This is a genomic window from Mycobacterium sp. 141 (genome assembly GCF_000382405.1).
Taxonomy (GTDB): domain Bacteria; phylum Actinomycetota; class Actinomycetes; order Mycobacteriales; family Mycobacteriaceae; genus Mycobacterium.
Genome location: NZ_KB908259.1, coordinates 55735 through 111394, shown reverse-complemented (window position 1 = coordinate 111394; position 55660 = coordinate 55735). Strand labels below are relative to the sequence as shown.

The 55660-nt window shown below is 63.2% G+C and carries 65 protein-coding genes, 1 pseudogene and 1 riboswitch (2 of these 67 running past the window's edge); of the genes and pseudogenes, 43 read left to right on the top strand and 23 right to left on the bottom strand.

The genetic code is table 11. The features are described from left to right. The 5 genes in view from H276_RS0109735 to H276_RS0109715 are tightly spaced (at most 3 nt apart) and all read left to right on the top strand, a layout consistent with a single transcriptional unit that may run on beyond the window. Positions 1 to 218: the 3' end of a hydrogenase gene (locus H276_RS0109735; protein WP_231376642.1), read on the top strand. 469 nt of this gene lie to the left of the window's left edge; the window shows 218 of its 687 coding nt (coding positions 470-687); its start codon lies beyond the left edge, outside the window; the stop codon is at positions 216 to 218. Between the two features lie 3 nt (positions 219 to 221). Then, positions 222 to 1727, top strand: a complete 1506-nt coding sequence (locus H276_RS0109730; RefSeq protein ID WP_019971118.1) for a proton-conducting transporter membrane subunit — start codon at positions 222 to 224, stop codon at positions 1725 to 1727. Beyond that, the gene (locus tag H276_RS0109725; protein ID WP_019971117.1) at positions 1724 to 3244 is read left to right on the top strand and encodes an NADH-quinone oxidoreductase subunit D; all 1521 of its coding nucleotides are present in this window, start codon (positions 1724 to 1726) and stop codon (positions 3242 to 3244) included. The genes H276_RS0109730 and H276_RS0109725 overlap by 4 nt, the downstream gene beginning before the upstream one ends. Continuing rightward, positions 3245 to 4042: a ferredoxin gene (locus H276_RS0109720; protein WP_019971116.1), complete on the top strand. Its 798-nt coding sequence runs from the start codon at positions 3245 to 3247 to the stop codon at positions 4040 to 4042. It begins immediately after the preceding gene. Then, positions 4039 to 6066: a proton-conducting transporter membrane subunit gene (locus tag H276_RS0109715; RefSeq protein WP_019971115.1), complete on the top strand. Its 2028-nt coding sequence runs from the start codon at positions 4039 to 4041 to the stop codon at positions 6064 to 6066. The genes H276_RS0109720 and H276_RS0109715 overlap by 4 nt, the downstream gene beginning before the upstream one ends. Positions 6067 to 6092: 26 nt before the next feature. Here H276_RS0109715 and eno read toward each other — a convergent pair whose 3' ends face one another. After that, positions 6093 to 7361, bottom strand: coding sequence for a phosphopyruvate hydratase (gene eno, locus H276_RS0109710; protein ID WP_019971114.1), 1269 nt, complete (start codon positions 7359 to 7361; stop codon positions 6093 to 6095). Positions 7362 to 7494: 133 nt separating this feature from the next. Between eno and crcB (H276_RS0109705) the strand changes: the two genes are divergently transcribed. The 5 genes from crcB (H276_RS0109705) (at position 7495) to H276_RS0109685 (ending at position 10217) form a co-directional block, all read left to right on the top strand. Beyond that, on the top strand, positions 7495 to 7899 hold the full coding sequence (crcB, locus tag H276_RS0109705) for a fluoride efflux transporter CrcB (RefSeq protein WP_019971113.1): 405 nt from the start codon (positions 7495 to 7497) through the stop codon (positions 7897 to 7899). Continuing rightward, positions 7896 to 8261 (top strand): fluoride efflux transporter CrcB, encoded by a 366-nt coding sequence (gene crcB / locus H276_RS0109700; protein ID WP_019971112.1) that lies wholly within the window; start codon positions 7896 to 7898, stop codon positions 8259 to 8261. The genes crcB (H276_RS0109705) and crcB (H276_RS0109700) overlap by 4 nt, the downstream gene beginning before the upstream one ends. Beyond that, entirely contained in the window at positions 8258 to 9337 is a 1080-nt protein-coding gene (locus H276_RS0109695) for a DUF190 domain-containing protein (RefSeq protein ID WP_019971111.1), read from the top strand. Before crcB (H276_RS0109700) ends, H276_RS0109695 begins: the two co-directional genes overlap by 4 nt. Positions 9338 to 9622: 285 nt before the next feature. Continuing rightward, entirely contained in the window at positions 9623 to 9937 is a 315-nt protein-coding gene (locus H276_RS0109690) for an ATP-binding cassette domain-containing protein (RefSeq protein ID WP_196807880.1), read from the top strand. Positions 9938 to 10025: 88 nt separating this feature from the next. Continuing rightward, positions 10026 to 10217 carry a hypothetical protein gene (locus tag H276_RS0109685; protein ID WP_231376641.1) on the top strand — a complete coding sequence of 64 codons (192 nt, stop codon included), beginning with the start codon at positions 10026 to 10028 and terminating at the stop codon, positions 10215 to 10217. A 62-nt stretch (positions 10218 to 10279) separates the two neighbouring features. Here H276_RS0109685 and H276_RS0109680 read toward each other — a convergent pair whose 3' ends face one another. Then, on the bottom strand, positions 10280 to 12298 hold the full coding sequence (locus H276_RS0109680; RefSeq protein WP_036460871.1) for an MFS transporter: 2019 nt from the start codon (positions 12296 to 12298) through the stop codon (positions 10280 to 10282). A 500-nt stretch (positions 12299 to 12798) separates the two neighbouring features. Between H276_RS0109680 and H276_RS0109675 the strand changes: the two genes are divergently transcribed. Beyond that, positions 12799 to 13899 carry a glutamate--cysteine ligase gene (locus H276_RS0109675; RefSeq protein WP_019971107.1) on the top strand — a complete coding sequence of 367 codons (1101 nt, stop codon included), beginning with the start codon at positions 12799 to 12801 and terminating at the stop codon, positions 13897 to 13899. Between the two features lie 476 nt (positions 13900 to 14375). Here the strand turns inward: H276_RS0109675 and H276_RS22800 are convergent, their stop codons facing one another. After that, positions 14376 to 14762, bottom strand: coding sequence for a PIN domain-containing protein (locus H276_RS22800; RefSeq protein WP_019971106.1), 387 nt, complete (start codon positions 14760 to 14762; stop codon positions 14376 to 14378). Positions 14763 to 15367: 605 nt separating this feature from the next. Here H276_RS22800 and H276_RS0109655 point away from each other — a divergent pair. Further along, positions 15368 to 15871, top strand: coding sequence for a hypothetical protein (locus H276_RS0109655; RefSeq protein ID WP_155943030.1), 504 nt, complete (start codon positions 15368 to 15370; stop codon positions 15869 to 15871). A 503-nt stretch (positions 15872 to 16374) separates the two neighbouring features. On the opposite strand, the gene H276_RS0109650 is transcribed toward H276_RS0109655, so the two are convergent. Then, positions 16375 to 16674, bottom strand: coding sequence for a type II toxin-antitoxin system PemK/MazF family toxin (locus H276_RS0109650; protein WP_026356780.1), 300 nt, complete (start codon positions 16672 to 16674; stop codon positions 16375 to 16377). Then, on the bottom strand, positions 16671 to 16907 hold the full coding sequence (locus tag H276_RS0109645; RefSeq protein WP_019971101.1) for a YlcI/YnfO family protein: 237 nt from the start codon (positions 16905 to 16907) through the stop codon (positions 16671 to 16673). The genes H276_RS0109650 and H276_RS0109645 overlap by 4 nt, the downstream gene beginning before the upstream one ends. A gap of 450 nt (positions 16908 to 17357) precedes the next feature. Between H276_RS0109645 and H276_RS24025 the strand changes: the two genes are divergently transcribed. Beyond that, positions 17358 to 17609: a type II toxin-antitoxin system ParD family antitoxin gene (locus H276_RS24025; protein ID WP_081625440.1), complete on the top strand. Its 252-nt coding sequence runs from the start codon at positions 17358 to 17360 to the stop codon at positions 17607 to 17609. After that, positions 17606 to 17905, top strand: coding sequence for a type II toxin-antitoxin system RelE/ParE family toxin (locus H276_RS0109640; RefSeq protein WP_019971100.1), 300 nt, complete (start codon positions 17606 to 17608; stop codon positions 17903 to 17905). The genes H276_RS24025 and H276_RS0109640 overlap by 4 nt, the downstream gene beginning before the upstream one ends. A 169-nt stretch (positions 17906 to 18074) precedes the next feature. Here H276_RS0109640 and H276_RS0109635 read toward each other — a convergent pair whose 3' ends face one another. Further along, positions 18075 to 18410 carry a type II toxin-antitoxin system PemK/MazF family toxin gene (locus tag H276_RS0109635; protein ID WP_019971099.1) on the bottom strand — a complete coding sequence of 112 codons (336 nt, stop codon included), beginning with the start codon at positions 18408 to 18410 and terminating at the stop codon, positions 18075 to 18077. Continuing rightward, on the bottom strand, positions 18407 to 18640 hold the full coding sequence (locus tag H276_RS24020; protein WP_019971098.1) for a hypothetical protein: 234 nt from the start codon (positions 18638 to 18640) through the stop codon (positions 18407 to 18409). The genes H276_RS0109635 and H276_RS24020 overlap by 4 nt, the downstream gene beginning before the upstream one ends. A 61-nt stretch (positions 18641 to 18701) precedes the next feature. Between H276_RS24020 and H276_RS0109625 the strand changes: the two genes are divergently transcribed. Beyond that, the gene (locus H276_RS0109625) at positions 18702 to 19421 is read left to right on the top strand and encodes a DUF1905 domain-containing protein (protein WP_019971097.1); all 720 of its coding nucleotides are present in this window, start codon (positions 18702 to 18704) and stop codon (positions 19419 to 19421) included. Positions 19422 to 19821: 400 nt separating this feature from the next. Here H276_RS0109625 and H276_RS24615 read toward each other — a convergent pair whose 3' ends face one another. From H276_RS24615 to H276_RS0109600, 5 genes are all read right to left on the bottom strand, one after another. Continuing rightward, positions 19822 to 19962 (bottom strand): hypothetical protein, encoded by a 141-nt coding sequence (locus H276_RS24615; protein WP_019971096.1) that lies wholly within the window; start codon positions 19960 to 19962, stop codon positions 19822 to 19824. Positions 19963 to 19984: 22 nt separating this feature from the next. Continuing rightward, entirely contained in the window at positions 19985 to 20296 is a 312-nt protein-coding gene (locus H276_RS0109615) for a type II toxin-antitoxin system PemK/MazF family toxin (RefSeq protein WP_026356779.1), read from the bottom strand. Next, positions 20286 to 20519, bottom strand: coding sequence for a hypothetical protein (locus H276_RS0109610; RefSeq protein WP_019971094.1), 234 nt, complete (start codon positions 20517 to 20519; stop codon positions 20286 to 20288). Before H276_RS0109610 ends, H276_RS0109615 begins: the two co-directional genes overlap by 11 nt. A gap of 309 nt (positions 20520 to 20828) precedes the next feature. Next, on the bottom strand, positions 20829 to 21209 hold the full coding sequence (locus H276_RS0109605) for a type II toxin-antitoxin system VapC family toxin (RefSeq protein ID WP_026356778.1): 381 nt from the start codon (positions 21207 to 21209) through the stop codon (positions 20829 to 20831). Then, entirely contained in the window at positions 21206 to 21463 is a 258-nt protein-coding gene (locus H276_RS0109600) for a CopG family transcriptional regulator (protein ID WP_019971092.1), read from the bottom strand. Before H276_RS0109600 ends, H276_RS0109605 begins: the two co-directional genes overlap by 4 nt. A gap of 816 nt (positions 21464 to 22279) precedes the next feature. Here H276_RS0109600 and H276_RS0109595 point away from each other — a divergent pair. The 14 genes from H276_RS0109595 to H276_RS0109530 all read left to right on the top strand — a co-directional run bounded on the left by H276_RS0109595 (position 22280) and on the right by H276_RS0109530 (position 32978). After that, on the top strand, positions 22280 to 22831 hold the full coding sequence (locus H276_RS0109595; RefSeq protein WP_019971091.1) for a YaeQ family protein: 552 nt from the start codon (positions 22280 to 22282) through the stop codon (positions 22829 to 22831). A 340-nt stretch (positions 22832 to 23171) separates the two neighbouring features. Continuing rightward, positions 23172 to 24188, top strand: a complete 1017-nt coding sequence (locus H276_RS22795) for a RimK family alpha-L-glutamate ligase (protein ID WP_231376640.1) — start codon at positions 23172 to 23174, stop codon at positions 24186 to 24188. 18 nt (positions 24189 to 24206) lie between these two features. Continuing rightward, positions 24207 to 24494, top strand: coding sequence for a hypothetical protein (locus tag H276_RS0109585; RefSeq protein ID WP_155943028.1), 288 nt, complete (start codon positions 24207 to 24209; stop codon positions 24492 to 24494). A gap of 276 nt (positions 24495 to 24770) precedes the next feature. Further along, positions 24771 to 25061 carry an Lrp/AsnC family transcriptional regulator gene (locus tag H276_RS0109580; RefSeq protein ID WP_019971088.1) on the top strand — a complete coding sequence of 97 codons (291 nt, stop codon included), beginning with the start codon at positions 24771 to 24773 and terminating at the stop codon, positions 25059 to 25061. Between the two features lie 55 nt (positions 25062 to 25116). Beyond that, a complete protein-coding gene (locus H276_RS0109575) occupies positions 25117 to 25326 on the top strand; it encodes a hypothetical protein (RefSeq protein ID WP_019971087.1) in 210 nt (69 codons plus the stop codon). A 356-nt stretch (positions 25327 to 25682) separates the two neighbouring features. Further along, positions 25683 to 25859 (top strand): hypothetical protein, encoded by a 177-nt coding sequence (locus H276_RS0109570; protein ID WP_155943026.1) that lies wholly within the window; start codon positions 25683 to 25685, stop codon positions 25857 to 25859. Between the two features lie 194 nt (positions 25860 to 26053). Beyond that, positions 26054 to 26152, top strand: a riboswitch (TPP riboswitch). 224 nt (positions 26153 to 26376) lie between these two features. Next, complete coding sequence (locus H276_RS0109565) at positions 26377 to 27444, top strand: ABC transporter substrate-binding protein (protein WP_019971085.1); 1068 nt, start codon at positions 26377 to 26379, stop codon at positions 27442 to 27444. 25 nt (positions 27445 to 27469) lie between these two features. After that, entirely contained in the window at positions 27470 to 28273 is an 804-nt protein-coding gene (locus tag H276_RS0109560; protein WP_051111413.1) for an ABC transporter permease, read from the top strand. A gap of 2 nt (positions 28274 to 28275) precedes the next feature. Then, positions 28276 to 29082, top strand: coding sequence for an ABC transporter ATP-binding protein (locus H276_RS0109555; protein WP_369758462.1), 807 nt, complete (start codon positions 28276 to 28278; stop codon positions 29080 to 29082). Between the two features lie 111 nt (positions 29083 to 29193). Beyond that, on the top strand, positions 29194 to 29937 hold the full coding sequence (locus H276_RS0109550) for a 3-oxoacyl-ACP reductase (protein WP_019971082.1): 744 nt from the start codon (positions 29194 to 29196) through the stop codon (positions 29935 to 29937). Next, positions 29937 to 31259 carry an LLM class flavin-dependent oxidoreductase gene (locus H276_RS0109545; RefSeq protein WP_019971081.1) on the top strand — a complete coding sequence of 441 codons (1323 nt, stop codon included), beginning with the start codon at positions 29937 to 29939 and terminating at the stop codon, positions 31257 to 31259. The genes H276_RS0109550 and H276_RS0109545 overlap by 1 nt, the downstream gene beginning before the upstream one ends. 73 nt (positions 31260 to 31332) lie before the next feature. After that, on the top strand, positions 31333 to 31494 hold the full coding sequence (locus H276_RS24605; protein WP_019971080.1) for a hypothetical protein: 162 nt from the start codon (positions 31333 to 31335) through the stop codon (positions 31492 to 31494). Positions 31495 to 31615: 121 nt separating this feature from the next. Next, the gene (locus H276_RS0109535; protein WP_019971079.1) at positions 31616 to 32200 is read left to right on the top strand and encodes a dihydrofolate reductase family protein; all 585 of its coding nucleotides are present in this window, start codon (positions 31616 to 31618) and stop codon (positions 32198 to 32200) included. Positions 32201 to 32615: 415 nt separating this feature from the next. Next, positions 32616 to 32978 carry a metallopeptidase family protein gene (locus H276_RS0109530; RefSeq protein WP_019971078.1) on the top strand — a complete coding sequence of 121 codons (363 nt, stop codon included), beginning with the start codon at positions 32616 to 32618 and terminating at the stop codon, positions 32976 to 32978. 185 nt (positions 32979 to 33163) lie between these two features. Here the strand turns inward: H276_RS0109530 and H276_RS24600 are convergent, their stop codons facing one another. The 4 genes from H276_RS24600 to H276_RS0109510 all read right to left on the bottom strand — a co-directional run bounded on the left by H276_RS24600 (position 33164) and on the right by H276_RS0109510 (position 37620). Further along, entirely contained in the window at positions 33164 to 33832 is a 669-nt protein-coding gene (locus H276_RS24600) for a hypothetical protein (RefSeq protein ID WP_155943024.1), read from the bottom strand. Positions 33833 to 34464: 632 nt separating this feature from the next. Next, positions 34465 to 35073, bottom strand: coding sequence for an LGFP repeat-containing protein (locus tag H276_RS0109520; protein ID WP_019971076.1), 609 nt, complete (start codon positions 35071 to 35073; stop codon positions 34465 to 34467). Between the two features lie 473 nt (positions 35074 to 35546). Further along, positions 35547 to 36218, bottom strand: a complete 672-nt coding sequence (locus tag H276_RS0109515; RefSeq protein ID WP_026356775.1) for an AmiS/UreI family transporter — start codon at positions 36216 to 36218, stop codon at positions 35547 to 35549. Between the two features lie 406 nt (positions 36219 to 36624). Next, entirely contained in the window at positions 36625 to 37620 is a 996-nt protein-coding gene (locus H276_RS0109510) for a helix-turn-helix transcriptional regulator (protein ID WP_019971073.1), read from the bottom strand. Between the two features lie 424 nt (positions 37621 to 38044). Between H276_RS0109510 and H276_RS22785 the strand changes: the two genes are divergently transcribed. The 8 genes from H276_RS22785 to H276_RS22780 all read left to right on the top strand — a co-directional run bounded on the left by H276_RS22785 (position 38045) and on the right by H276_RS22780 (position 44559). Then, positions 38045 to 38746: an urease subunit beta gene (locus H276_RS22785; RefSeq protein WP_019971072.1), complete on the top strand. Its 702-nt coding sequence runs from the start codon at positions 38045 to 38047 to the stop codon at positions 38744 to 38746. A gap of 2 nt (positions 38747 to 38748) precedes the next feature. Next, the gene (ureC, locus tag H276_RS0109500) at positions 38749 to 40470 is read left to right on the top strand and encodes an urease subunit alpha (protein ID WP_019971071.1); all 1722 of its coding nucleotides are present in this window, start codon (positions 38749 to 38751) and stop codon (positions 40468 to 40470) included. A 13-nt stretch (positions 40471 to 40483) separates the two neighbouring features. Then, entirely contained in the window at positions 40484 to 41104 is a 621-nt protein-coding gene (gene ureG, locus H276_RS0109495) for an urease accessory protein UreG (RefSeq protein ID WP_019971070.1), read from the top strand. Continuing rightward, a complete protein-coding gene (locus H276_RS0109490) occupies positions 41101 to 41886 on the top strand; it encodes an urease accessory protein UreD (RefSeq protein WP_019971069.1) in 786 nt (261 codons plus the stop codon). Before ureG ends, H276_RS0109490 begins: the two co-directional genes overlap by 4 nt. Positions 41887 to 41895: 9 nt before the next feature. Continuing rightward, the gene (locus H276_RS0109485) at positions 41896 to 42381 is read left to right on the top strand and encodes a hypothetical protein (protein ID WP_019971068.1); all 486 of its coding nucleotides are present in this window, start codon (positions 41896 to 41898) and stop codon (positions 42379 to 42381) included. Further along, positions 42362 to 43060, top strand: coding sequence for an urease accessory protein UreF (locus tag H276_RS0109480; protein ID WP_019971067.1), 699 nt, complete (start codon positions 42362 to 42364; stop codon positions 43058 to 43060). The genes H276_RS0109485 and H276_RS0109480 overlap by 20 nt, the downstream gene beginning before the upstream one ends. Positions 43061 to 43520: 460 nt before the next feature. After that, complete coding sequence (locus tag H276_RS25650; RefSeq protein ID WP_081625439.1) at positions 43521 to 43919, top strand: DUF4189 domain-containing protein; 399 nt, start codon at positions 43521 to 43523, stop codon at positions 43917 to 43919. An 85-nt stretch (positions 43920 to 44004) separates the two neighbouring features. Beyond that, a complete protein-coding gene (locus H276_RS22780; protein ID WP_081625438.1) occupies positions 44005 to 44559 on the top strand; it encodes a CAP domain-containing protein in 555 nt (184 codons plus the stop codon). Between the two features lie 48 nt (positions 44560 to 44607). On the opposite strand, the gene H276_RS0109470 is transcribed toward H276_RS22780, so the two are convergent. Further along, positions 44608 to 45078, bottom strand: coding sequence for a cellulose-binding domain-containing protein (locus tag H276_RS0109470; RefSeq protein WP_019971065.1), 471 nt, complete (start codon positions 45076 to 45078; stop codon positions 44608 to 44610). A gap of 130 nt (positions 45079 to 45208) precedes the next feature. After that, complete coding sequence (locus H276_RS0109465) at positions 45209 to 46405, bottom strand: DUF480 domain-containing protein (RefSeq protein WP_019971064.1); 1197 nt, start codon at positions 46403 to 46405, stop codon at positions 45209 to 45211. A gap of 54 nt (positions 46406 to 46459) precedes the next feature. Between H276_RS0109465 and H276_RS25645 the strand changes: the two are divergent. From H276_RS25645 to H276_RS0109455, 3 genes and pseudogenes are all read left to right on the top strand, one after another. Beyond that, positions 46460 to 46693, top strand: a pseudogene (locus H276_RS25645) (DUF1942 domain-containing protein); the annotation flags it as partial. Between the two features lie 189 nt (positions 46694 to 46882). Next, on the top strand, positions 46883 to 47707 hold the full coding sequence (locus H276_RS0109460) for a class I SAM-dependent methyltransferase (protein WP_155943023.1): 825 nt from the start codon (positions 46883 to 46885) through the stop codon (positions 47705 to 47707). 49 nt (positions 47708 to 47756) lie between these two features. Next, positions 47757 to 48617, top strand: coding sequence for an alpha/beta fold hydrolase (locus H276_RS0109455; protein WP_019971062.1), 861 nt, complete (start codon positions 47757 to 47759; stop codon positions 48615 to 48617). Between the two features lie 54 nt (positions 48618 to 48671). Here H276_RS0109455 and H276_RS0109450 read toward each other — a convergent pair whose 3' ends face one another. From H276_RS0109450 to H276_RS0109435, 4 genes are all read right to left on the bottom strand, one after another. Continuing rightward, positions 48672 to 49487 carry a dienelactone hydrolase family protein gene (locus H276_RS0109450; RefSeq protein WP_019971061.1) on the bottom strand — a complete coding sequence of 272 codons (816 nt, stop codon included), beginning with the start codon at positions 49485 to 49487 and terminating at the stop codon, positions 48672 to 48674. Positions 49488 to 49519: 32 nt separating this feature from the next. Beyond that, on the bottom strand, positions 49520 to 50305 hold the full coding sequence (locus H276_RS0109445; protein ID WP_196807876.1) for an AraC family transcriptional regulator: 786 nt from the start codon (positions 50303 to 50305) through the stop codon (positions 49520 to 49522). A gap of 91 nt (positions 50306 to 50396) precedes the next feature. Further along, positions 50397 to 51290: a phenylalanine 4-monooxygenase gene (locus tag H276_RS0109440; RefSeq protein WP_036460862.1), complete on the bottom strand. Its 894-nt coding sequence runs from the start codon at positions 51288 to 51290 to the stop codon at positions 50397 to 50399. A gap of 225 nt (positions 51291 to 51515) precedes the next feature. Next, positions 51516 to 52355: a GAF and ANTAR domain-containing protein gene (locus H276_RS0109435; protein ID WP_019971058.1), complete on the bottom strand. Its 840-nt coding sequence runs from the start codon at positions 52353 to 52355 to the stop codon at positions 51516 to 51518. Positions 52356 to 52817: 462 nt separating this feature from the next. Between H276_RS0109435 and H276_RS0109430 the strand changes: the two genes are divergently transcribed. Then, positions 52818 to 53456, top strand: a complete 639-nt coding sequence (locus tag H276_RS0109430; RefSeq protein WP_051111411.1) for a cutinase family protein — start codon at positions 52818 to 52820, stop codon at positions 53454 to 53456. 466 nt (positions 53457 to 53922) lie between these two features. Further along, positions 53923 to 54477 carry a cysteine hydrolase family protein gene (locus H276_RS0109425; protein WP_026356772.1) on the top strand — a complete coding sequence of 185 codons (555 nt, stop codon included), beginning with the start codon at positions 53923 to 53925 and terminating at the stop codon, positions 54475 to 54477. Here the strand turns inward: H276_RS0109425 and H276_RS24005 are convergent. After that, a complete protein-coding gene (locus H276_RS24005; protein ID WP_231376639.1) occupies positions 54466 to 54723 on the bottom strand; it encodes a DinB family protein in 258 nt (85 codons plus the stop codon). The genes H276_RS0109425 and H276_RS24005 overlap by 12 nt on opposite strands. Before the next feature lie 167 nt (positions 54724 to 54890). Between H276_RS24005 and H276_RS0109415 the strand changes: the two genes are divergently transcribed. Next, positions 54891 to 55660, top strand: the 5' portion of a protein-coding gene (locus tag H276_RS0109415) for a siderophore-interacting protein (protein ID WP_019971055.1). Its footprint extends 46 nt past the window's final position; the window shows 770 of its 816 coding nt (coding positions 1-770); its start codon is at positions 54891 to 54893; the stop codon falls past the right edge of the window.

Sequence of the window (55660 nt, the reverse complement as noted above, 5' to 3'; positions counted from 1 at the left end):
GCCGCGACGTCGTCAGCCAGGCGATCGGATTCTTCTCACTTGAAAACGGTGTGTCACTGGCCAGTCTGGTGGTGGCCGCCGGGATGCCCCTGATCTTGGAAGTGGCGTTCCTGTTCGACCTTTTGGTCGCCGTGGTGGTGTTCGGCGTGTTGATGCGTACTCATCATCGGCGGACCCGATCGCTGTCCACCGAGACCCTGGATCAGTTGCGAGGCTGACGAATGTCGACGATTCTGATTCTGCTGGCCGGTGTGCCCTTGGGGACCACCATCGCTTGTTTGGTCGTTCCACACCGGGTTGCCGGCTCGCTGACCGCGCTGACCGGGGTGGCGACCCTCGTCGGTGCCCTCGCCCTGGTTTCCGCCACTGCGAAGACGACCCAGTCCGCATTGGGTTATCTGCGTGCCGATGCGCTGTCGGTCGTGTTCCTGCTGGCGACGTGTTTCCTGTATGCAACGACCGCCATCTACGCAGTGGGATACCTGACGCCGCAGCAGCATGGCCCCCGCGAGCTCAGCCTCGCGCATTTCGCGTCTCACAGCCGCCGGTTCTACGTGGGGTTCAATGCATTCGCATGGTCGATGATCTGTGCACCGCTGGTCAATGGCCTGGCGCTGCTGTGGATCGCCGTGGAAATCACCACCGTCATCTCGGCACTGTTGGTGGCCCTGGATGCCACCGAGGGCGCCACCGAGGCCGCCTGGAAGTACGTCCTGCTGGCGTCCTCCGGGCTCGGGATCGCGCTGCTGGCCACCATCTTCATGTATTACGCCGGCGCCCAAGTCCTTGGCCAGTCCTACGATCTGGCCTTCGATCCGCTCATGGCCGCTGCACCGCACCTGCCCGCCACTCCGGTGCGGCTGGCGTTCGTGTTGGCCGTCGTCGGTTACGGCACCAAGGTCGGCCTGTTTCCCATGCACACCTGGCTGCCCGACGCGCACGCCGAAGCACCCACACCGGTGTCGGTGCTGTTGTCGGGTTCGCTTCTGGCGGTGAGCTTTTACGCCGTGCTGCGGTATTACCAGATCAGCGTGGTGACCCTGGGACCACATTTTCCGCAGAGAGTCCTGCTGGTCTTCGGTGTGCTCTCGCTGCTGCTGGCGGCGCTGTATCTACTCGAACAACGTGACATCAAGCGAATGCTGGCCTACTCCAGCGTCGAACACATGGGAATTCTGGCGATCGGCATCAGCTTCGGTGCACCCGTCGCGGCCACAGGTGTCCTGCTGCACGTGTTGGCGCATGCGGCGGCGAAAGGTAATGCGTTCATGGGCGCGGGCGTGATCGTGCACAAGTTCGGCACCAAGGACCTGACCCGGATGGCCGACGGCTTGCGTCTGCTGCCGTGGTCGGGCCCGATGTTCGTCGTCGCCATACTGGCGCTTTCGGCGATGCCGCCGTTTGCGCTGTTCCGCAGTGAATTCCAGATTGTGGCAGGGGGATTCAGCCAAAGCCGCTATATGGCAACCGCCGGACTCATCTGTCTGGTGACATTGGCTTTCCTCGGGTTGATGGTGGCCACAACACGCATCATCTTTCGGGCCAAGCCTGTACCGCAGCAGCCCGACGGCGGCGGTGCGTTGAGCGCGGGCGAGCCCAGTCTGTGGATGGTTGTCCCGGTTGTGGCCGGCGTGGCTGTACTTCTGTTGTTGGGACTGGCGCCACCGAGCGCATTGTCGACACTGCTGCAGCACGCCGCGGGAACCCTCATTGGGGGGACACCGTGACCCTGACGACTCCCACCACGGTGACGGATCTGCCGCTGCCGCTCTGGTATGAACAGGTGACCGGGCGCGTCGAGACCGGCGACCGGTTCGCCGGGGTGTACTGTGCCCACAGAGATAACCTCGCGGTCCTGCACGCCTTGTTGGTCGGCCCCGACACCGTCAGGTGTCTGCGCACCGCGTTGGCACCGGACGCCGCAGGCCAGACGTCGTATCCCGCATTGACCCCGCACGTGCCCGCCGCGTTCTGGTATGAGCGAGCACTGCACGACCTTTCCTCTGTCACGCCGCTCGGGCATCCGCGTCTGGATCCATTGCTGTTACCTCGCGACCCCGGCCAGCCGTCACCGCGGCCCGGCCAGCTCGACAACATCTCCCTGCAGGAACATCCCCACTCGCGCGCGACCGACCACCACGGTCCCGTCGATGTCGTCGGACGCGGCATGTTCAGCCTGCCGCTCGGTCCGGTGCGGTCCGGGGTTTTCGAGTCGATCGAGTTTCTGATCGAGACACCGGGGGAGAACATCCCGCACCTCAATATCCGTCCGCATTACAAACATCGCGGCATCGCCAAACAATTCGAGGGCCGGGCACTGGCCGACGGCATCCTGGTTGCCGAGCGCGTCGAAGGTATCGCGTCGGTCGCCCACGCACTCGCCTACGTCCACGCCGTCGAAGTACTCACCACCGTGGTCCCGCCGCGCACGGCACGTCTCGTACGGGTCGTGCACGCCGAGTTGGAACGTATCGCCAACCATCTCGACGTTGTCGCGAGACTCTGCGAAGCGGCCGGACTGTCGGTCGCGATCGCACGGTTCGCGTGGCATAAGGAGACAGTGATGCGTCTCGTGTCGGCGTTGTGCGGCAACCGGTTCGGCCGTGGCGTGGTGTGCCCGGGAGGGATCGTCGGCCCGCCACGGCTCAGCCCCGACCAGACAAGCCGACAACTTCACACCATCGCCACCCGGATCACCTCAGACCGCAAGGCACTCATGAGCGACTCCACATTTTTGGACCGGGTGAGGGGAACCGGTCGCCTCGATCCGCAGCTTGCAGCCGCCCACGGGGCGCTCGGCCCGGTGGGGCGCGGCTCGGGCTGCGTCGACGATGCTCGCCACCGTGCCTATGACGGCTACGCCGAACTTCCGAGCGTCCAGCTTGCTGTGGAGGATCGCGGCGACGCCCAAGCCCGACTTCGGGTTCGCTTCAACGAGATCGACTCATCCTGCTTGTTGATCCGGCAAGCCTGTGATCGCCTGATGGGCCTGCCCGACAGCCCGATCCGCACACCGGTGCCCACTGGCGCCGACGGATACACGATCGGTTGGGCTGAGGCACCCCAGGGCGAAGTCATCTATGGACTGGACGCGCGAGACGGTATCGTGGGCCGCTGCTTTGCGCGCAGCGCCTCACTGCACAACATGTTGCTGTTCCACGATGTCTTCGGCCACGATGTGTTCACCGATTTCCCGTTCATCGAGGCCAGTTTCGGTCTCTCGTATGCCGGGGTGGCGATGTAGATGCCCTGGATGCTACGAGGATTACGCAACGGGGTGCTGACCAGCCGCTGGCCGGCCCGCCCGGACCCGTACTTCTCCGCATTTGCGGGGGCGGTGAAGGTCGTTCGGGCTCCCGACTCGCCACAGGATCTGGCGCGCATCGAGCAGGCTGCCGCGGCCTGCCCGACCGCAGCGATCACCGTCGATCCGGCGGTGCGGCTGGACCGTGGCCGGTGCATTATGTGTGGCCGCTGCATCGATGCCGATCCGGCGGTCTTCGGCTGGGACATCGGCAGCGACACGGGCGTTGTCGACCGCGAAAGCCTTGTCGTCGGGCAGGTCGATGAATCTGAAGAGGCGTTGGCTCACCTGCGTGTGCAGTTGGCGCGACGGGTCCGACGGCTGCGGCGTTCGGTCCATCTACGGCACGTCGACGCGGGATCTGACGGCAGCGACGAGTGGGAAGTGCAGGCATTGACCAACCCGGTCTACGACATTCACCGTCTCGGACTGTTTTTCACCGCGAGCCCCCGTCATGCCGACATCCTGCTCGTCACCGGCATCGGAACTGCCGGGATGATCGAGCCACTGCGCCGCACCCTGCAGGCGATGCCGGCGCCCACGGTGGTCATCGCGGCCGGAACCGATGCGATCAGCGGCGGCCTGATCGGCGGGGGATACACCGGCGGCACCGGCGTCGGTGACATCGTCCCGGTGGACATCTGGGTTCCCGGTTCGCCGGCAACCCCTTTCAGCCTCCTGCATGCAATCCTGTTGGCACTAGGGCGCGTTGAACAACGCAGTAGGACGAAGACATGATCATCGCGGGCTTGATCGTGTTCGGCGCAGCGGCATTGGCCAGCTGGGCCGTGGGCTGGGGTCCGATACCAGGTAAGCAGGTCCTCACAGCCTCGGCGTGGCTGTTGACCATCGGCGCCGCGGGACTGATGGTCATCGCCGGCGCAGCCGCCGTGATGGGCCACCCGCAACACATCACCCTGTACGGTCTGGATGCCTTCGGCCCGGCCACTCTGCGGGTGGACGCCCTGTCAGGGCTGTTTTTGATCATCGCCTTCGGCGCCGCGATTCCCGCTCTGATCGCAGCGGCAGGCTCCGGCAATGAGTACCGGCCCCGCCTCGCTGCTGCGGTCGCCGCGGCGTTGGCTGCCGTCGCGCTGATTGTCAGCGCCGACAATCTGTTCATTCTGCTGTTCGGCTGGGAGGCACTCACCGTGGCCTTCTATCTGCTGTCCGGCTATGACCGAACGCGACCCGGGCGCGATACCGGATCGATAATGACCGCCGTCTTCGGCCGCGCCAGCGGCGCCGCGCTGTTGACGGGTGCGCTGCTCATCGCGGGACGCACCCACTCGTTTGCCTTCACCGCCCACGGCGTCGATACGCACAGTGCACTCGGGCAAACCGCCTATGCGATGCTGCTGCTCGGTTTCGGCATCAAGGTGGGGCTCGTGCCGGCTCACCTGTGGATGCCACGGGGCTACCCTGCCGCACCGGGCCCGGCGCGTGCGGTCATGGCTGGCTCAGCGGTCAACGTCGGCTTCTACGGAATGTGGCGCACGCTGCAAGTTCTCGGTCCACCACCGGTCTGGCTCACCTGCACCGTCTTGATGGTCGGCGGACTGACCGCGATCCTCGGCATCGCCCATGCCGCCGTCCATCCGGATCTCGCGGTGCTGGTGTCGTGGTCGAGTGTCGAAAACGCCGGTGTCATCACCGCGGGCTACGGTGCTGCACTGGTCGGCGCCTCTGCCGGCAACGCCGCCATGACCGCCGCCGGATTGGTTGCCGCGACCTCGCAGGTGATCGCCCACGCCCTGGGCAAGACGACCATCTTCGTGGCCACCACCGCTATCGAATCGGCTACCGGGACTACCGATCTGGACCGCCTCGGAGGAGTCGTCAAACGGCTGCCATGTGCTGGAACAGCATTGGTGATCGGCGCATTCACGTTGGCCGGACTGCCGTTGACAGCAGGGTTCGCCTCTGAATGGTTCACACTCGAATCACTGATGCAGCAGTTCCGGGTGTCAAGCCTGTCCATGCAGCTGGTCACCGCCGCTGCTGGTGCGCTGGTTGCACTGACCATCGGTATCGCAGCGGTCACGTTCGTCCGGGTCGTATCCCTCACCGCGTTCGGGCCGCCTCGTCTGGACGAGCCCGGGTACGACGGCGCCGGGCGCAGACTCGACCGCCAGTGGCTCTATCGAACGGCCGTGGCGATCCTCGTCTTTGGGTGCCTGGGCGTGGCAGCCGGCGCTCCGTCGGTCGTCAGAATGATTGCCGCAGGGCTGGCGCCGATCGTCGGTGGCCAGGCCGCCGGGGCTAATGCGGCCCCATGGGTTTTGCAACCCGTGTTCGCCGATTTCTCTGCGTTGTCGCCGAGCTGGCTGTGGATCGTCTTGCCTACGTTGGCGGTGCTGATCGCCGCGACAGCGGCAATACTGTCCGGCCGCAACCCGTTTCGAGTACGTCGCGCGCCGGCCTGGTCGTCGGCATCGCCGGGGGTCGGCCGCGGTGTGGGCTATACGTCGTTCGCCTACGCCAATCCGGTGCGCCATGTCCTGGCCACTGTGCTGCTCACCCGATCGGAACTGGTCAACAGTTCTCCGGCGACCGGGCCGGCCACGTCGGCGCCTTCGCTCGCCTATCACGTCGATGTCGTTGACGTCATCGAACGGTATTTCTATCGACCGATGATCCGCGCCGTGCTGTGGGTGTCACGCACCGCCAAAAGGCTGCAGTCCGGGCGCCTCGACGCCTACATGGCGTACATGCTGCTGGCGGTCCTCGCTGTTCTGGCCGTCGTCATCGCCACCTCATAGCCGGCGGACGCCTCGATATGACCGCTTCACTCACCACTGAGCAGACCGAACGGCAGCGCGGTGCTGTGCGCGGCGATGTCCAGCAGGCGGTTGTACTTGGCGGAACGCTCGCCGCGGGCTGGGGCTCCCGACTTGATCTGGCCGAATCCGGACCCCACGGCGAGGTCGGCGATGAAAGCATCGATGGTTTCGCCGGAGCGATGCGACACCATGGCACCGTAGCCACAGGTCCGGCAGGTATGCAGGGCATCAAGGGTTTCCGATACCGTGCCGACCTGATTGACCTTGATCAACGCGGCGTTGGCGATACCGCTTCGCGCCGCGGCGGCTATGGTGTCGGCGCATGTGACGAAGTTGTCATCGCCGACGAGTTGGACACGCTCACCCAGGGACTCGGTCAAGGTGCGCCAACCCTCATGATCGGTTTCGGCCAAACCGTCTTCGATGCTGGACACCGGGAAATCGTCGATGATCGTGCGGTAGCGGTCGATCATCTCCTGGCTGGACAACGCTTGACCATCCACCAGATACCGTCCTTCCCGGTAGAATTCACTCGCGGCGGGGTCCAGAGCGATCGTCACACCGCCGCGTCCGCATCGGTAGCCCGCCGCATCGATGGCCTCGGTGAGCAGCACCAGTGCGTCCTCGGGGCCGGCGACATCGGGGGCGAAGCCGCCCTCATCTCCCAGCGACGTGACAAAACCACGCCGGCTCAGCGTATTCCGCAGCTGTGCATAGATCTCAGCTCCGGCGCGCATCGCCTCGGGCAGCGAAGGTGCTCCCTGCGGGGCGATCATGAACTCTTGGAAATCAAGAGGATTGGGTGCATGCACCCCGCCGTTGATGACATTGAAATAGGGGACCGGCAGGCGCGCGGTGACACCGACCGGAGTCAGCCATTGCCACAACGGTTGGTCGGCGACGGCCGCGAAGCCACGCGCCGCGGCCATCGACACCCCCACGATAGCGTTCGCGCCCAATCGCGATTTGTCGGGCGTGCCATCGAGTTCTCGCAGTGCCAGGTCGATTTCGGCGAGCGACGACCAATCCGGGCCGATCAGCATGTCGGCAATCGGACCGTTCACGTTGGCCACCGCCCGCTCGACGCCCCGGCCGTGGTAGCGGTCGGTGTGATCGCGCAGTTCGACCGCCTCGCGGCTGCCGGTAGAGGCACCCGACGGCACCCCGGCGCAGACACGGGGACCCGCGGCCAGTTGTGCCTGCACCCACACGGTGGGCTGGGCACGAGAATCGAGAATTTCCAAGGCCGACAACGACGAGAATCGGACCACCATCTGTATACCTCCGTCAACTGTCCAGCGTTCACCACTGATCAGGGACCGTTGGCTCTCCGGCGTGGACGAGCGGTTCTGGCGAGCCCCACCGCCATCGGTTCCACGATATCCCTCCACGCGACAAAGGAGATCAATGTTCGGTCACGACAATCGGGAACTCGCAGCGGTGTTCGCGGGTGGGGCAGTCGGCACTGGCCTGCGCGCCGTGGTGGCCACCGTCCTGCCCGCGGCGCCAGGCCAATGGCCCTGGCCCACCTTCATCGTCAACATTGCCGGGGCACTCCTCGTGGGATACTTCACCACACGTCTGCTGGAGCGGCTGCCGTTGTCGAGTTACCGACGGCCGCTGCTCGGGACTGGCGTATGTGGCGGTTTGACAACGTTTTCCACCATGCAGGTCGAGATCGTCCACATGATCGAAGCCCAGCAGTACCGCCTGGCAGCGGGCTACGCGATAGTCAGCATCAGCGTGGGCCTCGTCGCGGTGCACGTGGCCAGTGTGTTGACTCGCCGTGTTCAGAGCCGCGGGCGCGCATGACAGCGCTGTCGTGGGGCGGACTGCTTCTGGCGGGCGGCTTCGGGGCGGTCCTACGGTTCATCGTCGATCGCCAGGTCATGTCGCGCACGGCCGGGCGGTTTCCGTCAGGCACGCTGGCGGTGAACCTCACGGGAGCCGTCGTACTCGGCGGGCTCAGTGGTCTTGCCCCTGATCCACACATCACGTTCCTCGTGGGCACCGGAGTCATCGGCGCGTACACCACCTTCTCGACGTGGATGCTCGAAACCCAGAGGCTCACCGAAGAACACCAATACCGGCTGGCCATCGTCAACGTGGTAGCAAGCATCACCTGCGGATTGGCGGCGGCCACGTGCGGACAACTGATCGGAGAACACTTGTGATCGACGACTGCCTCAAACTCACCACCTATTTCGGCGAACGCCAACGCACCGAGGGTCGGTTCCTCGCCGACGCGATGCTGGATCTCTACGGCCGCCACCAGATCGCCTCCAGCATTGTGCTACGCGGCATCGCCGGATTCGGTTTGCGCCATCACATGCGCACCGACCAGTCACTGTCCATGTCCGAAGACCCGCCTGTGGCAGTGGTGGCCGTCGACACCGCACCGGTGATCAACAGTGTTCTCGAACCACTCATCGCCATGAAGAAGCGAGGGCTGCTCACGTTGGAGCGTGCGCGCATGTTAGAAAACGACATCGGGTCGATCGAGCTGACCGACGAATTGCACGAAGCGACCAAACTCACCATCTATGTCGGCAGGAAAGAACGCGTTTACGGCGTACCGGCGTATGTCGCGTTGTGCGATCTGATGTACCGACGCCGGCTCGCCGGCGCCTCGGTGTTTCTCGGGGTCGACGGCACCAGTCATGGGCGCCGTGTTCGAGCACGCTTCTTCGACCGCAATGCCGATGTGCCGGTGATGATCATCGCAGTGGGCAGCGGCGAACAGATCGGCAAGATCATTCCCGAACTGGGCGGTCTGCTGCACCGGCCACTGATCACCATCGAACGCGTTCGCATCTGCAAACGCGACGGTCAGCTTTTCGAACGACCGCATGCGTTACCGGGGACCGATGAGCACGGCTTGCCGTTGTGGCAGAAGCTCATGGTGTATACGTCTGAGGCCACCTCCCACGGGGGCCAACCCATCCACCGAGCGCTCGTGCAAGAACTGCGTCGCCAGCGATCCTCCCGCGGCGCCACGGTACTCCGCGGCATCTGGGGCTTCCACGGAGACCATGAACCCCACGGCGACAAGATGTTCCAACTCGTCCGCCACGTCCCCGTCACCACCATCATCATCGACACCCCGGACAACATCGCCGCATCCTTCGACATCGTCGACGACATCACCGCCGAGCATGGCTTGGTCACCAGCGAAATGGTCCCCGCACAAGTCAGCCTCGACGGCGACCGCCGCGATGGTGGAACGCAACTGGCCCGCCACAACTACTGACCGTGGCACCTACGGCTGCCAAAACCGTTGCGCCGCCGGCGATAAACCCGGCCGCACGCACCGGCAACCTGCCCGCGACTGAGTCTCGGCGATCTCTGGCGAATCTGCTTGTTAGGCGGCACGATGGAGAGTGGCGATGGGGCTCGCCCGACACCGCGGAATGCCGCTGACGGTCCCTGATGACGATCAGGGAGGAACTATGCCCCGCCGCTCAACACCTGACGGTCGGCTTTGCTCGACTGTCTGCTTCACCGGCCACTCCAACGCCGGTGGATGGAGACATCGATGAGGCGACGCCCATTGCGCTCCTCCTCGATCTGTACCCTGCAAGCCGCGTCCGTCGTCCATGGCACCAAGGCGGTGCTCTCGGATGTGTCCCTGACGATCAAGCCACACACCCGGATTGGAGTATTGGGGCCGGCCGACGCAGGCAAATCGGCCTTGCTCGAGCTGATCGCCGGATTGCAGTCGCCGATGTCGGGTACGGTCCGGCTGTCCGCCAATGCCGCCATCAGCGTGCTGTCTGCAGAACCTTATCTGATCCCGCTCGTTCGCACCGGAACCAGGCGTGGACGAAGACGAGGCTACCGGGGGGACTGACCTCCTACGACGGCGTTGACCACTACTGACCATGAATCACGCCAGCTTGTCCGCGGTTGCGGCGGAAATCGGTTGCAACGTTCACGACGTGTTGACACAGGCGCTCGGCGCTGCGCTCCGGTCACTCGAGGAAAAGATCAACAGTGCGGCTGATTCCACCGAAGGGTTTGCACTCCAAGGCGTTTCCCACAATCACAGCGTGGCCGTCACCGAGTCCGGGGCGCACGTCTCGGTTGTCGTCAGCATCGTTGCGCTGTATGCATACACAGCCGGGGAGTAGCCGCTCTGAGATACCAGACATTTCGGCTGAATGGCCGACACCGGCAAATAGCGACGCCTCGTCTACAGGCGAGCAACGCTTGTCTCGGCGACCACCCTGCCCGTCTCGTCACCCTGTCGGTTCGCTTGCTCAGGGATCACAAGAACCGGCGTCGGAGCGTGTGCGATGACCGCGCCAGCCACGCTGCCTTGCAGGTGTCCCAGCAGTCCGCTCCGCCGGTGGGGACCGATCACGATCAGACTCGCATTGTGCTCACGAGCGGTCTCGACGATGCCCCGCCAAGTGGGGGAGGCCTCGACGGCGATGCTGCTGGCGAGAAATCCGGCATCTTCTGCGAGCGATGCGCCATGCGCCGCGGTGCGCTCCGCGGCGTGCCGAACCTCGGTCGCCTGATCAGCGTCGAAATGCCGTGAGCCGACAGGGGTGAAACCCACGTCGACGGGTTGCCACACGCACACCACGAGTGCATCGCGCCATGGCGGAAGCTGCGCGGCAGCCTGCTCGATGGCGAATCCGGCAAGCTCGGAACCGTCGTAGGCGAACAATACGGGCCCGGCACTCGCCGACCCGTCATGCACGGGTGAGGGACTACCGAGCGGGGCAGGTTCGACAGAAATCGGAGACGCCGCAGCCGCGCCCCTGAGCTTGGCCAGCAGCGGTGGTGAATACCACGCGGGGGCTTCGCCATCGAGAAAGCGATCGAGATCGGGTGTTTGGGGTCGCGCGCCACTCAGAACGTAGACCGCCACGCCGAACATCGCGCCGCCGATCGCCAGCCCTAATCCGACCCACAGCGCATAGCCGGTACCTGTCGCCAGATCGGTCGACACCGTCGCCGCAAAGTGGGCGAAGATGGGCGCCACCATGAATGCGGCCACTGCTCGTAGCAGCTCGATGATCGCGAAGACACGCTGCAGACTGTTGGACTGCAGCGAGAAGCCCGCAACAAAGAGCGCAGGAGCGACGGTCGCACCCAGTGCCAGTCCCGTCAACGCCGACGCCAGCAGGGCCAGCGGCTGACTGGCCGGCAGCGCGAACCAGAACACGACGATCCCGGCGGCGAGCAACCCCATGCCGACAAGCGGCAGGTAATGCATTGACCGTCGAGAGATGACGAAGCCGAACACGAAGGCCATAACCACCGCGCCACCGAGCTCGGGAAGATACATCAGCCCCACCTGCACCGGCGTGTACGTCTGCAGGAAGACCTCGGCGGTCAATGCGGTCGCCGCCACCGAGGCGGCTGCAGCGAACAGTGCAACGCCCACACCGGCCACCGGGATCGAGCTGGTCAGCATCGTCCGGATCGTCAACAGCGGCCGGCTGGCGCGGAATTGATAGACGATCAGAATCACGATCAACGCGAGGCCGCCGAACATCGGTGCAGACACGGCCACATCCCCGAAGCCGTGCGTTGTGAGTTGCGAGGCACCGATGAAAGCTGCCGCGCAGCCCACCGAGGACAACCCGATGGCCCACAGATCTCGTGGCGCGTCCAGGTCTGCCGGCGGAGCGTCGTCGAACGTCAACGCGGCCATCACGAGTGCCAACAGTGCGATGCCCGCAACGACCCAGAACAGGGGTCGCCAAGCGTGTGACTCGGCTTGTACACCGCCGATGAACGGACCGAGCGCGACCGCGCCGAACACACACATGTTCATGATCACGGCCGTATGGCGCAGTCGATATCTGGGAAAGCCAATCGTCAGCGGTGGTGCGGCGGCGATGAGCAGCATGCTCGTCGCCAGGCCTTGCAGTACGTGGCCGCAGACAAACATTCCGGGGTTCTGGGCGGCGGCTGCCAGCACCGACCCGATCGCCAGAACAACGGCATAGGCAAGCAGCATTCTGCGCTGTGGCAGGTGCTGGGCGAACTGAACCGCCAGCACGGTACCGACCGCATAAGCGGCATTGCCCAAGCCGGAGCTCAGGCTCATCGCCTGAGTGCTCATGTGCAGTTGCTCAGCGATGATCGGCACCAACGGGTCGATCGCCGCGGACAGTGCCAGGTACGGAATGAGTGCGAGCGTCACCATCGCGGCGACGGCCGGATAGCGTCCAGCCAGCGGTCCCTGGCGCATCACCGACACCCCTCGATCACTACCGGTGATGGGTGGCGACGTATCGCCGCGCTAGGCCAGTCAGCTACTTGGTTGCACTCGGGCACGTGCCCGTCAAACCTCGGCGTAGGCGAATTTATTCCGCGGCAGGGCGCTTACCCATCTGGTGTAGTTGTGCGCCCCGCTCGGGCCAGTTGTGTATGCCTGAATCGGGGAAGTTGAACATACCGTCCGGCCGGCGACGCGATAGACGAGTGGTTCCGGGCCGGCGCTGTCGACGGTTCAAGTCGACCAAGTGATTCCGATCCTGCGGGCGTGGGGGCTGTTTCGACACGAATATCGGCACGGCACACTGCACGACCACCTCGGATTGGAACGGGCGCCCGGATCGCCGATCCCGGGTCACTGCACAAGCCGGCTGCATCGACATATGCCCGACACGGGTGTTCGACCGTGGCGTCGGACCGCCGTTTCCCGGATGGCCCCTGTTTGGTGCATCGCCTGTCGGGCAATCCCCAGCCATGGCCAGTCATCCCACCTTCGGCGTGGAGGAGGAGTTTCTCCTCGTCGATCAGCGACACGGCTACCCCGCCGCCCGCAATAAAGCCGTCGCCGAATATGCGGCCAAACATGACGTTGAGCTGCAGCTCGAGCTCACCAGCTGTCAGGTTGAGACCACCACCGACGTGATCAACAGCAGCGCGGAGTTGCGCGCCGAGCTCAGCCGGCTGCGGCGCATTGCCTCCGAGGCGGCGGAGGCCAATGAGACGCAGCTGTTGGCCGTCGCGCTGCCACCGACGGTGCCACACACGTTCCCGGTCACCAGCACCCCGCGCTACCGCCGGATTGCCGATCGGTTCGGCATCATCGCGCACGAGCAAGGTGTCTGCGGGTGCCACGTGCACGTCGCAGTCCCCAGCCGCGCGGCCGCCATCGATGTCAGTAACCGGATCCGACCCATCTTGCACCTATTGCTGGCCTTGACCGCTAACTCAGCGATCTACCGCAACACCGACACCGGCTACGCGAGTTTCCGCAGCATACTGTGGTCCCACTGGCCGAGCTCTGGACCGCCGCCATACTTCGAGTCGGTCGAACAGTACGATGCCACAGTCCACGCCCTGGTCGACTCTGGTGCCGCACTTGACTACGGCATGGTCTATTGGGATATGCGGCCGTCGGCCCGGTTTCCGACAGTCGAGGTGCGCGTGGCCGACGTGCCTGCCACGGTGGCCGAGACTGTGTTGCTGGCTACGCTTATCCGTGCCTGTGTGATGACGGCGCTGCAAGCATGGGAGCGCGGGGATCGGGCACCGCGGCCCACGGACTGGGCCCTGCGGGCTGCGCACTGGAGAGCGGCCCACGATGGGCTCGACGGCCAGGCGATCGATCTGATCGCCGATTCCGCACTGGCTCCGACGCAGCTGCTCGCGGCTCAGCTCATTGAACACGTGCGACCGGCCCTCGAAGCGTTGGGCGACTACGATATGGCGCGCGATGAGTTGGCGCGCATCGCGCAGGCGGGCAATGGCGCGATGCGGCAGCGCCGCGTGTGGGGCCGTCGTAAACAGGTCGATGACGTAATTGATGAAATAGCCATGGCAACAACAACATTCGAATGATATATCTCGGCCACGCGGACATCCGGCTCAGCAGACGATCAAGACCGGAGTCGGGTGTTCGCGACACTGGTGCCAGCACATCCAGCCTCAGCCTCACGAACATATTCGTCACAGTGACGATTTGGAAGTTCCGAAGGGCAAGCGCGGTAGCGCTCCGAACCCAGTAACATCCAAGAGTTCCAGACGCTCAGGCGTTGGAGATCGAGGCCTCCGCAACACAACTAGCCGTACGGGACGCCCCGCCGATCAAGGGGTCACGCTGCGCGGCGGCAGAGTGGCCCGTATGAACAACTGTTGCAGGCGGCCCGTTAGGAAATGAGTACACAGAATCGGTACCGTGACGTGCTCAAATCGGCCAATCGTCAAGACGTGCGAGCACTTTCGTTTTAGTGCAACTCGCACTAGTTTGTACCGATAAGCTACATTATGTCAACTAAACCACTGCATATTGCGTTGCTGGCCAACGGGTTTCGCATTCACGTACTGGCAATAGGTACGCCGCGCTTTGCAGCTTCCGCGGCCAGTGCGTGGTCGAAGGTTGCAAGGCTTGCTTGGTGTCGTATCGCGACGTCAAGAACGCAACAGTCGGGCAACTTCAGCCCACTGCTGGCACGCAGTTCGGCAAGTCGTAATGGTTCCCCGTTGTCGTGAGGCGCGACCGCGATTCCGGCGGCGTGGATGTCATCGCGCATCGAAGCGCCCTGTCCTATCCGGACGCCGCCGACCAACACTTCCGCCATTGTGATCATGTGCACGAGCATCTCCCCGGGCGTGCCGGCCAGTAGGACTTCAGTGGCTGCTCGATGATGCGGATCGGCTGGATTCAAATGAGCGATCAGAGCACTCGCGTCCACTGCGATCACGCTGGCCAGTCCGCTCTCAGCTCGGCGAGATAGTCAGGACCGAATGCCTCGGCGTAACGGCCCGCGCTGGCCAATACCGCGGATCGATGATCTTGTTTGTCGGCGGACTCGTCATTCGCGAGCATGTCGCCCCCCGCTTCGACAAGCCGTACGAGCAGGCGTGATCGAGGCTCTCCGGGCCATCGTTTCGCTGCTCTATCCAGGGCGCGGGCAACCGCCGGTGTCTCTGTTACCTGATATCGAGGACGTGTCGTCGGCACTCCGCAAGTGTACCACCCTGTAGTGAAGTGCTACACCGAGTTGATCGGCTACGGGTGAGAATATGTAGGAATCGAATATGCAGGGTTACCGGCAAACTACACTGTATTGCACTGCGGCCGAACGGTTCTCGCCTATTGTTCTGCAAGACCGAGGAATACCATCCTCGCTCGCTCGACCTCGTTAGTGGGCGTCGTCGATGGCGCCGAAGAAGGCGGTGCCGCCCTTCGTTGGGCCGTCCAGCACTAAAGTTCAGTTCTGTGTATAGAACATCGACAACCGTACTAAGCGTCCTCATCGCTGGCGGGATGCTCGTCGCGTGCGGGCAGTCCTCTCAACCGGAGGATGTGACACCGGTTACCCAGACCGTGGAGTCGACGCCCGCAGCCCTTACCGTCGAGACAGTCAACCAGGCCAACTCGACGTTGGAGAAGTTGACTGGTGCACGGCTGGGCGAGATCCAGGTGCAGTCGATAGCGATTTCACCGACCGGAAATTTGAGCGTCGACGCATTGGATCCGGCGAAACCCACCGAATTCAACCAGTACGTCGCCTATCCCGACGGCCGGACCGATATCCGGCCATACGATTATGGGGGAGCGGAAAATTACGATGCACTGGTGGCAACCCTGTTCGGGGCCGATCTAGTCAGCCCGGAGATACTCGTCAATTCTTGGGAAGATTCCTTCAACCGCGTCCAGGGTGACCGGACCGAGATGTCCGCCAGCGGCGCCACCGTCGCCCGGGAAAGCATGTCCGGGGAGATCGAACTCTACATCGTCAACGGCCCGGAGCGCGATCGCCAGACCGTGTACTACGACCCGGCGGGCAACTTCCTGCGGGTTTCCTAGCCGGAAGGGTCCAGGGTTTTCCGCTGCTTTCCGGTTCGTTTACCCGCCCTGTCGTTGCGTTAAGAGCGATTTACCGCTGCCAGCGAACGGTGTGAAATTCGGTACGATACCGCCAATCGGTGCCTCTCCCCTGCCACACCTAGAACGATGCGCTGCTGCGTATCGGGAGGAATAGGCGGAATCGAATATAGGCGCCTAATCGTGCCGCTGGGCTGATCGGCGCAATACGCCGAGACCCCGTGCTGTCGCGGCGACAGCGGACGACGTTCTCTCCTCACCGGCCCGCGGAATGACCGCGATTTTCTACCTCGCGAATACGGCCGAATCGAGTACGGCGGGTTACCAGTAAGATACGCCGCCTTACGCTGGCACCCAAGTGATTTCGCAGCGACGACGACCTCTTCGCCGCCGCAGACGCGTTCCCTATTTAAAGGCCAACGCTGCCTGCAGGGAGCCCTGGAGGCTCAATCATTGGATCCCCGCACGGCAGTTGCCCTTGCTTGTCAGTCGAGATCGAACGCGTGCTGGATCGCCGCTGTCAGCAATTCCTCTTGATCAGGAAGAAAGAAACCTATTTGACGCCCCAGTGCCGCAACCGGGATCGTGACAATGTTGTCGACGCTGACGACGGAATCTTTCTCGAGCCCGTTACGCACACCTACCGGAACTTCGGTCGACAGGCCGCGAACTGTTCCGGTGATCGGTGCCACGGTGACCCTGGTTAGGTGAGGCCGCACGAGTTCCCGAGTCAGGATCAGAACCGGCCGAGCCTTATCAAGTTGGGCGACGTGAATTGGTCTCAATCGATATCCAGTTCGAAGGTGGAGGCATGAGCAGCGAGCGCATCGAAGTCATCGTCTGTGGTGGTCCGCTTGGCGAGAATCGCCGCATCGCGGGCAGCGATCAGCCGGCGACGTTCGCGTTCGAGCGCTTTGAGTACAAATGATGCGCGGCTCTCGACGTGCTGTTGGTCCACTTCCCTGTCAATGAAATCGACGACTTCGTCCGGAAGCCGAACGGCGATCTGCTTGCTCATAGCGCAATGGTACCAATATGGGATGCGAAGCGCTACCGAGCTTGCGGAATGCGTGGACGCTCCAGCAAACAAACTTGCGCGGAACCACGCGAAGACGTGTCAACTGATCGCGCACAGTGGTCCGGGCAATAGCGCCTTCTCCCTGCCGCATCTCCACTGATGCGAATCAGCTGGAATGCGACGGAATCGAATATGGCGGGTTACCGGTACGTACGTCCTATTGCGTTGCGCCCTAATTGTTTTCATCCGGCGATGTCTGGTCTCAGTGAACCTGGCGGTTGTCGCAGTCAGCCTGTCGGACGGCGGCTCGCCCGACGATTCTCAGTCAAACGGGCGATCGCGGCTCGCCGGCCTTTTTGGTCGGCACTCTGGCGAACGGTGGGTATGTCGTTGATCCGGATTGTCCGTGATCGCCATGCAACGTGTACCAATAATTGGTACGGTTCTCGTATGGGTCGAAACACCTCGTTCAGCCTGGATGAGCACTTCAACGCGTTTATCGAAGACGAGGTCGCCTCGGGACGATATCGGTCGGCAAGTGACGTCGTACGCGCCGCACTCAGGCTGCTCGAGGAACGCGAGACACGCTTAAACGCCCTTCGCGACGCACTAGTAGCTGGTGAAAATAGCGGAGCGTCAACACCGTTCGAGTTCGACACGTTCGTGTCACGGAAACGTGCCGGCGGACCTCACGGGCGGTGAGCCGCTATGTGCTGTCCCCTGCCGCCCAGGCCGATCTGGAGCAGATCTGGGACTATACCTCCCAACGTTGGAATGACGACCAGGCTGACGCGTACGTGCGCGTGATTCAGCATGCCGTTGAGCTTGTGGCGAACAACCCGCTCATTGGGGGGTCTTGCGACGAGGTTCGCGCCGGCTACCGGCGGCATACTGCGGGATCGCACACGCCTTATTACCGTGTGGGCGCCGGTGGAGAGCCGGTCGACGTAGTGCGTATCCTCCACAAGCGCATGGATGTCGACCGGCACCTCGACTGACGTGCGGCAGCCTCGTGCCCAAGCAGTCGGGATTATCGTTCGGAACCGCCAACTTCACCGATACGCGACAGCGTTTCCGAATCCCAATCTTGCTGGCGCTCCCCTGGGAGTGACCGCCAACTCAACCAAGACCGGACAGGCGACAGCGATCTACGCCGAGAGCTGGGCACTACAGATCTAGGACGAAGCGCAGTGCTTGGTCAATGGCTTGCATCTGTTCTGGACTGATCATTCCCTGGCGAGATGACAGTCGTTCGACGGAGACCACTCGCAGTTGGTCGCAGCGAGCGTAGGAAACATGGTCCAGCCCGCTGCTCGCTGGCTCAAGTTCGACGTGGCTTCCCAGACCGTAACCAGCGGTCGTGATCGGGACGACGACCACCAGACCGCCCGGTCCGTTGTTGAGAATGTCGACCGACACCACCACCGCCGGGCGGCGAAAGGCCGGCTCGTGTCCGACTGGCTGGCCGAGATCGACGTCGTAGATCTCCCCTCTCCAGATCAAGCCAGTGCATCCCACTCGTGACGCTCGGCCAGGTATTGCTCCCACAGTTCGGGGTCGTTGCGCAGGCGCTGGTAGTCCCCGTTGAGCCCTCGCAAGAATTCCTGCCTTTCCAAGGCGTCGATGGCTGCGTGTACGACGTCGACGACGGCGGTTTGACGAGCCTTGGCTAGAGATTGCAGCCGCTCAGAATCGGGACGGCGGACTCGGACAGTTGTGGTTTCTGCTGCCATGGAACCAGTGTAGACGAATTGTAGACACAGGGCAGGGTGACGGCGGTCGTAGTGTTGACGCGTGGACTGGGAGTTTGACGCCGAGGTGTTCCAATGGCGTGGTCCCGCACCCTACTTCTTCGTTGCCGCACCGGCACACATTGATGAATTCCTGCACCGGCACATCGGCGAGCTGACCTACGGCTGGGGTGGCATCCCGGCGCAGGTACGTATCGGCAACACCGAGGTGGAGACGTCACTGATGCCGAAAGACGGCACCTACTTGGTGCCACTGAAGGTCGCGCTACGCCGCTCCGAAGGCATCGACGACGGCGATCAGGTGCCGGTGCGGCTGCACGTCGGCCCACAGGACAGCGCCGTTGTCGGCGAGAATGCCGAGATGACCACCTTCGTCATCGATGCTCCAGTGGCCATCGACCTCGCTACCGGCGGGGCAACAATTCCCCCGCAGCACAGCCTCACCGCCCCCATTTTGCTGCGCTCGCAGGCACTAGCGCTGGTCTATCAATCGGTGCACCGTGGCGAGATCGACGAACGCACCGGCCGCCAGATTCTCCACTGTCTCCGTGGCCTGAAGATCCGCTTCCTCGGCGACCGCTCCTTGGAAGACCATGCCTGGCAATTTGCCGCCAAACTCAGCTGGCCCGACATCCACCAAATCGAATACCTCGTGCTAACCCAACTGCAGGCCGATGCGCTAGTCACCGCCGACAACGAACTCGCAGCCGCGGCACGTCCATTCGTCAAGATCGCCACACCGGCCGATATCCTCCGACCGTAGCCGAGTTGGTCCCGAATGTAAGCGGCGTGTCCTGCATCGCCTCTGTGCTTGTGCGGCGAGCTCAACTTAGCTAACGGTTCCAACTCTGCGCCTGCCGCTCGACATCGTGTCAGTCGATCTTGCCGATGCGGACACTCGTGGCGTGACGCTGTCCGTGACAGACGCCCCCTGTCAGCCCCGCGTCAAGTCTTCGCCTTCTTCGCCGCCGGAGAGCTCCGGTTCCCAGGAACGTCGACCAGAACCAGATGCCGAGCCACGTCGTCTCCCACGACGTCGACAACCTCGTGTGTGAACAGGGACGTCAGGTGCGGGTGCGGCGCTGCTGTCGGATAGGTCCTGGTGCGCAATGCGACGACGAAACCGATCCGGATGTCAGTGGCCTGATAGGTCGCGGCCTGGTTCAGATAGTGATGGTTTTCTGTTTTGCGATCTCACCGAGATTGGCGGCGAATAGTCGCCAAAAGGTTTCAACGCCCTCATCGAAATCGTCGTCGCCCAGCTGAGTCGTGGTTTGATTCTGCACTGCAGACTGCACATCCATTGGCTATGAGGCTGTCCGACGGTCAGAGATCGAGGACGATGCGCAGTGCCGCGTCAACGCGACGCATCTCAGCGAAGCTGAGGAACCCGACGCTCTTGCCGAGTCGGCCCGGGTCGACTGCGGCGGCCTGTTCGGCAAGCACGCGGGTGTTCACGCCGCCGATTTCAACTTCGGGACGAAAGCTGGCGGCACGAGCCGACGTGGATGTTGGTGCAACCAGCCACGTCGACAGGGGCAGTTGATCTGACTGGACTACTACGGCGTAGCGCGAACCGGACTGCTCGTGACCGCGACTCCCCCGCGGGGCACGCAACTGAAAGACCTCACCACGCACGCAACGTCTCCATGTCGCGCAGCACCTGCATGGCTTCAGCGCGGTCGGACTCGTCTTCGGCAAGCCTTTCCGCCTCGGCACGAATCGCCGCGCCGGCCTTCCGTCGTGCGGCATCGATGAGAGCAGATCGAACGGCTACGGACACAGCGGTTCCGTCTTTGGTCAAGACCTCCAGCGCCTTCGATGTGTCTTCGTCGGGCCTGAAGGTGATTGTGTCAGCCATTGCAACAGTGTACGACGTTTTGTAAGACGACCGCTGGATCCACATGAGTGTTTTTTCACCTAGCACCGGCAACCCAGCAGCGCCTATCCACCGACAACCGGTGTCGCCAACAGCAAACAGAACATGCGCATCTGGATCGTCTCGGCCATTGCTTTCAGTGGCACCCGTGCCACTATGAAGACCGGGGGCTTCAGTCCTGCCCAGCGCTCGGGTCGGCGCTCGATTCAGGTGGAATACGGCGGAATCGAATACGGAGGGTTACCAGTAAATGTCGCCGTTTTGCATTGCTGCTCAACGATTTTCAATCGCTCAGAGGGTGAATGGCGGCCGCAGGTTCTTGAACATCGGGAAATGCTTCACGTTCAACGTCGCCGGCTGATAGCCCTTCACGTCAGCAGTCGCAGCGATCAGATAGTCACCCAGGCCAATGTTGGAATGACTCGCCCGGTATTGCCGCCTGAAGTCGCCGGCTCGGCGCGCGATGATCTCAGTAGCTGGTTCGGTGCGAAACGACGCCAGCAGCTGCCACACTTTGCGACGCTCCGCACTGCGCATCCCACCGACGAGCTCGGCGATCGACACCACGCTGATCGCTAAAGGCCCCTGCCCTCGAGCCTCGACGAGCCAATCTCGCGCCGCGTCCAGACCGCGAAGGTGAGCGATGAGGATGTCCGAGTCGACCAGGATCACGAGGTGCGGCGCCACATCCGGTCGAGGTGCTCCTCCCGGCTGCCGGGGCGACGATCCGGCGATTCAACGTCACGTAGCGCACCGAACGACTGATCAATCGCATTCAGGTCAGATTCGAGATTGTCATCGGCGTTGTTGAGAGCCCTGTCAAGCAGTTGGCGGATGAGCTCGGCACGCGAAACGCCCTGTTGCTCGGCCAACTTGTCCAGACTAGTCGTCTGCTCCTCGGAGAGGTATATGTTGGTGCGCTTCATACACCAGATCATACACCGTCATTTGGGGGTCGATCCGGACCGAGACAGTCGGCCCGCTGCCGTGTAGCGCGAGGGGGTCAGCGAAGCCGACGCCCGGCGAGGATCCGGTTGTCGTCTCCCCGGGCCGGAAGGTCCGGCCGAAAACCGCGTGAAGCCCCGCCGGTGCCCCGGCCGGGAGTGTCGAGTCCCATTGGAAGTGGCGGCACGGCTGGCCCTGACCTGGCTTGCGCCGTGATCGGTCGGTGTTGTCAGTGGCCTTCGTGTCTCATCGAAAGTGGCGGTCTGTTGGAAACACCGCCCAGCTCGCCCGCGTCGACGATCTCCTCGGGTACTCGACTGATTCCCGCGCCGCGCCGACGACACCACCAATCCGGCCGACTACCTCTACGCCACCGGACGCGCGACCACCCGCAGCCCGGGCGCTACTCGCTGCGACGACACGCTCGCCCGCCCTGGAACGCTGATGCACCACGCCGATCGCACGCTTCAGCAAAACGATTTTGCCCCGGAACCTTGCGGGGGCGCGCCAGCCGATCAGGCCACAACCATCCCGGCAATCGGTGCCTCCCCCCCTGCGACATCTCGACTGATGCGCTGTTGCATATCGGGAGGAATACGGCGGAAACGAATACCGAGGGTTACCAGTAATCTACGTCGGATTATGCTGCGCCCCAATCGCTCTCGCATAGACCATCGTCGGAAAGTACTCACTCCGTGGCCTATCGGTGGCGACTCGAACTGACGGCCGGTTCGGCGGTCTGACCACTCAACGCGGCCCGACTGCTCAGGAGGCACCACCTGGGTGGACACTATGACGTGGCCCTTTCTGCAACAGTATTCAAAGTCGAACTTGGCGTCTCCGATGTCGATCACGGTTACTATGCCGATCACGCACTGACCGTGGCCCGTCATCCCAGTGAGACCGATGAGCGGATGGTGGTGCGGTTGTTGGCTTTTGGGCTTCGCGCACACCGACTCAGCGACGTCGACGGTGAGTTGACGTTCGGGGCAGGCCTGTCCACCCCTGGCGTACCGGACTTGCGGCTCGCCGACTACACCGGCCGGATCCTGGAGTGGATCAACGTCGGCCAGCCCGACGAACGCGCCTTGAGCAAGGCGGCCAGCCAGGCCGACCAGGTGCTGCTCTTCCCGTTCGCCGCCGGCGTGGCCACCTGGTGGCGCACCGTCGGCCCCAAAGTGGCGGGGCTGCCGAACCTCTCGGTGCTGCAGATACCGCACACATCGGTGCAGCAACTGGCCCAGACTGTCGATCGACGGGTTTCGGCACAAGTGATGGTGATCGAAGGTCAGGTGACGATGACCATAGGCGGAGTCGACGTCACCTTCACACCCGAGCCATTGGAGTGAACGCCTGAGTCCGAGGTGCTAGCCCATGACGTTAGCGCCCTGGACACTGATGTCATCATTGTCGGGCCGGGCTTGGCCGGGATGGTCGCCGCCAGCGAGCTCGAAGAGCGAGGCATGACGGCCCATGCCCCGGGCTCAGCAGCGCGCTCGCCGACCGCACTGGACCACCACCGTTGCCACCAGCGGCGCTCGAGCACACTAGCGGGTCCTCTATCGCCACACGTTATGAACCAGTGAGCTACGTGCGCGGCGTGCCTGCGGCAACCCTCTGTATTGGGCACACAGCATTGAACGCATGATGCCGCGCCGGATGATCACAGCGTCCGCCGAAGGAGGCGGAGTGCACCAAGACGCAGTCAGTCGCCGCCTTTCTCGGGAGCAAGACCAGAGATCGCCAGCCCGCGTCGCCATCGTGTCGGTGGCCAACGATCTGCACGCTCTTGCCGTCGCAGACCTGGTCCGCCAGCGCGAGACCGACTGCGTGATCGTCGAATCTAATCGCGTTTCCAGCTCGGGCCCACTCTCTTGGTCGAGCGACCCCGGTTCGTCGGTCCTGACAACATCGGCAGGCCCCGTGGCTGTATCGGCCATCGATGTCGTCTGGTGGCGACGGGTGAACGCTCCGCAACTGCTCGATGCCGACGCGGACACAGTTCACAAAGACCTCATCAACAATGATTCGCGAAGTTCGATGCGGGGCGCTCTACTGACCGATTTCACCGGCACCTGGGTGAGCTCGCCGACAGCCACCGACCACGCGGACAACAAGCTTGTTCAACTGCGTGCCGCATCAAGCGTCGGCTTCAACGTTCCACGAACGCTCGTGAGCAACGATCCGGTGGCGATTCGCGAGTTCTGCGCGTCGCTGGACGGGGACGTGGTGATCAAGACGGTCCACGGGTCGCGCCTAGCCGGAACGATCACCACGCAGCGCCTGACACCCGCAGCGCTCGACGACGACGACTCGATGCGAATCTGCCCGGCGATCTACCAGCAGCACATCCACGGCGATCGCCACATACGCGCGAACGTATTCGGAAACCGGGTCGACGCCGCGCTGCTCACGGCCAGTCGCCTGGACTGGCGGAGCGATCTGACGACACCGATGGTGGAATGGACGGTGCCGCAAAAGTTGGCCGACCGTCTGCGGACGCTGGTAGCAGCGCTCGGTCTCAAGATGGGCGTGGTAGATCTAAAGCTCCCCGCGACCGGCGATCCGGTCTTTCTCGAGATCAACCCCCAGGGCCAGTTTCTGTTCGTCGAGGCACTTGCGAAGATTCCCCTCAGTGCTCGACTTGCCGAATACCTATGCACGGAGGCCAACGCAGTTAGGATGCGTCCCAGCCGTACCACTTGACCGACGGAATGGAGACACATGTCTGAGTCCGCTCCCGGGAACGGTGCCCCTAAGCCCTTTCGCTCGCTGCCAATGGTGCTCAGCTACAGGCTGAGCACCATCGCCCCGCTCGTGCCTAATGAGCAGTTGGAGGAGTGGACGCGTGTGCTGCGTGAAAAGCTCGGCAAGCAGTTTCCTGCGGCCTTGACGCACGCGGGCGGCATCTTCGGAGGCGAAACCGTCACGTTCCTCAACCCTCAGGGCCCGATCCACATCCCAGAGGACTGTTGCGACTCCGACTACGATCCGAGTTCGCACCCGGACTAGGCGCCAATGACGCCAACTCACTGAGCGTTTTGGGGAATAGACGATCCGCTTCTTCGACGTCTCTCCGAGTCCAGGACGATGGGTGCTTGGCAGCATTGGTCACGGGGCCAGCAGAAAGTGGTTCGACCGTGCCGGAGGTGATAGTGAGATGGTGGCGGGCGTGTCCAATCATCGCTAGCCTGAGCATGGTTGTACCCGAACCAGATCCGCCAATATTTGCCAGGATTGTTCCAGCGGCGGACGACTCCATCGAGATACCCGGCCGGACAGCTCGACTTGGATCTCGATCCCGCCAAGCTGGGATATGGCGTCGGCGCCAACCTGTACATCAAGGTAGAAACACGTCACCTGCACGCAGCCGGTACCGCCATCACCACCCACGGTCCCACGATGTTCGTCGCAGTGGTCAGCGGCCCGGCCAACCTACAAGCGACGGTTGTCAGCCCGACTGTCGACGCCCTGTACGACTACCCCACCTCCACCCTCGCGCAGGTGCCGGGTATCACTGACATCGAGACCTCGCTGACCAGAGCGTTCATCAAACATGCGCGAACCGCGTGGCGGTGACTTGTCGGAACTGTCAGACGGCACGATGCTTCCGTTCGCGCCGTAGGCTCACGGCGTGCACAACGTGACCCTGACCAGCGCCGCCGCAACGGCGGCGCTGACGGTGGGATTGGCGGCCTATGCAGCGTTGATCTTCGCCGGCATCGCAGTGGCGATCTACGACATACGCCGGCGCCGACGGGGCCGGGCGATCGCCGCCGCGATGATGGTCGGGGTGCTGACCCTGGGCGGGCTGATTATAGCAATCGTCAGCAGTGTGGCGTGAACCGACACAACGCGGTGGGCATGAACACCGGATGGTTGGCGGCGTCCGGCAACTCCCGTAAGTAGCCCTCGATGACCTCGCCCCTTGACGCGCCGATCCTACGAGCGGCCCCCAGTGACCATCACTACTTTCCCACGAAGCACGATTCATCAATCGGTCGCGACATACTCATATCGTCACGCAGTGACGCTGTATCGAATATGGCGGGTCACCGGTAAACCTCCGTTTTCGCCTGCGCCGCAGGCCTTTCCGTCCGCACGCTTTGCGGTGAAGCCTCGTAATGCGGCGCCTGCTGCTACTTGCCTGACCATTCGCGCGACACGCTGACCTGGGACTTCTACTTGATGATGCAGCAGATGAACCGTGTTGACGGACGCCCTCCCGGGCGGCCCCATGCTGGTCCCGGCCACGTCGGCACCGACGACATCGGGCATACCCGCATCAGCAAGCTTCGGCAGCAGTATCCGCAGCGCGCCCCGGACATCAGCAGTATGCGCTATGAGGAACGGACGTCGAGACCTTTCGCCACCTGAGCTGATCGCGATGATTCCCAACACTTTTCGTCGATCGAATCCACAGCGAAGGGTCTCGTTGTCGACCTCCGGTGGGTTGTTCTGCGAGAAAATTGACGGACCACGCAGTAGCGCAGGTTTCGCTGCCCGTTGGCGCAACCGACACCGAACGACTCTCGAGGACCGCTGCGCGCCATTCTGCTGTTAGGATCCCCTGCAGTGACACGGGGTGCCGGCGCGGGAGTCGGCTGAGATCACACCCGTTGAACCTGATCCAGTTCGTACTGGCGAAGGGATTGTCGGAGTTGTTTTTGCGTAACCGGGTGGATAGCCGCCCCGCCGACCGCGGTGCACGTCGTCAGGTCCGCCCTCGCCGTCCAAAGAAGCTCGTACTCTCGGCGGGCCGTCACCTCCAAGGGGCCCGACCAGACCCAGCCTCGTCTCGCAGCCCCGGGGCATCGCCCATTCAGGGACCTTTGCGCCGTGACTGCCTAAATACCGCAGCCGATCTGGCAAATCGCCGAACGGGGAACCTGTCATGACGAGCTACCATCCCGCCCACACCATGACCACACCCCGTCGCCGATTCATGGCGGCGAGCGTCGTAGCAACGCTTGCAGTCGTAGTCGGCGCCTGTGGCTCGAGTTCGACCAACGAGTCGACCGGCTCGTCACCTGAACGGGCGAAAGTGCGCTTTGCGCTGGACTGGACGCCGAACACGAACCACACCGGGCTGTACGTCGCGATCAACAAGGGCTACTTCGCCGATGCCGGAATCGACGTCGAGGTTGTGCCATATAACAGCAGCTCTCCTGACGTCCTCGTCGACTCTGGTCAGGCGGAGTTCGGCATAGGTTTCCAGCCGAGCACATCGGTGGCGATGGCCGCAGGTGCCGACCTGCGCTCCGTGCTCGCGGTCCAACAGCACTGGACGACGCGGATCAGCGTCCTCGGGAACCGCGACGACATCCGGAGTCCCGCCGACCTCGACGGGCTGGTCTACGGCGGCTTCGGATCTGCGTCCGAGGAAGCCATCATGCGTGCCGTCATCCAGAATGCGGGCGGCGCGGGCAAGTTCGACACGGTAGTCCTGGGAACAACCGCCTATGAGGCGCTTTACTCGCGAGATGTGGACTTCACGGTGCCGTTTGTCGCCTGGGAGGGCATCGAGGCCGAGCGCCGCGGTATCAAACTCAAGAACTTCGCGTATACCGATTACGGCTTTCCTGACAGCTACCAGGTGATCGTCACGGGAAACGGCACCTGGCTGAAGGAGCACCCGAAGATCGCGGCAGGCTTCGTCCAGGCGCTTGCCCGAGGGTACGAGGACGCTGTGAAGGACCCCGTGGCCGCAGCGGCGATCCTGCAGCAGGAGAACAGTGATGTTCTCACCGACCTCGACTTCCTGACCGAGAGCCAGAAACTCCTCTCGGCGAAGTACATGCTCGACCAGAACGGTGAGTTCGGGCGTCAGACACCGCAGCAGTGGAGCGAGCTCGGCAAGTTTCTTTTCGACAGCGGGCTGCTTGCCGACGCCGACGGCGCGCGGTTGACCGCGGAGCCGGACTGGACGGCGTACGTCACCGACGAATACCGTGCCGGCTGAGTCGCCGACCGTGATCCAGGACGGTATGGAATCGACGCGCCGCCCCGACGGACAACGGAGAAACACCGGGTCCGCCGTATGGGCACCGCTGGCGTTCGTGGCCGCGCTCATCGTGGCCTGGGAAATCACGGTGCGCGTCACAAACGCACGGCCACAGGTGCTTCCAGCTCCCTCCCGGGTACTGACTTCGGGCTGGGACCAACGAACAACGATTCTCGAACATACGCTCGCTACCCTCGGAGTCACCGCGGCCGGATTCGCGCTGTCTCTGGCATGTGCGTGGGCGATCGCGATCGTCGCGGATTTCTTCCCGGCGTTCCGGCGCGGGCTGATGCCCATACTGGTGGCCTCTCAGACCCTCCCGGTCGTCGCGATCGCTCCGCTGATGGTCATCTGGTTCGGCTTCGGGCTCTGGCCCAAAATGCTCGTGGTCGCCCTCGTGACGTTCTTCCCTGTCGCAATCGGCCTGATTGAAGGATTCGCCTCGGCTGACGGCGGAGCCAGCCGTCTCCTTCGGAGCATGGGAGCCAGCCGAACCCGCACCTTCTTGCTCGTACGGCTGCCGTCGGCGCTCCCTGGCTTCTTCACCGCGCTGCGGATCGGCATCACCTACGCCGTCACCGGAGCGATCTTCGCCGAGTACGTCGGAGCCCGGCACGGCCTAGGCATCTACATGAGCGTGCAGAAGAACGCTTTCCGTACCGACCTTGTCCTCGCTGCTGTCGCGGTCGCGGCCGTTGCCAGCATCGGCCTCTACCTCTCGACCTACCTGATCGAACGAGCCGTAATCCCCTGGCACACCAAGCAACGAAAGAACGCGCAAACATGACGCTGCAGGCGCCGCCGCGACTGCGACTGACCGCCATCACGCGGGAGTTCCCTCTGCCGCGAGGCCAGACGAGGAAAGTGCTCGACGGCATATCCATGTCCGTCGAACCACACGAATTCGTCTCGATCCTGGGCCCGTCAGGGGCGGGTAAGAGCACGCTGTTCACGCTCATCGCGGGTCTTGACCGCCCCACGTCGGGGACGATCGAGCTGGACGGCACCGACATCACCGGCACGCCCGCCCACGCCGCATACATGCCTCAGCAGGATCTCCTCTTCCCCTGGCGCACTATCGCGGAGAACACCGCACTCGGCCTGGAAGTCCAGGGCGTGCCGCGTCGGAAGGCGCGGGCCCAGGCGCGGGATCTGTTTGCCCGTTTCGGACTGGCAGGGTTTGAGGACGCCTACCCCTTCGAGCTGTCCGGCGGTATGCGACAGCGCGCCGCACTGCTACGCACAGTCGCCCAGCAACGCCCCACGCTGCTGCTCGACGAGCCATTCGGCGCGCTCGACGCCCTCACCCGAATGCAGCTCCAGGACTGGCTGCAGCAGGTCTGGGCCGAGAATTCCTGGACAGCGCTGCTGGTCACCCACGACATCCGCGAAGCTCTCATCCTCTCCGACCGTGTCGTGGTGCTCAGCCCACGACCGGCACGGGTACGGCTGAGCCTCGCCGTCGACCTTCCGAGACCACGCGACATCGCGGTGACGACCACGCCGGAGTTCGGCCGCCTGGAACGCACACTGCTGGAAGCGGTCACCGGAGCGGACGACCCGTCCCCCGCCCTCGCAGCACCCACCCAGTTCTAGATTCTGGCCCGCCACACCGCACAAGAAAGGCGCACGAGCGTGACCAACCCAGCACGAGAGACACCGCCCGAACAGAACGGCGTACCTACCGCACCGAGGATCTCCGAACAGGTGGTCCTGGTCACCGGCGGAGCGCGCGGGCTCGGCCGCGCCATTTCAGAGGCATTCCTGCGCGAGGGCGCACGAGTGGTCATCAATTACCACTCCAGTCGAGATGCAGCAGAACAGCTCGCGGCTCAGCATCCCGGCCGGGCGATCGCCGCCGCGGCCGATGTCCGCGACCGGCCACAGGTCGATGCGCTCATCGCGGCGGCGGCCGACGCGTTCCACGCCCCCGTGTCGACCGTGGTGAACAATGCGCTGGTGAACTTCTCCTTCAACGGAGATGCGCGCGAAAAAGCCGATCAGATCGGCTATTCGAGCTTCGACGCGCAGTTCGGCAGTGCGGTGCGGTCCGCACTCAACGTGATCCAAGGAGCACTTGGCGACTTCGACCGGGCCGGCTCGGGCCGCGTCATCAACATCGGCACGAACCTGTTCCAGAACCCCGTCGTGCCCTATCACGACTACACCGCATCCAAAGCCGCCCTGCTCTCGCTGACACGCACTTTCGCCGACGACCTCGGCCCCCGGCACGTCACCGTCAACATGGTCAGCGGCGGACTCCTACGCACCACCGACGCCAGCGCGGCCACACCCGGGGCCGTATTCGACGCGATCGCCGCCGCCACACCTCTGCGCACGGTCACCACACCAGCGGAATTCGCCGACGCCGTGCTGTTCTTCGCGTCCCCCTGGTCACGGGCCATCACCGGCCAGAACCTTGTCGTCGACGGCGGCTTGGTCAAACACTGATGCAAACCTCCACTGGACACCGGCCGTCGGTGCGCTTGAACCTGTTCGCCTTCGCCTGCGGGCACCACTCGGCGGCCTGGCGAGCCCCCGACTCCAGCGTGCGCCGGCTCGGAGAAATCACGTACTGGGAAGAGCTGGCAAGGATTGCCGAGCGCGGGCGACTGGACGCGATATTCCTCGCCGACGGCCAGGCCCTCGGGATCGGCGCCGTGAGCCGGGGACCGCTGTGGCACTTCGAACCGATCACAACCCTGACCGCGATGGCGCGCGCCACCGAACGGATCGGACTGGTCACCACCGTATCGAGCACATTCTGGAGTCCGTACCACGCGGCTCGCCTGCTGGCGAGCCTCGACCACATCTCCGGGGGCCGTGCCGGTATCAACGTCGTCACCTCGATGACCGACGACGAAGCCCGCAATCACGGGGCGGACCGACTGCCCGACCACGAGGACCGCTACGCCCGAGCGACCGAGTTCATTGAGGTGCTGAACGGGTTGTGGGACTCGTGGCCCGCAGAGGCGATCATCGCCGACCGAGACGGTGTGTTCGTGGACCACTCGCTGCTGCGCCCCGCGCGACATCACGGTCGATACTTCGACGTCGCAGGCCCGCTCAATGTGCCCTCGCCGCCGCAGGGCCGCCCGGTGCTATTCCAGGCCGGAGCCTCCGGGCCCGGACGGGACCTCGCCGCTCAGTACGCCGAAGGCGTCTATGCCGTCGCGTGGGACCTGCCGTCAGCTCGCGCCTATCGTCACGACATCCGGGCCCGAGCAGCTGCTGCCGGTCGCGACCCCGACGGCATCGCCGTGATGCCTGGTCTGGTGGCCTATGTCGCATCGACCGAGAGTGAAGCGCGGGCACAGCAACGCACTCTCAACGACCTGCTGCCGATTGAGGATGCGCTGCGCCAACTCGCCTTCTTCGTCGGAGCCGACACCTCGGCGTGGGACCTGGATGCTCCCGTGCCGCCACTGCCGCCGTTGGAGGAGTTCACCGGCCCGCAGGGACGCTACGCCACCGTTCTCCGCATCATCGAGAGCCGACGTCCGACGGTTCGTGAGCTCCTGGGTTTGCTGGCCGCCGGCGGTGGGCACGCAACTTTTGTCGGCACGCCCGAAGCCATTGCCGACGAGATCGAGCGCTGGGTCGATGGCGGCGGCGCCGACGGATTCAACCTCATGCCGGCCACCCTGCCTGCCGGTATCGAGAACTTCGTGGACCATGTCGTTCCTGTCCTGCAACGGCGCGGACGATTCCGACAGGAATACGGTGGATCAACGCTGCGCTCACACCTCGGCTCGAGTCCGACAAGCAGATAAGGGAACCCCGCTGCTCACGGCGGCATCAAGCGAGAACACATTGTCAGCGGAGCGGCATCAGAGAACACGGGCAATGGCCGACACGATGCTCGGCACGGCCGGCGACATCTCCTGCGGTTACGACTTCGGCACCTTCGGTTCCCGCTTCGATCTGTTCGACGAGAGCCTGGTCCGCATCGACACCAAGGCCGACCGGGTAACCCAGTTCGGGCGTTCGACAATGGCAATCTCATAGAACGACTGGCCGATTCGTCCGCTACGAACGAGGCCGCCCGACGCTCGCCAATCCACGACGATTTGAACAATATCTCGCGTGGCACGCGATGAATTTTGCTCTCCGGTACAGTCCGATCTGCATGGGCAAACTAATCTATGGCTTCAACGTGTCAGTGGATGGGTACATCGCCGACGCACAAGGCAACATCGACTGGGCCGATCCGAGCGAAGAACTGCACCAGTACTGGAACGACTTCGAGCGTGACACCGCCCTGTCGTTCTATGGCCGGCGGCTCTACGAACTGATGTCCGCGTACTGGCCGACCGCTGACAAGGTCCCGGATGCCACCCCTTTGGTCGTTGACTTCGCCCGCATCTGGCGCGGCATGCCCAAGGTCGTGTTCTCGCGCACCCTCGAGTCCGTCGACTGGAACTCCCGCCTGGAACGCGGCGACCCGGTCGAGGTGGTGACGAAGCTGAAAGCCGAAACCGACGGCAACCTGGAGGTGGCCGGCGCGACGCTGGCCGCACCGATCGTGCAGGCCGGGCTGGTGGACGAATATCGAATCGTGGTCGCGCCCACCGCCGTAGGCGGCGGCACCCCGTTCTTCCCTCCCCTGCCGTCATGGATCTCGTTGCGACTGTTGGAGAACCGCATCTTCCCGGGTGGCACGGTCCTGCTGCGCTACGAGGCGAAAACACTCAACAGCACCGACAGTGTCTGATCATCAGCACATACCAGCGGCAGTCAGTACCGACGAATTGACTCGCATCACCGAAACGGCTGGCCATTATTGACGTGTTCTTGCGCAGTGTCCCGATTCCCTTCGCCCCGGCTTCGGCCCCTCCCGCTTTGTCACACCAGAGTGACCGCCGACGTCGAGCGTCCCGCCAGAGTGACGCAGGGAGGCGAATCAGCCGATCGACGATCAAAGTCATCTCTGCCTGCCCAGCTATTTGAGACCAGACATTTTCATCCAATGCAGCGACGACGGCGCAGTACTCAGCGATCAAGGACGATGCGCAGTGCCGCATCAAAGCGACGCATCTCATCGAGGCTGGGGAATCTGACACTTTTGACGGGCAGTTTCAACTGTCATTGGCAAGAAGCCCAGCACCGCTTCTGGCACCATTGAGGAGATGGATGCGCTCTCGGAGCCTAGTCTCACTGATCCGTTCGAAGACGCGATCGATGACGCGCTGAGATCCTTGCCGGCCGAGCTCCGTGCGGCGATGAGCAACGTCGAGATCGTCATCGAGGACGAGCCTCCCGACGGGCAACGGCTGCTCGGCCTATACCGCGGGATACCGCTGCCGCGAAGGAACAGCCAGTACGGCGGGGTACTTCCCGACAAAATCAGCATCTACCGCGGGCCGATCACCCGACTCGCTGCCGGCGACGAGGATCGTCTACGTGGTGAGATCAGGCACGTCGTGCTCCACGAGATCGCACATCACTTCGGGATCAGCGACGAGCGGTTGATCGAACTCGATCGCTACTGAGGTCGTGCTGATCTCCGCCGCACAGGCCGTCTGCTGTGCCGATCGTTGGGAGGAAGGGCAGTCGATGGCCCTCCGCCCCTGCCTTCGATTATGTGGTGGCGCTACTCTACATCCCTTGCACAACAAGGTAATTCAATATATCTACCCGGTCACCCGCATAGCTTTCCGGGGTCGTTTTAAGCCGTCTAGCAAGGTAGGGGCAGCGTCACGAAGGGGATTACGCGGGCACTGCTGTTGCAGAACGCCGCATTGGCTTGCTGCCCGCTCTCGATCGCGCTGGGCAGGTTGCCCGTCAGGAGGTCTACCCCGCCGATGACGGAGTTTGCTAGCCCACATGTGAGCACCACGTTCTGCGGGTCGAGTGTGTCTGGCAGTTTCAGAAACCCGATTTCGACGGGCGTCGGGATGCTGTCGATCTGGGCCTGGTAGTACCCGCAGTCGGGTTGACCGTTTGCAAGGACTCCCGGCTCCGGTGCGTTCATGGCTTCGAGTTCGGCGGCCTGCTGTTCGGCAGCGGCTTGGTCGTTCGCGACCATTTGGTCGGAATTGGCCAGGGCCTGTGAAGATGCTTGTGATGAATTTCCTGAACATGCAAGTATCAGGCGGCTGTTGTCTGTTTGAATTTGGCGGTCTTGGTCGGCTAGCGCCTGGTTACCTGTCGGGCCGTATGACGCCTCGTCGCTGCTGACTTGGTTGGAGGCAGCAACAGTCGCATCGACCAAGGCCTGCTGCCCCGCTGGGGTGCTCATGTCGTACGGGCAATCCGTGTCAGCCGCCGCTGGCGAGCAGAGCGCGACACTGGTGCCTAGAGCGGCGGCAGCGACGCTGATCGCTGCTGCAAGCTTCTTCTTCATTTATTCCTTATCGCGCTCATGCGCCCGCAGGCGTTCCAATTGGTTGATTGGCCGTGTTGACTCGGACCGTCCCCCGGCCACCTCGGGGACTCCAGCTATCGCGCAGCTAACTGCGCGGTGGCTGTCACTCTATGAGGCGATCTCCCTGGCTCGTGCACAGCGACCCAAGCCAGGTTCTGGCTTCTTGCCGGAATTATGGCAGATATTTCACAGTGTCTGAACAGATGGGCGCCAGATCCGTACGTTTAGCTGACAACGTGGAAGCAAAGCCACCAGCGTCGACGTCGCTGTGTAACGACCCCAGTGCGCTTCCGAAGATCAGCCGACCCGCGTCAGAAGGCGCGGATTCACCACTGCACTTCCAGGAATACGGCGGGTTACTAGCAGTTTATGTCGTATCACCATGCGGTCCAATGGTTTTCATTGGCGATGACGAATATGCACATAAGCCTGCTGGGGCGTCAGGTAGGCCGCCGATCGCGCACTTCAGCAAACGAGCTCGTCTCGGAACCTCGCGAGGACGCGCCGGCTGATCAGGCCACAGCGATCCTGCCGATCGTTGCCTCTGCAGTCATTGTCACTGTATGGCTCGACTAATGCCGCACATTCTCGGCGCGAATCGTCACCACCGTCTACAGCCCAGATGGAACGACCTTGCCGTTGACCGTCACCTCGACCTGACCGGTCTTCGTGTTGTACGCGATCTTGCCGTGCTCGAACGTCGACACGAGCAGATCGCCGTCAGCGTTCTCGTCGCTGGTGGGCACGCCCAGCGGACCTGCCGAGCCGTTATTGCCGGTGACCGCAGGCACGCCGTCCGGATCGCGCTGGACATTCCAGGCCTCCCGGATCTTGCCCCAGGTGATATACGCGGGTGTGCCGGCCTCGTCGTTCTTGGCGACGATCACGCCACCCTGGAACTGCTGGAACACCACACCGCTCTCTCGCGTTCCCGCGTTGTGGTCACCCGTCAGCGCCTTGCCGAGAGCGTCCTTCTGGCTCGTCGTCGCCGACGAGTACTTGGCAGCGATCGGGCCGGTCAGCGTCACCTCGACATCTCTCTCACCGATGAGCTTCACTTCAGCGGGCTGCACGGGGGTTTCAGATGTGGAGGTGGAGATCAACCCGACCTGAGGCGACAATGATGCGTCGACGTTCGTGCCATTGCTGCAGCCCACAGTGATCAGCGCGACGGCGGCTAGGCCGACGACAGCCGTGTTGCGGTATGCGATCGTCCTCATAGGCTTCCTCTCACGTCTTCCTGTGGTGTGGGTCGAGTGACAGCCGAACCCTCGCCCGGCCCGGACTATAGCCGAAGCTCTTGAGCGGCGCGGGCAATTGCGGTCTTCGTGGCTCCGAACAGACCTACGATGCGGTTATAGACGGACCTGAGTATGGGATCACGAATGCCCGCTGAAATCCACCGTGGACCCGGCGGACGAGTTCCATCGCATCCCATCGATACTCGACACGGCGCAATACGCAGGAATCGAAAATGCCCCAATGGCTTTCGTGACTGCGACGACAACTGTGCTACTCGTTCGGAAGCTCATCGCGGAAATTGAATCCCGCCACAGGCGCATCGGTTGTCAACGCGTGGCGAATCGAACTCAACCGAAAGACCCTGTCCCAGTACCAGTGTCATATTTTCTGACAGTCATTCACCACGAGAATGTACGTATTGCCCTACACTCCAGCTGTTTCCAGTCTCAGTTCAGACGCGTAAATCTGCCCCAGGTTCATGAGAACGGACATCAGCTGCCGAGTTACGGCGGGCGCTGCGCTGTGCCAGTGCCACCGAGAGCGCTGTCGCGAGCACCAACACCGCGAGCGCACCGAAGCCCGCTGATACCGCCGTCGTCCACACCCCGTTAAGCAGTAGGAGGCCCGGCACGGTGCACGTCGGGATACCCAAAAGAATCACGAACCAACCGGTGAAATACCCCAGGTCGACCCGCCCCGCCTTGGCTACGCCAAGCCCGAGCATCACGAAGAACAACGCCCAGATGATTGCCCAGGTCGCCCAGATGACGGCGAACACCGGGTCCGTGCCGACGCTCTTGATCGCAAAGAAAGTCACGATCACCGCGACAAACGAGCAGTACCAACCGAATCCCCGCGCGTCGATGTCGAAGATCTGAATCAAACCGAACCACAGGTAGGTGAACCCGAACAGATAACTCGGCCAGGCCGCGTTCACGATGGCGAGATCGCCCCCTGACTGCGCAAGTATCAGCGTCGGCACGACAATCTGAGCGGATCCGACGAACAAATTCAGCGGCGCGGCTCCCCGCGGATCGACGACTCCGATCGCTGTCAGCCCATTGACAAGTAGCACCACTCCGACGAAAAGCAGTCCGACATTACCCATCAGAGGCCGATCCATTCCGCGGACTGATCCCTCTGCACAGCCTTTTCGTGCGTCGAGGACTTTTCGCACAGCGAATTGAACAGCGGCTCTTCATCCTTGGGTGTCAGATGTATGAAGTCAGCCCGTGATTCTTTTGCCCAGGAACAGTCCTGTAGGTAGACGATCGCGGTAGGGCGGTGTCGAGTGAGTTTCGGCATGTGTTTGGCCCCTGTCGTGTGACGGTGAACTCTCGACAGCGTAGAAACGGCCGTATCACCCCGGCTATGGGAGGAATCTCCCATTTGGGACTACCCGATGAAGCTCGCGCCCGAATCCAATGAATCTGCACAATTGTTGGTCGACGACGACCCACCGACAGATGTACGCCCAGCACGATGAGCAGAGCCGTAGCCCTCTGCGACGACAGCGCCCATCCCCCAATTCACTCGGTCGCGATGCCCTGAGGGTCAAGGTCACGCAGCATTCTGCCGGATAGCAGTCCCCAGGCCATGGCCTGGGACACGCACGATGCCCGGTTGCTGGCGCCGAGTTTGGCAGTCGCACTCTCCAGATGGTGTCCCGCAGTACGAACGCTGATGAACAGCTGGGCCGCGATCTGGTTGTTGGTCAAACCTCTTGCAGCAAGGGTGAGCGCGTCGAGTTCGCGAGGTGTGATTCCGAAAGGCAGTGCGACGCGAGTGATCAACATGACCGCGTGCAGGCTGTCTTGCCGGAATCGAGGCGCGGTTCCGATGCGCCGCACATGCAGCCAGCCTGTGCCGTCATGCCAACGCGTCGTCGCACCCCCCACCACGGTCGACGCCATCTCACGGACAAGCGCCTGATCGATCGGCGAATCCCACTGGCCCCCCAGCCGCAACAAGTGTGCGCGGCCGGTCGTGTCAACCGCCCAGGCCTGAGCTTCCGGCCCCATCAGTTCGGCCACCATCCGCGGCCTCACCGAGAGGTCCAAGTGTTCGGCCATCTGCAGGCGCAGCGTGTTGATTTCGTCCACATCGTCATCGCTCGGATAACGCGGATCGTCGCAGTTGACATGGATGGTGCCGGCGTAACTGCCCTCAGTAGTGACCAGCCGAGCCGACAGTCCCTCATCGAACCCAGCCGGGGCGAAAACCCCCGTCACCGAGTACGTAGTGCGGTAGGCCGGAAAATCGCGCCACCGCAGAGCACCCAGGCTGCGTCTGCGCATCGCATCGAACAGCGGGTCGTGCTCGACAAACCAGTTGTTGAAATGATCCATCACCTCATCGGGGTACCCGTGGTTTGCGATGGAGAGGTGCCGACGCTGAATCGGGTCCCACAGGCAGATCGCCGAAGCCGACGACGCCACCCGCTTGCCGAGGGCATCAAGCACCTCGCTTGCTCGGCTTTCGATGCTGCTGTCACTGTCGAGCATTGCGGCGTAGGTGCTTGCCATCGCCAGAAGTCCCTTCGTGCAGTTCACCCGAACTGGTCCGCCCTGTCTGTCACAGACCGCGGTTCCGCGGATTGTATGCCTCGAATCGCGAATCCATGCCGCTTCCAGAAAATTCGTATGAAGTCGGGCGGTTCTCTCGATTCGGAGATACCGCCAACCTCGAAACCATCATTGAAAGACGTATTTGGGGAGTATTTCAACGTCACGACGGTGACGAAACCGGAGTGGGTGTCAAATGGGAGATTCCTCCCATAGCCGGGGCGATGCGGCCGTTTCTACGCTGACGAGAGTTCACCGTCACACGACAGGGGCCACGACACATGCCGAAACTCACCCGACACCATCGCACCAGGATCACCGTCGATCCACCCCGATCCGTACCTGCACAAATGTCTCCGGGCAACGGATTCGACGGGCTGACATCATGCATCTGACACCCAAGGACGAAGACCGGCTACTGCTGTTTCTGGCCGCCGAACTGGCCCGTAAACGGCGTGCCGCGGGGCTTGCCCTGACCTACGCCGAGGCGCGGGCGCTGATCGCCGACGAAGTAGCCGAGTCGGCCCGAGCGGGCGCCACGGTTGCCGAGGCCGCGGCCCACGGTGCCAGCCTGCTGACCGACGACGATGTACTGCCCGGCGTGCGCACGCTGCTGGGCTCGGTCCAGGTCGAGGCATTCTTCGAAGACGGACAGAAGCTGGTCACCGTGCACGATGCGATCACACCGGGCACCAGGACCGCCGCCGAACTCGCCGTCGTTCCCGGTGAAATCCTCGCTGCCGAAGGTGATCTGGAGCTCAACGCCGGCCGGGAGACCGCAACGGTGACGGTCGAGAACACCGGCGACCGGCCCATCCAGGTGGGTTCGCATTTTCATTTCTTCGAAGCCAACCGGGCGCTGCGCTTCGACCGCCGCGCGGCCTTCGGGATGCGTCTGGACATCCCGTCGGGAACCGCCGTGCGCTTCGAACCCGGTGAGGCACAAAATGTTTCATTGACTCAATACGCGGGCGAGCAGATCGTCATCGGACAGAACGACATGACCAACGGCCCGACCAAGACTGAACCGAGTGGAGAGCTCATGACCAATCTGCACGCCAACGGCTTCCTCGATTCGGCGGTGTGACAATGACACACCGGATCAGCCGTCAGCGCTACGCCGAACTGTTCGGACCCACGGTCGGCGACCGGGTCCGCTTGGCCGACACCGAGTTGTTGGCCAAGGTCGAGGCCGACGCCACGGTGTACGGCGATGAGGCCGTCTTCGGCGGCGGCAAGACCATGCGTGAGGGTATGGCCGTGCACGGCGATGTCACCAATGCCGAAGGTGCGTTGGATTTCGTCATCACCAACGTCTTGATCATCGATGCGGTGTTGGGTATCCGTAAGGCCGACATCGGAATTCGCAACGGTCGTATCGCCGGGGTCGGCAAGGCCGGCAACCCCCGCACGATGGCCGGTGTCGATCCCGAACTTGTCATCGGAGCAGGCACCGATATCCGTTCCGGCGAAGGCATGATCGCCACGGCCGGCGCGATCGACGTTCACGTTCATTTCGACAGCGCAGGACTGGTCGAGGAAGCCATCTCCAGCGGCATCACCACGATGATCGGCGGCGGCCTCGGTCCCGTCACGGTGGGTATCACGTCCTCGGGGCCGACCAACCTGGCCCGGATGTTGAAGGCAGCCGAGGCCTTCCCGATGAATTTCGGTTTCCTCGCGAACGGCAGCGCATCGAGCACCGCACCGCTGATCGAGCAGGGACTCGCGGGCGCCATCGGTTACAAGATCCACGAGGACTGGGGCGCAACGCCCGCAGCCATCCGCGCTTCCCTGGATGCCGGCGACGAGCTGGACCTGCAGGTGCAGATCCACTCCGATACCCTCAACGAGGCGGGGTTCTTCGAGGACACCATGGCCGCCATCAACGGTCGGCCGATCCACACCTACCACGCCGAGGGCGCCGGTGGCGGCCACGCACCCGACATCATGCGGGTGGTCGGTGAGTCGTACTGCCTGCCGTCGTCGACCAATCCGACAAATCCGTACACGCTCAACACTTTCGACGAGCATCTGGACATGGTGATGGTGTGCCACCATCTCAACCCGCGCATCCGCGAGGATGTGGCCTTCGCCGAGTCCCGGATCCGCCGCGAGACGATCGCGGCCGAGGACGTGCTGCACGATCTCGGTGCCATCTCGGCGATGGGATCGGACTCCCAGGGCATGGGCAGGATCGGTGAAAGCATCGCGCGGACTTGGCAACTGGCGTCCCATATGCGGGCCACCCGCGGTCCCCTGCCCGAGGATGTGACCAGCGGGCTGCCTTCCGACAACGCTCGGATTCTCCGCTATATCGCGAAGCTGACCATCAACCCGGCCAAGCTCTTCGGCATCGACCATGAGATCGGTTCACTGGAACCGGGCAAGCTGGCTGACATCGTGCTGTGGGAGCCGAAGTTCTTCGGTATTCGCCCCGAGGTGGTGTTCAAGGGCGGATTCCCGGCCTGGTCGGTGATGGGTGAGGCCAATGCCTCGCTGATGACCTGCGAGCCGCTGCGATACCGTCCGCAGTGGGCGGCCTACGGGCGCACCCCCGCAGACGTCTCGGTGAACTTTGTCGCCGAGGGTGCCATCGCCGGCGGACTGGCGGACAAGCTGGATCTGCAGACCCCGCTGGTCGCTTGCCGCGGTGCCCGGGCCCTGACGAAAGCCGATCTACTGCACAACAACTACTTGCCCGACATCTCCATCGAACCCGATACCTACCGCGTGATCGTGGACGGCGAGGAGTGCACCAGCACCCCGATGACATCCGTCCCGCTGGGCCGGCGTTACACGCTGAAGTAGATAGGAATACGACGTGAGTGAAGTGATCCGTATCGGTATCGGCGGTCCAGTCGGGTCCGGTAAGACCCGACTGGTGGAGACGCTGGTTCCCGAACTCATCCGACGAGGTCTCGGTGTCGCGGTGATCACCAACGACCTGGTGACCGACGAGGATGCCCAGCGGGTCCGGCGCAGCGGTGTCATCGACCCGCGCCGGGTGCGGGCCGTCGAGACCGGGGCGTGCCCGCACACCGCGATCCGGGAGGATCCGTCGGCCAACCTGGCCGCTGCGCGGGAACTGGCCGCGGAGTTCGACGACCTGGACCTGATCCTCATCGAGTCGGGTGGCGACAATCTCGCAGCCACCTTTACCTCCGACCTGGTCGACTATTGGATTTTCGTCATCGACACAGCGGGCGGCGATGACATTCCGCGTAAGAAGGGTATTGGTCTGCTGCAAGCAGATCTGCTGGTGGTCAACAAGATCGACCTCGCTGACCTGGTGGGATCCGATCTCGACGGAATGCGTCGCGACTGTGACATAGCCCGGCCCACCAAGCCGACGGTGTTCACCGACCTGCGCTCCGGCCAGGGACTGACCGAATTGACCGAGGTCCTATTGGACGGCGCCATGCTGGTCCCGGGCCACGCGTGATCGCACCCGGTGAGCTGACCGTTCACGTCGGCACCGACGACACCGGGCGTACCCGCATCAGCAAGCTTCGGCAGCGGTATCCGCAGCGGGTCACCACCGTCCTGCATACCGATGAGAGGTTCCCGCTCGCTGCGGTGCTCTGTGTGCAGAGCCCCAGCGGCGGGACCTTCTCCGACGACGACCTGTGCACCACCGCGGTGTGTACGTCGGGATCCCATCTCTTGCTCACGACCCAGGCCGCCACCCAGGTGTACGCCGGGGCCGGTCCGGGAGCCAGGCATCGGCTGCAGTTCACAGTATGCTCCGACGCCATCCTGGAGTACCTGCCCAAAACAGTGATACCGCAATCAGATTCCGTGTTCGACCAGAATCTCGACATCGATATTTCGCCGACCGGGACGTACATCGGCTGGGAAGCCGTGGCCGCCGGCCGGATCGCCCACGGTGAGCGGTTTCGCTACGCCTCCAGCGACTTCGCCGTCACGGTGCGCAGTGAAGGGCAAGTGATAGCACGTGATCGACAACGGTTCACCCCGTCGGTCTCGCCGTTTCTCGACGGCGACTATGTTGCGACCATGATGGTACTCACCCCGGGTCGCCCAGCTGTGACCAGCGTGGTCCGCGAGGCACTCGCGGGCCTGCCGGGCGTACGGGGAGGTGCTGGCGAATTGCCCCGCGGTGCAGGAACTTTTGCTCGTATCACCACCGACCGTGCACCGACGTTACGAAACGCCCAAGAGACTGTCCACGCCGCCGTACGCGACGCGGTCCTGCCGCACTGAAAGGTGCCCATGATGATGAAGGCCGACGCCATTCTCGGTAACGCGACCGATCCGCAGTTCGTCGGGTGCAACGTGCATCACGTCGACATCGGCTGGGGGGACGCCAGTAAACACCGACAACGTGTCACCACCGACTCCGGATTGGAAGTGCTGATCCAGCTCCCCCGCGGCAGCTTCCTATACGACGGTGCAGTGATCAGCGACGACGGGGTCAACGTTGTTGTGGTGCGCCGTCCTCCCGAACCAGCTATCCGAGTCCGATTCGCGGACAACACCGGTCGCGCTCTACTGATGTTCGGTCACATGCTCGGCAACCAGCATGCCCCGGTCGACGTAGACGAAGAGGGGCTGACCGCACCCCTGTTCACCAGTGCCCACGCAGCCCAGCACCTGCTCGCCGACATGGGCCTCGTCGGCGAAGTAGGCGACGAGGCGATGGCTCGCAACGGATGGTCCCGAACCTCGGCGGATAGCCATGCCGGCCATCACCACTGACCCCGATGTCGGGGCGGCGCTATGGATGCAATTGCACGACAGCGCTTTTCCCGCAGGACGGTTGGTGCACAGTCACGGAGTGGAGGAATGGCTGGCCGGCCACCCCGAGGCTCAGGCCGATACCCTAGAGGCGACCACGCTCGGTTACCTCATCCACGGCCACGCCCCCTTGGACGCCACGATAACCGCTCACGCCTGGCGGATGTCAGACCACCCGCAGCAGCTTGCCGAACTCGATGAGCTGACCGCTTCGTACAAGCTTTACGGCAACGCCAGGACCGCATCAACATCGATCGGCCGCCAACTCGCCGCCACCGCAACCGAAATCGGCATGGTAGACAATGATCCTTATATCGCGGGTGTGATCAGCGGAACCTTTCCGGGGCACGCGGCGGTCGTCGACGGGGCGATCCAGTCTCGGCTGGGTATCCCGCAGCAGCTGGCCGTGCTCGGTTCGATGCAATCGATGATGGCCGCGCTGCTCAGCGCTGCGGTGCGGCTAGGCCGGTTGGGCCCGCTACAGAGCCAGCGCATCCAGCTCCGTGCCGCCGAACTGGCTGTTCAGCTATCAAAGGAGGCGTGCGAGCGCCCGCTGCACGAACTGTCCAGCACAACACCCGCCCTGGAAATCAGCGGTATGCGTCATGAGGAACGGACGTCGAGGCTGTTCGCCACCTGAGCAGATCTAGCAGATCGCGATGATTCCCGGAGGTGGAATCTAGCCAACCCCGCAGGCGAGCCGGGCTGCAGCATCTCTCTGATCTCGTACAGACCGACCTCCCGAAATCCATGCCGCCTGCTTTCGTGACCTGAGCCGCCACGAACAGATGAACAAACCACCGGCGTGACGCGCCGGTGGTCCCATCACCCTGGCAAAAATCAGCTCACACCGGTCCCACGCTCATGGCACGCGACACCCGGGGCTCAGACTGGCCATCCGATTCGGTCATTTCCGGATTAGAGCAGCGGGCGGCACCGGAAGTCCCCGCGGACTTATGCGTAGTCGCTGGACAGTGCTGCGTAGTCAGCGCATTCGCCGGGGCCAATTCAGGTAGTGCAGCACGGGTACCGACGCAACCACGCGAGCCCACGCTTTCAACAGCAACCAGAACGGCCGTCAGAAGGAAAGGAACACCACGATGAAAGGGAGCGGTTTTCATGCGCGCGCCGCGGTTCGTATGGCCGGTGCATTAGCGTCCGCCGCGCTGGCCATCACCATGGCCCCTGCCGCGCACGCCGACAGTCCGTGGGGCGCCATCGCCACCTCCCCGGACGGCGAGCATGTCGGTTGGGCGGGCGGGGCGTCGGATGAGGGAGCAGCTTATGCCGGTGCAAGGAACGTATGTGGGGACGCCGCCTGCACTGAGGGAACAGTTTTCACGGTGCCTTCCGGCCAAAACAACTGGTGTGCCGTGTTAGCCAAGGGAGATAACACCTACGTCTTCGGATGGGGTCCTACGTTTCAAGAAGCGTCAGCCGACGCCTTATCGAAGCGTCCCGGCCTCAATGTGAAGGCAGGCACGTGTGCCGTTCAGTGACCGGGGGCCGTGGCCGCATCCGGGACACGTCTCCAGCCGAACCAGTCTCACCAATAGTCGGACTCACCTAGGGTAAGGAAACACCATGAAAGGAAGTGGTTTTGACGCTTGCACCGCAAGCGTGCCCGGAAAGATACTGAGCACCGGAGCGATCGCCTTCGCACTGATGACGGGCCTACTCATCGGCACGCCCGCCACCGCATCAGCAGACCCCGATCAAACACTCGTCGATCTGGTCAACCAGCAACGGGCGCAAAACGGATGCGGTCCGGTCACCCAGAATCCGCAACTGATAGCCGCCGCGCAACGGCAGGCCGACGACTACGCCACCCTCAAAACCACCGACCACACCGGTTCGGATGGTTCGACCCCTGGCAGCCGCGTCCGGGACACAGGCTACAAGGCCACCCTCGTGGGTGAAATCATGGGCGGGTTCGGACTGAACACTGACTTCGCGACGCGACCGGACCTGATCGACGGGTGGTTGAACAGCCCTGGCCACAGAAAGGTAATGCTCGATTGCAGATATACCGAGATTGGTATGGCGACGACGGTGACGACACTTCAGGGAGACGCGAACCCCACTACTTTCGCGGTTGGCGTCTTCGCTAAGCCCGTGAACCTTCCGCCCGGCCAGTAGGCGGCGATGCATTCGGAGCGGCCGAGCTTCGGTGCGCAGCAGTCGCCTCTATGTGCAACGGTATTGCCCGTTGAGCACACAATTCAACGGTGGCGAGTAGGGACCGGTCAGCACGCCTCTCAGACCACCCGTTGCTGTACCACCCGGCGCAATGATGCGATTCCAATTCGCGGGGCCGAGAACATAGTGCGTACCGTATTGCGTGAGGGTGCTGCTCCACGTGTGCGAGATGGATTCGCCCGCCGGCAAGTCGAATTCAAGCTTCCAATCGGTGAGCGGCACCGCGCTCGCGTTGGTGATGACGAAGCGGGCGATGAAACCGGTCTGCCACGTCGATGTCACCGATAAGGTTGCCGCGGCCGCAGCCGCACGAGCTACGGGCGTGATGGCAAGTCCGAGGGTGGCAGCCATCAGTACCGACATCGTTATGTGAAGCGCTGTGCGCCAGCGCTTCACATAATTGCCCAGTTCGACCACAGCAGCCAACACTAAAGCCAACGAGCCGGTATCGGCCTTCATATCGCGGGTAGGCTGCAGGACCTTTGCTCAACTGAAACCGTCACGAAATTTTTGCCTCGTTCCGCCCTGAACCAACCTCCTCCCCGGCCGAAATCCTGCGACCGTAGAACAAGACGCGCTGCGCCCCGCGTCAGGCTCGGCGTGCCACGACGTACAGCCGCTGGGTGGTCTCGCCATGCCATTCGTACGGCCCGCGGAGATACCACTCGACGTCGGTAAGCCCTGCCGAGCGCACCGCCGCGACGACGGCGGCCGGGTCGTGCAGCACGATGTCCAGTGCTGGCACCTCGATGTCGAGCCAGCTGGTCACCCGGCGTACGTCGTCACCCGCGTGCAGAGCAAGCACCAGCAACCCACCGGATGCGAGTGGCCGAGCCAGGGCGGCAATGGCGCCGGGCAGTTCGGACGCTGCGAGGTGAATGAGGGAGTACCACCCGAGTACGGCTCCCCAGCCGACGGCGGCCGCCGGCCGCATCAGCTGCCGCAGATCTCCCACCTCGTAACCGACATCGGGATGCCGCTGCTGTGCCTCGGCGACCATCTCCGGGCTGAGATCGAGTCCCTGTACGTCAGCGCCGGCCGCGGCCAGGTACGCCGCCACGTGACCGGGACCGCAGCCTGCATCCATAACCGGCAGATCGCGGGCGGCCACCGCCACGCGGTCGAGCAGCCAGCGCTCGAATGGCATTCCCCCGAGCTCGTCCGACAGCTCACGCGCGTAGGTGGTAGCCACGACACCGTAGGTCGCCCGCACTCGGTTGTCGCGGGCCTCGGGCGAATCCGTGATGGGAACTTCACGATCAACGGCGGGCCGCGCGGGCGTCTCCCCCGTCTCAACCGGTCCCAACTCGTGTACCCATCGGTAGTCCTGTTGGCCTGGCCGCCGGTCGAGGCGCCGCACCAGCGGTTGGTCACGCTTGCGTAGCCGTTCCAGGCACGCCTCGACCGCGGCGCGGTCGGCGAACGGGCACAGCCGCTCGGTCCGGGTGCGCAGCTCACCAGGGGCCTGCGGCCCGCGCAGGAGCAGCACGGTGAGCACCGCGCGCTCGTCGTCAGCAAGATCGAGGATTTCCGAAAGAGTTTGGTGATATTTCAGGGTGCGCCGTCCGGTGTCAGACCACACGATGCGCAACAGTCCACGGTCCTTGAGCGCGCGAGCCGTCAGTTCCACCGTCCGCTCGTCGAGGTCCATCACCGGCTCACGGCTGCTGGTCTGGTTACAGGCGCTGCGAAGGCTGGAGAGTGTGAGCGGGTACGACGCGGGAACCGTGACCTGTTTCTCCAGAAGGCTGCCCAGAATCCGCTGCTCGACCGGCTCGAGGTCCATGAGCAGACCCTACTTCTGTGCGGTCCGTATCGTCGCCGTCTTCACCGCCGCACTGCCCTTCCCAGCTCTCCCCCGCGAGTAGACGACCTCGGGACCACGCGGGCTGTCAACAGCTCCACCTACGCGGATATGAAGGGAAACCAGACGGACGGCCTTCCCAATCAACCGATCGCGCCGGGCACCCAAACATCTGGTGGGATTTACTTCGACGTACGCGGCGGCACAGCGCCCGACAGCGTTGTCTATCGGGATGCCGGGGGCACCGACAAGGTGGTTTGGAAGGGCTAGCCACGGCGTGCACCTGCGCCCTATTGCACTGCTTCCCAACCCCTTACAGTTATCGGTACCCCTGTGCGGTCAGCGTGGCCGGAGCGCCTAACGTAGCCACGCATTCAACCGTGTAGTTAGGTTAGCCTAATTTTGTTGGGCGGGCCTTGTGCCTGCCGGTGTGAAGGCATGTGGATCGGGGGCGTTATGGTGAGCAAGATCAAGCCGGATCTCGGCGATGTGCAGGAGACACTGCTCATTCCGCTGTTTGGCCGAGCCTCTGATGCCGCGTCACGCCATCCCGTGCTCAACGATCGGCGAGCGGTACAGCTCGTCGAAACCATCGATTACGACTTCACCCGGTTCAAAGGGCTGTCCTTGCCTGGGTCGGTGCTTCGGACCGCCATTTTCGATGGATGGGTGCAGCGCTTTCTTCGCTCTCATCCCGCGGCGACGGTTGTCGAACTCGGGACAGGCTTGAACACTCGCTTCGACCGGCTCGACAACGGTGAGGTGCATTGGTTCGACATCGACCTGCCTGATTCGATCGAGCTCCGGCGCCGGTTCTTTACCAACCAGGACCGATACACGATGTTGGCCGGTTCGGTTCTCGATACCGATTGGTTCGACACAATCGCCGCCGCGCCACCGCCGTACCTGTTTGTCAGCGAAGCGGTCCTGCTCTATCTGCCAGAAGACCAGGTGCGCACAGTTCTTACCCAACTCGCTGGTCACTTTGACGGTTCGTTGATCGCCTTCGATACCGGCGGGGCCGCAATGATGCGTAACCAGCATCGCAACGGAGCGATGAAATCGTTGGCTGCTCGGATGCAATGGATCTGCGACGACCCCCACCGCCTCGAGGACTGGGGTTTGCGGCTGATCGAGACTCGTACGTTCGCCCGGCCGCAACCGGAGATAGCCAGAAACTGGCCGCTACGCTACCGATACGGCATGCCGCTTCTGGCCCGCCTGGTGCCGCCCATGATGAACAGCTACAAGCTCAACCTGTTTCGGCTCGGCAGTGGCCGCTAACCCCGAAAATACGAGTGTCCACGGCCACAGCCAGGGCGCGCCCGAATGGGTGCCGACCCGCGACGGTCGTCGCCTGTACACGCAGGTGCTGCCCGGCCCTGATTCCGACAACGCATTGACGGTGGTATTCGAGGGCGGAGCCGGTGCGACGCGTTCGTATTGGGCCGGCGTGCAACTGCGGGTAGCGCCCGTCGCCCGGACGATTGTGTATGACCGTGCCGGTCTCGGTCGCTCAGCATCAGATCCAACCGGGCAAACCCTGGACCGGATGGCCGACGATCTGGTTGACCTGCTTGATCACTTCCGGCCCGGCCCGTTCATCCTCGTCGGCCACAGCGCCGGAGGCCCCATCGCTCGTCTCGCCGCTTCGCGTCGGCTGGACCTGATCGCCGGACTCGTGCTTGTCGATCCGATCGATGAGGCCGCTGGCGTGCTGTTCAGTGCACGGTTGCGCCGCAACGAACGAATGGCCGTCAGCGCTGGGAAGCTGCTCGCAAAGCTCGGGCTACTTCGATTCGTGTACGGGTCGCTTCTCGCCGCAGCACCCACCGACGACGTCCGCGATGATATGCGGGCGGAGGCGTTCGCCCCTCGTGTACTGGAGACGGAGGCGCGCCAAGCCAATGCGTTCCTCGATGACGTCAAAATGTGGAAGACCAGCCCGCCGTCTGCCGGGAACATGCCCATCACGGTGATTTCGGGCGGCCTCGCACGCGCACGCGAGAGTATGCCCAAGCACGTCCGCGCCCAGGTGAATGCCGCCCACAGCTATCGCGCGGCGCAATCCCCCGAGGGGCGACACGTTACCGCTGTGCACTCCGGGCATACCGTACCGATCACCGAACCCCAGATCATCGCCGACGAGGTCGCACGCCTGGTCGCCAAAGCACGGTTCCGAACAGGCGAGTGACACCACCATCGAGCCAACACCTTGTCGCCGCCCGCGATCGGTTCTGCACCGGCTTCAACAAACGAGCCGGGTGCGCAGGAAGTCCAACACTCGGTGCAGTGCGATCTGCGTCGGCTGTCCAGGTTCGTCGACAAGATGTTCGGTCAGCACCGAATGCGGGCTCAGCACGCCCTCTGGATTCGCGTCGGCGTCCTCAAGTTCGATGGCCAAGAACGCGTCGCCGAGCTGATTGCGCAGAAACTCGAATCGCTCAGCGGGAGAGCGTCTATCGCCGCGGAAACGCAATCCCATGACAGTGAGCCCCTCCGCGCAGCGATTCTTGATCCGCGCCATATCGGACGGGCACACGTCGATGGCACATTTCTGGCGACGGGTGAAGGCCAGCGGTAGCCCCGGCTGGGAAAGCACCGGTGCGATCAGACGGTCGTCAACGGCCATCGCCAGCGCAAATCCGCCGGTGAAACACATCCCGACAGCCCCGACCCCCGGTCCGCCGCAACGCTGGTGCTCACTCCCAGCCAATGCGCGTAACCAGTGCACCACCGGTGAAGTGCGACCGGTGGCGAGCACCACGAATTCGCGGCTGATGCATACCGGCCCGATCTGGCCGGCGACATTCGCCAACGCGGCGACGAGTCCGTGCGCAGCCGGGCTCGGATCGCGCCCGGGACTTCCGTACAGATGCGGTACGACCGCCGTACATCCGATGGCCGCGACTCTGCGAGCGAAGTCGAACACCATGGGTGAGATGCCCGGAAACTCTGCCATCACGATCACGGCAGGCCCTGATCCTTGGCGAAAGACCGTGCGGGACTTGCCGTCATAGGTGAAGACGTGGTTCTGGAAATCGATGAGCTTGTCGTCGGTCATGTGAGGTCCTTTCGGTAGTTGGACCATCACGATCAAACTTTCGGACCCTCTCCGTATTGAAGAAATGTTCCCCAGGCCTCATAACGGCGTTTCGACAGACCCGATACTGCCTCCACCGCGACCGTCGCCGGGGTAAAGCCAGCGAAGTGCAAGACGTCTCGACACAGGTGAGCCTGATCGGCATATCCGCACGCTGCGGCGACACCGGCGGCGGGCCGACCCGACAGCAGACCGTCGACGGCGTTACGGAATCTGACGAGCATCGCCGCACGTTTGGGTGTCATGCCCAGCTGCGCCTCGAACCTCCCCCACAATCGCTTGCGGCTCCATCCGCACCATGCGGCGAGTTCGCCGACCCTGACCTGCCCACGGCTGGCCACGATGCGATCCCAGGCGGCGACCACTTCCGGGTATGGGACCCGGTTCGATCGACTCTGATGTACCAAAAAGGAATTGGTCACTTCGAACCGCTCAGTCCACGTCGTTGCCGCGGCGAGTCGCTCACGTAGCCGTTCCGCGCCCGACCCCCAAACATCCTCCAGGGCAGCGACCTCGCGACTCAGCTCGGCCGGCGCGACACCCAGCAACGACGACGCCCACAGCGGCGAGATACGCACCTCGATACACTCCACACGTTCGCTACGGATCCACATCGGCCCAGTGGACGTTCCCGACACGAAACCGTTGAGTGCGTGCCGGATCCCACGATGGTCGACGGCCAATTCGTTGTCCCCGAACTCGATGACAACGGTGAACGCAGGCATCCCGGCGACTCGAATATCCAATCCGCTGCCGCCCGAATGACGGAACCCGATCATCGCGGCACCGTGTGCCGGCGACGGCCCGCCTTCGACCCGGGGTCTTGTAGTGGAATGAATCATCGTGCGCATCAGTATGTCGACGGCACACTCAGGCTGGTGCAGAAGCGTCATGTACCAGGCGCTGCACCATGTCGTCATCGACATCGGAGAAAAACGCGCCGATCACGTCTTCGATCTCGTTGAATCCCTCGGCGCAGAAGAGCACCGGCTGGTAGTGCGTGATGTCGTATGTCTGGACACCCATCCGGCCGACGTCCAGCGGCCGTAGTTCGGCATCTTCGATCTGCTGGATCTCGCCGTATGAGGAAAGCAGGCCGGCGCCATAGGTGCGCACTTCGCCATGCTCGCGTACCACTCCGAATTCCAAGGAGAACCAGAAGACCTTCGAAATGAACTCCAGTGCCTCAGCCGTTTGCACACGCCGAGCCGCGTATCCGGCCAGCCGGTACAGAGCCGCGAAACGATCATGAGCCAGACAATTGCCGTGGCCGACCACCTCGTGGAGCAGATCGGGCTCTGGCGTATACAGGGGCACGGAGTGGTGCCGAATGTACTGGGTGGAGTGGAAAATTTCGTCAGCTAGTGATCCGTAGAACTCACGCAGCGGGACGAGCCCGGCCGCCGGTACGTACTGAAAGCCGGTGAGGGGCCGGAGCATCTCGTTAACCTCAACGAGTTGTGGGATGTGGTCCTCGGGAAGTTGGAGCCGCTCCCGGCCTTGCAGATACACGGCGCAGGCTCGGTGCCGGTGCAGCTTGTGGAGTTCGGTGCAGACGATGCGCCAGACCTCCTGCTCGGCGTCGGTATAGGTCGCAACCGGTGGTGGTGTGCCAGGCTGCCAATCCATGGCCAGCGCAGCGAGGGCGTTGCGGCGGACCCGGTACTCCGGGTCCACCGCACCCGGATGGTCGGCGGCCAGATGAACGGTGACGTCATCTCCCGAGCGCGTCACCGGAGCATAAAGCTGACCTTCTTCGAACATCGCTGCCTCCCGGATGGCCGGGCGTCGCACAACGCGGCGTCGTTCATGGCGAGCTGTCGCTGTGAGATGTCATAGCGACAGCCGTCTGGGCCGGATTTCTGGTCCTGTGAACCAGGATATGCCGCTCCTGGAGTGATCGAGGGATACACACTTACGCGTCGCGACCACCCCGCTGACGTGGCACAGGATGAGGCCCATAGTCGACCGGAGCTGAATCGCGGCATCTCAAACAGCCTCGCCATCTGTTGCCGGGCCGGGTAGCGAAGTGAGCTGCCGCACAAGACGAGTGGCCACGATGCGGAGTGGAACATTTGTGTTCTGACTTTCACGACGCAACCGCGCGAAGGCCTCATCGGCGTCGATTGCGTGCATGGCCATCAACATTCCCTTGGCCTGTTCGATGGGCGCGCGTGTCTCCAAGGCTCGCTGCAGTCCGGTCGCCACATCACGGGCCGACCGGAAACGCGCGAAATCGCCAATCGCACGAGATACCGCTTCGGTCAACAGATCCAGGATTTCGACGTCGAAGCTATCGAACGCCGAACGAGACCGGCCATAGAGGTTGAGTGATCCGAGTGTCTGATCCCTGGTGATCAGTGGCGCGGCGAGAAAACTGAGAATGCCTTCGGCTTGCGCCGCGGCCGCGAACCGCGGCCAGGTAGCTGCGGCTTGACCGAAATCCACGAGCACGATCTGGCCGGTGTGGGCGGCGTGCAGGCAAGGGCCTTCGCCACAGTCGTACTGTTCGGTGTCGACCCGCAGAGTGCGCTGGTCGGTGTGCACAGCCGTGTAGGTCCGCCCGGCTAGATCGATGGTCACGCCGGTGCTGTCGGCGCCGGGAACCGTCTGCTGGGCAATCTGAGCGAGGTTCTGCAGCAGGCTGAGCAGTTCGTCCTCGTCGGCGACGGTGCCGCTGACTGCGAGCAGTCTCCGGCCGAGCTCGGTGGCGCTGATGTGCCGGACCCCCGCGGCTGCAGCAACGACCAGGTCGGCTGCTTCGCTGGCATCCTGATCCGCTGTCTTTGCAGGCAGCGAGTCGTCGGTACGCGGATCCGAAGGCGTCATCCGATGAGTGTGGCATAACTGACGCACCGAGGCTCCCAGCATCGATACCGGCATCGAGCGCTGACAGTCGGCTCGGACAGGCCATGCGCTGTAGGAGCAGGATTCGCCCCAGAACACGCGAGATAGGTCGAAAGGATGAATTCGATTGTGCCACCAGGTATCTGCGAATCTCCGACGATCAAGTCATTCGACGTGCGAACTGCAATCGAGGTGGAAAATTACAGCCGACGAGAGGGCGCCGCGTTCAGGAACCGACCACTGTCCCGGCACGCACGGAATTACCGTGTCATCCCCGGCGAAGGGTTGCGTAACATCGAAGCCAGGCAATCGGCACTCCGACATGGCGCAAAGGTTCTCTGTATGCACACAAACGATTGCACTGAAGCTCCTACGGCACCCAAAGGTAAGGAACGCCGCAGATTCACAGGCGTGCTGGTGGCCGTGTTCACTGCACTGGTGCTGATGAGCACTCCCGCACCTATTGCCAATGCGGACCCATGCCCGGACGCCGAAGTGGTGTTTGCTCGTGGAACCGGTGAGCCGCCCGGTGTCGGTGGTGTCGGACAGGCATTTGTCGATTCCCTGCGCGCCAAGGCCGGTGCGAAATCGATCAGTGTGTACCCGGTGAACTACCAGGCCAGCGCCGACTTCGCCGACGGCATCCAGTTTGCCCTCACGGTCATCGATGGGATCAGGGACGCTACCAACCACATTCAGGCAGTGGCCGCTGACTGCCCCGCCACCAAAATGGTGCTTGGCGGATTCTCGCAGGGTGCCGCCGTGGCAGCGTTCTCCACCTCAGCCGACATCCCAGCGGGTGTCCCCGCGGCTTTCGTACCGCCTCCGATGCCGCCGGAGATTGCTGACCACGTCGCCGCCGTGACGTTGTTCGGCAAACCCTCAAACCAGTTCCTCGGCGACGCTGGTGCACCGCTGATCACGATCGGCCCGCTGTATGTGCCCAAGACCATCGATCTGTGCGCGACCGGTGACACTGTCTGCAACGGTGGACCACCGGGGCCGCCCACCAGCGCGCACAACTCCTACATCGCCAACGGCATGGTCGACCAAGCCGCGCGGTTCGCGGCTAGCCGGCTGTAGCGACGAACGAGGATTTCGCGGCGCGTACTGACACGATTTTTCGTGGAATTGGTGTGGGCTTGGTCTGATATCGAGTTGTCTTGCCAGGTAGTGATTTTCGTGGTGGCTATCGGGAGGCGCTCTTCTCACATAAGGCTAACCACTATGACGCGCTTCTTGCATGCCAGAAGTGTCAAATGAGACATGCAGGCCGGCACCGACGCGAGCCGTGGCACAGGTTTCGACCGAGGCGACGAGGCGTTATCCGATTCCCGAATTTGTCATCAGAAGTCAACTGGCCCAAGAATTACCACCTTTCCCCCGCGTTAACCGGCAGCGACGAACGGTGATGCGTGCAACCCCTCCACGACATCCGCTTGATATGCAGCGTTCCCGCCCGGAGGGCAATCCTAGTATGGTAGCGTGCCGCCGATTCCGATCGCCGTTTTGGCTACGCGGAACTACGCAACGTGAGTGAGCAAGCCACATGGTTGACGGATATGCGTTGGTCGCTATCGACATGCAGGAAGTCTTTCGACGGCCGGAGAGCGGATGGTTCGTCCCTCGCTATGACGAGGCAGCGCGCCAAATCTGCCAGCTGATGCCCCTGTTTGACGACCGGGTCGTACTCACTCGCTTCATTTCGCCCGCCGAACCCGGCGGCATGTGGGCCGGATACTACCGCCGTTGGCCCTTCGCCTTGCTGCCCGACGACGACCCGCTGTACCGCCTATCAGCCGACTTCGCCAACCGGCCCTGCCCAGTCGTCACCATGACGACCTTCGGTAAGTGGGGTCCGCAATTGGCCGCGGCCATGCCCGACGCACACGGGATGGTGTTGACCGGCGTGTCCACCGACTGCTGCATACTGGCCACCGCTCTGGCGGCAGCTGATGCCGGCATACACGTCAAAGTCGTCGCCGATGCATGCGCAGGCGTCACTGATTCCGATCATCAGCGAGCGCTGGACGCCATGGCGCTGTTCGGCCCGCTGATCGAAATTACGACGACAGACGACGTGCTGCGCGAACTAGCGGGCTGACACGATCTGTTCGCGGAGGATATCGCCGTGACCCGCCTTCGTCGAGTCCCGCCCAGAATCGTTGGAACCAGATCCGTTCCGCGGCGGTTGTCGGCGGGCGTCAGCATCAGATAGGCCGCGCGCGGTCTCGATGAGCGCTTCGCGGTTGCGATCGAGCATGTTCTCGATGATGGCTCGCTCGGCACCTTCGGTAATTCGGTTGGTGTTCATAGCCTTTCGCTCCATTCTGTTGTACGGTTCGGTCATTGCAGCTGCATCGGCGTGGTTGAGCGGCACGAGATGGCGACGCACCGATTGATCTTGAGAGTGAAGTGACCGGTCGGAGAGAACGACCGGGAAGGAGATTCACCCACCGCGTGTCGATCAGCCCACAATCGGTTCACACAGAATTTGGTTAGGTTAGCCTAAGCCTCGTGAGCCACTCTCAGGCGTCGGTCATCAAGACGAAAGTGCTGAATCCTCGACTCGTCCGGGTCACCCTGCGTGTCCACGATCCAGCGGCGTTAGATGTGAAGCAGGCTGGCGATTCCGCCGTGGGAGTGTACTTTTCGGCCTCAGGACCGGATTCCGATGCTGAAGGCCGCAATTACTCGGTACGGTCCCAGCGCGGCGACATCATCGATCTCGACGTTCTGCTCCACGAACGCGGTTTGGGCACCGCGTGGGCGCAGCAAGCCCGTAGCGGGGACCGGATCGGACTCGACCACACCCGGTTCTGGTATCGGCCCGAGCCGTCCACCGGGTGGCAGCTGCTGGTCACCGACCTGTCCGGGTTACCGGCCACCGCACGCATCATCGAGGAGCTCGGCGCCGCTGTGCCGGTCACCGTCATCGCCGAGGTCGCCGAACGCGCAGACCTGGACTACCTGCCCCCACATCCGCAGGTGTCCGTCATCCCCAGCGTCGGCACCGGAAACGGTTACGCCCCAAGTCGATTGAGTGCGTTGGTCCGCGAGCTGACGCTGCCGGACGGGCGGGGGTATTGCTGGTTCGCCGGAGAGGCCGCGGAATCCCGGGCGGTCCGCAAGTACCTGCGGGGTATCGGTTTCGACCGCGATCAGTACGACATCACCGGCTACTGGCGATTCGACTCCGAAACCTGGGATGCCAGGTTCGCCGCGGTAGAGAACGACGTGCTGCCAGTCTATGAACGCGCACTGGCCGACGGAAAAGGTGACAAGGT

What these genes read in the sequence shown, in the direction of transcription:
- H276_RS0109730 (WP_019971118.1), top strand. Translation starts at nt 222, where the DNA reads ATGTCGACGATTCTGATTCTGCTGGCCGGTGTGCCCTTGGGGACCACC.
- H276_RS0109720 (WP_019971116.1), top strand. Translation starts at nt 3,245, where the DNA reads ATGCCCTGGATGCTACGAGGATTACGCAACGGGGTGCTGACCAGCCGC.
- H276_RS0109715 (WP_019971115.1), top strand. Translation starts at nt 4,039, where the DNA reads ATGATCATCGCGGGCTTGATCGTGTTCGGCGCAGCGGCATTGGCCAGC.
- eno (WP_019971114.1), bottom strand. Translation starts at nt 7,361, where the DNA reads ATGGTGGTCCGATTCTCGTCGTTGTCGGCCTTGGAAATTCTCGATTCT.
- crcB (WP_019971113.1), top strand. Translation starts at nt 7,495, where the DNA reads ATGTTCGGTCACGACAATCGGGAACTCGCAGCGGTGTTCGCGGGTGGG.
- crcB (WP_019971112.1), top strand. Translation starts at nt 7,896, where the DNA reads ATGACAGCGCTGTCGTGGGGCGGACTGCTTCTGGCGGGCGGCTTCGGG.
- H276_RS0109690 (WP_196807880.1), top strand. Translation starts at nt 9,623, where the DNA reads ATGAGGCGACGCCCATTGCGCTCCTCCTCGATCTGTACCCTGCAAGCC.
- H276_RS0109680 (WP_036460871.1), bottom strand. Translation starts at nt 12,298, where the DNA reads ATGCGCCAGGGACCGCTGGCTGGACGCTATCCGGCCGTCGCCGCGATG.
- H276_RS0109675 (WP_019971107.1), top strand. Translation starts at nt 12,799, where the DNA reads ATGGCCAGTCATCCCACCTTCGGCGTGGAGGAGGAGTTTCTCCTCGTC.
- H276_RS0109645 (WP_019971101.1), bottom strand. Translation starts at nt 16,907, where the DNA reads ATGAGCAAGCAGATCGCCGTTCGGCTTCCGGACGAAGTCGTCGATTTC.
- H276_RS24025 (WP_081625440.1), top strand. Translation starts at nt 17,358, where the DNA reads ATGGGTCGAAACACCTCGTTCAGCCTGGATGAGCACTTCAACGCGTTT.
- H276_RS24020 (WP_019971098.1), bottom strand. Translation starts at nt 18,640, where the DNA reads ATGGCAGCAGAAACCACAACTGTCCGAGTCCGCCGTCCCGATTCTGAG.
- H276_RS24615 (WP_019971096.1), bottom strand. Translation starts at nt 19,962, where the DNA reads ATGGATGTGCAGTCTGCAGTGCAGAATCAAACCACGACTCAGCTGGGC.
- H276_RS0109610 (WP_019971094.1), bottom strand. Translation starts at nt 20,519, where the DNA reads ATGGCTGACACAATCACCTTCAGGCCCGACGAAGACACATCGAAGGCG.
- H276_RS0109600 (WP_019971092.1), bottom strand. Translation starts at nt 21,463, where the DNA reads ATGAAGCGCACCAACATATACCTCTCCGAGGAGCAGACGACTAGTCTG.
- H276_RS0109585 (WP_155943028.1), top strand. Translation starts at nt 24,207, where the DNA reads ATGTCTGAGTCCGCTCCCGGGAACGGTGCCCCTAAGCCCTTTCGCTCG.
- H276_RS0109570 (WP_155943026.1), top strand. Translation starts at nt 25,683, where the DNA reads ATGAACCGTGTTGACGGACGCCCTCCCGGGCGGCCCCATGCTGGTCCC.
- H276_RS0109565 (WP_019971085.1), top strand. Translation starts at nt 26,377, where the DNA reads ATGACGAGCTACCATCCCGCCCACACCATGACCACACCCCGTCGCCGA.
- H276_RS0109560 (WP_051111413.1), top strand. Translation starts at nt 27,470, where the DNA reads ATGGAATCGACGCGCCGCCCCGACGGACAACGGAGAAACACCGGGTCC.
- H276_RS0109545 (WP_019971081.1), top strand. Translation starts at nt 29,937, where the DNA reads ATGCAAACCTCCACTGGACACCGGCCGTCGGTGCGCTTGAACCTGTTC.
- H276_RS24605 (WP_019971080.1), top strand. Translation starts at nt 31,333, where the DNA reads ATGGCCGACACGATGCTCGGCACGGCCGGCGACATCTCCTGCGGTTAC.
- H276_RS0109535 (WP_019971079.1), top strand. Translation starts at nt 31,616, where the DNA reads ATGGGCAAACTAATCTATGGCTTCAACGTGTCAGTGGATGGGTACATC.
- H276_RS0109530 (WP_019971078.1), top strand. Translation starts at nt 32,616, where the DNA reads ATGGATGCGCTCTCGGAGCCTAGTCTCACTGATCCGTTCGAAGACGCG.
- H276_RS24600 (WP_155943024.1), bottom strand. Translation starts at nt 33,832, where the DNA reads ATGAAGAAGAAGCTTGCAGCAGCGATCAGCGTCGCTGCCGCCGCTCTA.
- H276_RS0109520 (WP_019971076.1), bottom strand. Translation starts at nt 35,073, where the DNA reads ATGAGGACGATCGCATACCGCAACACGGCTGTCGTCGGCCTAGCCGCC.
- H276_RS0109515 (WP_026356775.1), bottom strand. Translation starts at nt 36,218, where the DNA reads ATGGATCGGCCTCTGATGGGTAATGTCGGACTGCTTTTCGTCGGAGTG.
- H276_RS0109510 (WP_019971073.1), bottom strand. Translation starts at nt 37,620, where the DNA reads ATGGCAAGCACCTACGCCGCAATGCTCGACAGTGACAGCAGCATCGAA.
- H276_RS22785 (WP_019971072.1), top strand. Translation starts at nt 38,045, where the DNA reads ATGCATCTGACACCCAAGGACGAAGACCGGCTACTGCTGTTTCTGGCC.
- ureC (WP_019971071.1), top strand. Translation starts at nt 38,749, where the DNA reads ATGACACACCGGATCAGCCGTCAGCGCTACGCCGAACTGTTCGGACCC.
- H276_RS0109485 (WP_019971068.1), top strand. Translation starts at nt 41,896, where the DNA reads ATGATGATGAAGGCCGACGCCATTCTCGGTAACGCGACCGATCCGCAG.
- H276_RS0109480 (WP_019971067.1), top strand. Translation starts at nt 42,362, where the DNA reads ATGCCGGCCATCACCACTGACCCCGATGTCGGGGCGGCGCTATGGATG.
- H276_RS25650 (WP_081625439.1), top strand. Translation starts at nt 43,521, where the DNA reads ATGAAAGGGAGCGGTTTTCATGCGCGCGCCGCGGTTCGTATGGCCGGT.
- H276_RS22780 (WP_081625438.1), top strand. Translation starts at nt 44,005, where the DNA reads ATGAAAGGAAGTGGTTTTGACGCTTGCACCGCAAGCGTGCCCGGAAAG.
- H276_RS0109470 (WP_019971065.1), bottom strand. Translation starts at nt 45,078, where the DNA reads ATGAAGGCCGATACCGGCTCGTTGGCTTTAGTGTTGGCTGCTGTGGTC.
- H276_RS0109465 (WP_019971064.1), bottom strand. Translation starts at nt 46,405, where the DNA reads ATGGACCTCGAGCCGGTCGAGCAGCGGATTCTGGGCAGCCTTCTGGAG.
- H276_RS0109450 (WP_019971061.1), bottom strand. Translation starts at nt 49,487, where the DNA reads ATGACCGACGACAAGCTCATCGATTTCCAGAACCACGTCTTCACCTAT.
- H276_RS0109445 (WP_196807876.1), bottom strand. Translation starts at nt 50,305, where the DNA reads ATGATCGGGTTCCGTCATTCGGGCGGCAGCGGATTGGATATTCGAGTC.
- H276_RS0109440 (WP_036460862.1), bottom strand. Translation starts at nt 51,290, where the DNA reads ATGTTCGAAGAAGGTCAGCTTTATGCTCCGGTGACGCGCTCGGGAGAT.
- H276_RS0109435 (WP_019971058.1), bottom strand. Translation starts at nt 52,355, where the DNA reads ATGACGCCTTCGGATCCGCGTACCGACGACTCGCTGCCTGCAAAGACA.
- H276_RS0109430 (WP_051111411.1), top strand. Translation starts at nt 52,818, where the DNA reads ATGAGCACTCCCGCACCTATTGCCAATGCGGACCCATGCCCGGACGCC.
- H276_RS0109425 (WP_026356772.1), top strand. Translation starts at nt 53,923, where the DNA reads ATGGTTGACGGATATGCGTTGGTCGCTATCGACATGCAGGAAGTCTTT.
- H276_RS24005 (WP_231376639.1), bottom strand. Translation starts at nt 54,723, where the DNA reads ATGACCGAACCGTACAACAGAATGGAGCGAAAGGCTATGAACACCAAC.